This is a genomic window from Mesorhizobium sp. WSM4821 (assembly GCF_055901555.1).
The window spans coordinates 6,569,531-6,625,483 of sequence record NZ_CM148371.1; the positions used below are offsets into that span (position 1 = coordinate 6,569,531).

Annotated in this window: 56 protein-coding genes and 2 pseudogenes (2 of these 58 only partly in view); 29 read left to right on the forward strand and 29 right to left on the reverse strand. The window is 62.4% G+C overall.

From position 1 onward, the window contains the following. A pseudogene (glyS, locus tag AC0NID_RS32120) lies at positions 1-807 on the reverse strand (glycine--tRNA ligase subunit beta); its annotated part reaches 1,263 nt to the left of the window's first position; the annotation flags it as partial. Between the two features lie 343 nt (positions 808-1,150). Here glyS and AC0NID_RS32125 point away from each other — a divergent pair. Then, positions 1,151-1,333, forward strand: a complete 183-nt coding sequence (locus AC0NID_RS32125) for a hypothetical protein (protein WP_473454241.1) — start codon at positions 1,151-1,153, stop codon at positions 1,331-1,333. Here AC0NID_RS32125 and AC0NID_RS32130 read toward each other — a convergent pair. The 3 genes from AC0NID_RS32130 to AC0NID_RS32140 all read right to left on the reverse strand — a co-directional run bounded on the left by AC0NID_RS32130 (position 1,330) and on the right by AC0NID_RS32140 (position 5,329). Continuing rightward, positions 1,330-2,274 carry a glycine--tRNA ligase subunit alpha gene (locus tag AC0NID_RS32130; protein ID WP_473454397.1) on the reverse strand — a complete coding sequence of 315 codons (945 nt, stop codon included), beginning with the start codon at positions 2,272-2,274 and terminating at the stop codon, positions 1,330-1,332. The genes AC0NID_RS32125 and AC0NID_RS32130 overlap by 4 nt on opposite strands. 146 nt (positions 2,275-2,420) lie before the next feature. Beyond that, positions 2,421-4,196: a tetratricopeptide repeat protein gene (locus AC0NID_RS32135; protein WP_473454398.1), complete on the reverse strand. Its 1,776-nt coding sequence runs from the start codon at positions 4,194-4,196 to the stop codon at positions 2,421-2,423. Positions 4,197-4,393: 197 nt separating this feature from the next. Then, positions 4,394-5,329: a ferritin-like domain-containing protein gene (locus tag AC0NID_RS32140; RefSeq protein ID WP_473454242.1), complete on the reverse strand. Its 936-nt coding sequence runs from the start codon at positions 5,327-5,329 to the stop codon at positions 4,394-4,396. A 148-nt stretch (positions 5,330-5,477) separates the two neighbouring features. On the opposite strand from AC0NID_RS32140, the gene AC0NID_RS32145 reads away from it, so the two are divergent. The 8 genes from AC0NID_RS32145 to AC0NID_RS32180 all read left to right on the forward strand — a co-directional run bounded on the left by AC0NID_RS32145 (position 5,478) and on the right by AC0NID_RS32180 (position 14,713). Continuing rightward, positions 5,478-7,757 carry a 4Fe-4S binding protein gene (locus tag AC0NID_RS32145; protein WP_473454399.1) on the forward strand — a complete coding sequence of 760 codons (2,280 nt, stop codon included), beginning with the start codon at positions 5,478-5,480 and terminating at the stop codon, positions 7,755-7,757. 25 nt (positions 7,758-7,782) lie between these two features. Further along, positions 7,783-9,708, forward strand: coding sequence for a TAT-dependent nitrous-oxide reductase (gene nosZ, locus AC0NID_RS32150; RefSeq protein WP_473454243.1), 1,926 nt, complete (start codon positions 7,783-7,785; stop codon positions 9,706-9,708). Positions 9,709-9,712: 4 nt separating this feature from the next. After that, on the forward strand, positions 9,713-11,086 hold the full coding sequence (locus tag AC0NID_RS32155) for a nitrous oxide reductase family maturation protein NosD (protein ID WP_473454244.1): 1,374 nt from the start codon (positions 9,713-9,715) through the stop codon (positions 11,084-11,086). After that, entirely contained in the window at positions 11,079-11,999 is a 921-nt protein-coding gene (locus AC0NID_RS32160) for an ABC transporter ATP-binding protein (protein ID WP_473454245.1), read from the forward strand. The genes AC0NID_RS32155 and AC0NID_RS32160 overlap by 8 nt, the downstream gene beginning before the upstream one ends. Beyond that, positions 11,996-12,823, forward strand: coding sequence for an ABC transporter permease subunit (locus AC0NID_RS32165; RefSeq protein WP_473454246.1), 828 nt, complete (start codon positions 11,996-11,998; stop codon positions 12,821-12,823). Before AC0NID_RS32160 ends, AC0NID_RS32165 begins: the two co-directional genes overlap by 4 nt. A 32-nt stretch (positions 12,824-12,855) precedes the next feature. Continuing rightward, positions 12,856-13,389, forward strand: coding sequence for a nitrous oxide reductase accessory protein NosL (locus tag AC0NID_RS32170; RefSeq protein WP_473454400.1), 534 nt, complete (start codon positions 12,856-12,858; stop codon positions 13,387-13,389). Beyond that, positions 13,379-14,386, forward strand: a complete 1,008-nt coding sequence (locus AC0NID_RS32175) for an FAD:protein FMN transferase (RefSeq protein WP_473454247.1) — start codon at positions 13,379-13,381, stop codon at positions 14,384-14,386. The genes AC0NID_RS32170 and AC0NID_RS32175 overlap by 11 nt, the downstream gene beginning before the upstream one ends. Before the next feature lie 102 nt (positions 14,387-14,488). After that, positions 14,489-14,713, forward strand: coding sequence for a hypothetical protein (locus AC0NID_RS32180; RefSeq protein WP_473454248.1), 225 nt, complete (start codon positions 14,489-14,491; stop codon positions 14,711-14,713). A gap of 105 nt (positions 14,714-14,818) precedes the next feature. Here AC0NID_RS32180 and katE read toward each other — a convergent pair whose 3' ends face one another. Beyond that, the gene (katE, locus tag AC0NID_RS32185; RefSeq protein ID WP_473454249.1) at positions 14,819-16,930 is read right to left on the reverse strand and encodes a catalase; all 2,112 of its coding nucleotides are present in this window, start codon (positions 16,928-16,930) and stop codon (positions 14,819-14,821) included. Between the two features lie 206 nt (positions 16,931-17,136). Here katE and AC0NID_RS32190 point away from each other — a divergent pair, with 206 nt between their 5' ends. The 3 genes from AC0NID_RS32190 (at position 17,137) to AC0NID_RS32200 (ending at position 19,314) form a co-directional block, all read left to right on the forward strand. Then, positions 17,137-17,811, forward strand: a complete 675-nt coding sequence (locus AC0NID_RS32190) for a phospholipase D-like domain-containing protein (RefSeq protein ID WP_473454250.1) — start codon at positions 17,137-17,139, stop codon at positions 17,809-17,811. Next, entirely contained in the window at positions 17,795-18,538 is a 744-nt protein-coding gene (locus AC0NID_RS32195; RefSeq protein ID WP_473454251.1) for a phospholipase D-like domain-containing protein, read from the forward strand. The genes AC0NID_RS32190 and AC0NID_RS32195 overlap by 17 nt, the downstream gene beginning before the upstream one ends. A gap of 638 nt (positions 18,539-19,176) precedes the next feature. After that, positions 19,177-19,314, forward strand: coding sequence for a hypothetical protein (locus AC0NID_RS32200; protein WP_473454252.1), 138 nt, complete (start codon positions 19,177-19,179; stop codon positions 19,312-19,314). Here the strand turns inward: AC0NID_RS32200 and AC0NID_RS32205 are convergent. Beyond that, entirely contained in the window at positions 19,298-20,314 is a 1,017-nt protein-coding gene (locus AC0NID_RS32205) for a polyprenyl synthetase family protein (protein WP_473454253.1), read from the reverse strand. The two genes, AC0NID_RS32200 and AC0NID_RS32205, sit on opposite strands and share 17 nt — an antisense overlap. Positions 20,315-20,480: 166 nt before the next feature. Between AC0NID_RS32205 and AC0NID_RS32210 the strand changes: the two genes are divergently transcribed. From AC0NID_RS32210 to moaB, 6 genes are all read left to right on the forward strand, one after another. Next, entirely contained in the window at positions 20,481-20,705 is a 225-nt protein-coding gene (locus tag AC0NID_RS32210; RefSeq protein WP_095483967.1) for a putative signal transducing protein, read from the forward strand. Next, complete coding sequence (locus AC0NID_RS32215) at positions 20,705-21,505, forward strand: tRNA1(Val) (adenine(37)-N6)-methyltransferase (protein WP_473454254.1); 801 nt, start codon at positions 20,705-20,707, stop codon at positions 21,503-21,505. The genes AC0NID_RS32210 and AC0NID_RS32215 overlap by 1 nt, the downstream gene beginning before the upstream one ends. 101 nt (positions 21,506-21,606) lie before the next feature. Beyond that, positions 21,607-22,473, forward strand: a complete 867-nt coding sequence (locus tag AC0NID_RS32220) for a S49 family peptidase (protein WP_473454255.1) — start codon at positions 21,607-21,609, stop codon at positions 22,471-22,473. A 146-nt stretch (positions 22,474-22,619) separates the two neighbouring features. Beyond that, positions 22,620-22,805 carry a hypothetical protein gene (locus tag AC0NID_RS32225; RefSeq protein ID WP_473454256.1) on the forward strand — a complete coding sequence of 62 codons (186 nt, stop codon included), beginning with the start codon at positions 22,620-22,622 and terminating at the stop codon, positions 22,803-22,805. Positions 22,806-22,830: 25 nt separating this feature from the next. Continuing rightward, complete coding sequence (locus AC0NID_RS32230; RefSeq protein ID WP_473454257.1) at positions 22,831-23,733, forward strand: 4-(cytidine 5'-diphospho)-2-C-methyl-D-erythritol kinase; 903 nt, start codon at positions 22,831-22,833, stop codon at positions 23,731-23,733. Further along, on the forward strand, positions 23,720-24,274 hold the full coding sequence (gene moaB, locus AC0NID_RS32235; RefSeq protein WP_473454258.1) for a molybdenum cofactor biosynthesis protein B: 555 nt from the start codon (positions 23,720-23,722) through the stop codon (positions 24,272-24,274). Before AC0NID_RS32230 ends, moaB begins: the two co-directional genes overlap by 14 nt. A 54-nt stretch (positions 24,275-24,328) precedes the next feature. On the opposite strand, the gene AC0NID_RS32240 is transcribed toward moaB, so the two are convergent. The 4 genes from AC0NID_RS32240 to AC0NID_RS32255 form a co-directional block, all read right to left on the reverse strand. Continuing rightward, a complete protein-coding gene (locus AC0NID_RS32240; protein ID WP_473454259.1) occupies positions 24,329-25,303 on the reverse strand; it encodes a phytanoyl-CoA dioxygenase family protein in 975 nt (324 codons plus the stop codon). A 259-nt stretch (positions 25,304-25,562) separates the two neighbouring features. Next, a complete protein-coding gene (locus AC0NID_RS32245) occupies positions 25,563-25,859 on the reverse strand; it encodes an MBL fold metallo-hydrolase (protein ID WP_473454260.1) in 297 nt (98 codons plus the stop codon). 28 nt (positions 25,860-25,887) lie between these two features. Further along, the gene (locus AC0NID_RS32250; RefSeq protein WP_473454261.1) at positions 25,888-26,823 is read right to left on the reverse strand and encodes a cyclase family protein; all 936 of its coding nucleotides are present in this window, start codon (positions 26,821-26,823) and stop codon (positions 25,888-25,890) included. Between the two features lie 202 nt (positions 26,824-27,025). Then, entirely contained in the window at positions 27,026-27,532 is a 507-nt protein-coding gene (locus AC0NID_RS32255; RefSeq protein WP_473454262.1) for a glycosyltransferase, read from the reverse strand. A 150-nt stretch (positions 27,533-27,682) separates the two neighbouring features. On the opposite strand from AC0NID_RS32255, the gene AC0NID_RS32260 reads away from it, so the two are divergent. After that, positions 27,683-28,837 carry a PA0069 family radical SAM protein gene (locus AC0NID_RS32260; protein ID WP_473454263.1) on the forward strand — a complete coding sequence of 385 codons (1,155 nt, stop codon included), beginning with the start codon at positions 27,683-27,685 and terminating at the stop codon, positions 28,835-28,837. A 155-nt stretch (positions 28,838-28,992) separates the two neighbouring features. Then, entirely contained in the window at positions 28,993-29,712 is a 720-nt protein-coding gene (locus AC0NID_RS32265) for a ribonuclease HII (RefSeq protein ID WP_473454264.1), read from the forward strand. Positions 29,713-29,915: 203 nt separating this feature from the next. Here the strand turns inward: AC0NID_RS32265 and AC0NID_RS32270 are convergent, their stop codons facing one another. From AC0NID_RS32270 to AC0NID_RS32305, 8 genes are all read right to left on the reverse strand, one after another. After that, the gene (locus AC0NID_RS32270; protein WP_473454265.1) at positions 29,916-30,407 is read right to left on the reverse strand and encodes a F0F1 ATP synthase subunit B; all 492 of its coding nucleotides are present in this window, start codon (positions 30,405-30,407) and stop codon (positions 29,916-29,918) included. A 10-nt stretch (positions 30,408-30,417) separates the two neighbouring features. Then, positions 30,418-31,017: a F0F1 ATP synthase subunit B gene (locus AC0NID_RS32275; protein WP_473454266.1), complete on the reverse strand. Its 600-nt coding sequence runs from the start codon at positions 31,015-31,017 to the stop codon at positions 30,418-30,420. A gap of 77 nt (positions 31,018-31,094) precedes the next feature. Further along, the gene (locus AC0NID_RS32280) at positions 31,095-31,319 is read right to left on the reverse strand and encodes a F0F1 ATP synthase subunit C (protein WP_056103679.1); all 225 of its coding nucleotides are present in this window, start codon (positions 31,317-31,319) and stop codon (positions 31,095-31,097) included. A 79-nt stretch (positions 31,320-31,398) separates the two neighbouring features. Further along, complete coding sequence (locus AC0NID_RS32285) at positions 31,399-32,157, reverse strand: F0F1 ATP synthase subunit A (protein ID WP_473454267.1); 759 nt, start codon at positions 32,155-32,157, stop codon at positions 31,399-31,401. Positions 32,158-32,227: 70 nt separating this feature from the next. Next, entirely contained in the window at positions 32,228-32,626 is a 399-nt protein-coding gene (locus AC0NID_RS32290) for an AtpZ/AtpI family protein (protein ID WP_126039582.1), read from the reverse strand. Between the two features lie 242 nt (positions 32,627-32,868). After that, positions 32,869-34,035, reverse strand: a complete 1,167-nt coding sequence (locus AC0NID_RS32295) for a cell wall hydrolase (RefSeq protein WP_473454402.1) — start codon at positions 34,033-34,035, stop codon at positions 32,869-32,871. A gap of 346 nt (positions 34,036-34,381) precedes the next feature. Further along, positions 34,382-35,815, reverse strand: a complete 1,434-nt coding sequence (gene der, locus AC0NID_RS32300; RefSeq protein WP_473454268.1) for a ribosome biogenesis GTPase Der — start codon at positions 35,813-35,815, stop codon at positions 34,382-34,384. 51 nt (positions 35,816-35,866) lie between these two features. Further along, positions 35,867-36,532 carry a tetratricopeptide repeat protein gene (locus AC0NID_RS32305; protein ID WP_473454269.1) on the reverse strand — a complete coding sequence of 222 codons (666 nt, stop codon included), beginning with the start codon at positions 36,530-36,532 and terminating at the stop codon, positions 35,867-35,869. Between the two features lie 190 nt (positions 36,533-36,722). Between AC0NID_RS32305 and AC0NID_RS32310 the strand changes: the two genes are divergently transcribed. After that, positions 36,723-37,727, forward strand: coding sequence for a polysaccharide deacetylase family protein (locus tag AC0NID_RS32310; protein ID WP_473522247.1), 1,005 nt, complete (start codon positions 36,723-36,725; stop codon positions 37,725-37,727). A 27-nt stretch (positions 37,728-37,754) separates the two neighbouring features. Here the strand turns inward: AC0NID_RS32310 and sbmA are convergent, their stop codons facing one another. From sbmA to AC0NID_RS32325, 3 genes are all read right to left on the reverse strand, one after another. Next, complete coding sequence (gene sbmA / locus AC0NID_RS32315) at positions 37,755-39,014, reverse strand: peptide antibiotic transporter SbmA (RefSeq protein WP_473454270.1); 1,260 nt, start codon at positions 39,012-39,014, stop codon at positions 37,755-37,757. A 122-nt stretch (positions 39,015-39,136) separates the two neighbouring features. Continuing rightward, positions 39,137-40,297 carry a YbfB/YjiJ family MFS transporter gene (locus tag AC0NID_RS32320; protein WP_473454271.1) on the reverse strand — a complete coding sequence of 387 codons (1,161 nt, stop codon included), beginning with the start codon at positions 40,295-40,297 and terminating at the stop codon, positions 39,137-39,139. Between the two features lie 147 nt (positions 40,298-40,444). Then, positions 40,445-40,654, reverse strand: coding sequence for a hypothetical protein (locus AC0NID_RS32325; RefSeq protein ID WP_473454272.1), 210 nt, complete (start codon positions 40,652-40,654; stop codon positions 40,445-40,447). 97 nt (positions 40,655-40,751) lie between these two features. Here AC0NID_RS32325 and AC0NID_RS32330 point away from each other — a divergent pair, with 97 nt between their 5' ends. From AC0NID_RS32330 to AC0NID_RS32340, 3 genes and pseudogenes are all read left to right on the forward strand, one after another. After that, the gene (locus AC0NID_RS32330; protein ID WP_473454273.1) at positions 40,752-41,666 is read left to right on the forward strand and encodes a LysR substrate-binding domain-containing protein; all 915 of its coding nucleotides are present in this window, start codon (positions 40,752-40,754) and stop codon (positions 41,664-41,666) included. Positions 41,667-41,750: 84 nt separating this feature from the next. Continuing rightward, positions 41,751-43,007 carry an aminopeptidase gene (locus AC0NID_RS32335; RefSeq protein ID WP_473454274.1) on the forward strand — a complete coding sequence of 419 codons (1,257 nt, stop codon included), beginning with the start codon at positions 41,751-41,753 and terminating at the stop codon, positions 43,005-43,007. Further along, a pseudogene (locus AC0NID_RS32340) lies at positions 42,998-43,313 on the forward strand (DUF488 domain-containing protein). The gene AC0NID_RS32335 and the pseudogene AC0NID_RS32340 overlap by 10 nt, the downstream one beginning before the upstream one ends. 42 nt (positions 43,314-43,355) lie before the next feature. Here AC0NID_RS32340 and AC0NID_RS32345 read toward each other — a convergent pair. From AC0NID_RS32345 to AC0NID_RS32365, 5 genes are all read right to left on the reverse strand, one after another. Beyond that, positions 43,356-44,423 carry an ABC transporter ATP-binding protein gene (locus AC0NID_RS32345; protein ID WP_473454275.1) on the reverse strand — a complete coding sequence of 356 codons (1,068 nt, stop codon included), beginning with the start codon at positions 44,421-44,423 and terminating at the stop codon, positions 43,356-43,358. Positions 44,424-44,453: 30 nt separating this feature from the next. After that, a complete protein-coding gene (locus tag AC0NID_RS32350; RefSeq protein ID WP_473454276.1) occupies positions 44,454-45,179 on the reverse strand; it encodes an SDR family oxidoreductase in 726 nt (241 codons plus the stop codon). A gap of 64 nt (positions 45,180-45,243) precedes the next feature. Further along, positions 45,244-46,749, reverse strand: a complete 1,506-nt coding sequence (locus tag AC0NID_RS32355) for an ABC transporter substrate-binding protein (RefSeq protein WP_473454277.1) — start codon at positions 46,747-46,749, stop codon at positions 45,244-45,246. Between the two features lie 59 nt (positions 46,750-46,808). Beyond that, positions 46,809-47,681, reverse strand: a complete 873-nt coding sequence (locus AC0NID_RS32360) for a carbohydrate ABC transporter permease (RefSeq protein ID WP_473454278.1) — start codon at positions 47,679-47,681, stop codon at positions 46,809-46,811. Position 47,682: 1 nt separating this feature from the next. After that, entirely contained in the window at positions 47,683-48,570 is an 888-nt protein-coding gene (locus AC0NID_RS32365) for a carbohydrate ABC transporter permease (protein WP_123146999.1), read from the reverse strand. A gap of 155 nt (positions 48,571-48,725) precedes the next feature. On the opposite strand from AC0NID_RS32365, the gene AC0NID_RS32370 reads away from it, so the two are divergent. Continuing rightward, positions 48,726-49,646: a sugar-binding transcriptional regulator gene (locus AC0NID_RS32370; protein WP_473454279.1), complete on the forward strand. Its 921-nt coding sequence runs from the start codon at positions 48,726-48,728 to the stop codon at positions 49,644-49,646. A gap of 188 nt (positions 49,647-49,834) precedes the next feature. On the opposite strand, the gene AC0NID_RS32375 is transcribed toward AC0NID_RS32370, so the two are convergent. Further along, complete coding sequence (locus AC0NID_RS32375; RefSeq protein ID WP_473454280.1) at positions 49,835-50,638, reverse strand: HAD family hydrolase; 804 nt, start codon at positions 50,636-50,638, stop codon at positions 49,835-49,837. Positions 50,639-50,642: 4 nt separating this feature from the next. Further along, positions 50,643-51,971, reverse strand: coding sequence for a sn-glycerol-1-phosphate dehydrogenase (locus AC0NID_RS32380; protein ID WP_473454281.1), 1,329 nt, complete (start codon positions 51,969-51,971; stop codon positions 50,643-50,645). 139 nt (positions 51,972-52,110) lie between these two features. Between AC0NID_RS32380 and AC0NID_RS32385 the strand changes: the two genes are divergently transcribed. Both AC0NID_RS32385 and AC0NID_RS32390 read left to right on the forward strand, forming a co-directional pair. Continuing rightward, positions 52,111-53,094, forward strand: a complete 984-nt coding sequence (locus AC0NID_RS32385; protein WP_473454282.1) for a sugar-binding transcriptional regulator — start codon at positions 52,111-52,113, stop codon at positions 53,092-53,094. A gap of 38 nt (positions 53,095-53,132) precedes the next feature. Further along, positions 53,133-54,629 carry a xylulokinase gene (locus AC0NID_RS32390; RefSeq protein WP_473454283.1) on the forward strand — a complete coding sequence of 499 codons (1,497 nt, stop codon included), beginning with the start codon at positions 53,133-53,135 and terminating at the stop codon, positions 54,627-54,629. 22 nt (positions 54,630-54,651) lie between these two features. Here AC0NID_RS32390 and AC0NID_RS32395 read toward each other — a convergent pair whose 3' ends face one another. Continuing rightward, positions 54,652-55,002, reverse strand: coding sequence for an ArsC family reductase (locus AC0NID_RS32395; RefSeq protein ID WP_473454284.1), 351 nt, complete (start codon positions 55,000-55,002; stop codon positions 54,652-54,654). 173 nt (positions 55,003-55,175) lie between these two features. On the opposite strand from AC0NID_RS32395, the gene AC0NID_RS32400 reads away from it, so the two are divergent. Both AC0NID_RS32400 and AC0NID_RS32405 read left to right on the forward strand, forming a co-directional pair. Continuing rightward, positions 55,176-55,532: an ArsR/SmtB family transcription factor gene (locus AC0NID_RS32400; protein WP_473454285.1), complete on the forward strand. Its 357-nt coding sequence runs from the start codon at positions 55,176-55,178 to the stop codon at positions 55,530-55,532. Further along, positions 55,529-55,953: the 5' portion of an SRPBCC family protein gene (locus tag AC0NID_RS32405; RefSeq protein WP_473454286.1), read on the forward strand. Its footprint extends 61 nt past the window's final position; 425 of the gene's 486 nt are visible here — the first part of the coding sequence; its start codon is at positions 55,529-55,531; the stop codon falls past the right edge of the window. Before AC0NID_RS32400 ends, AC0NID_RS32405 begins: the two co-directional genes overlap by 4 nt.

A 55,953-nucleotide genomic window follows, 5' to 3' on the forward strand; every position in this document is an offset into this window, starting at 1 on the left:
CTGCTCGAATTCGCCCATCAGCACGACAGGCCATTCGACCAGGCCTGACACTTCCTCGAGCAGTCCCTCGTCCTCGACCAAATCGAGCCCGTTGGCAAAGGCGAGATTGCTGGCGTCGGCGAGGATGATCTGCTTGCGCCGATCGGCGTCGAGCACAACCTTGGCCGCCTCCAGCTTGGCGGCATAGTCGTCGAAGCGGCGCACAATGATCGCGCCGGGCGCGTGGAAACGATGACCGTAGGTGACGTTGCCCGAGCGGATGCCGTCGATCTCGAAATCGACCACGACCGGTTCCTCGGTCTCCGGGCCGAAGGTGCAGAGGATGGATTGCAGCGGCCGCACCCAGCGCAGGGATCCCGGTTTGGCCGAGGCCGGCCCCCAGCGCATCGATTTCGGCCACGGAAAGCCACGGACGATGCCCGGCACCAGCTCAGCGATGATCGCCTCTGCCGCCCTGCCCGGCTTGGAGATGTGGGCGACGTAGAAGTCGCCCTTCTTCGGATCGGCATGGACATGCGCCTCGGCGATCGAGGAAAGACCGGCCTTGCGCAGAAAGCCCTGGATCGCCTGTTCGGGCGCCTTGGTCGAGGGTCCCTTGATCTCCTCATTGATATCCTTCGAGCGCGCAGTCACGCCGCGAATGTCGAGCGCCAACCGGCGCGGCGTCCAATATTCGCGCGCCGCCTCATAAGTCAGCCCCGCCTCGACCAGACCGTCCGTCATTATCTTCCTGAGGTCGCCGGCAGCCTTGCGCTGCATGCGCGCCGGGATTTCCTCGGAGCGAAGTTCGAGCAATAAATCCGGCATTAGAGTTTCCCTCCTCGCATGCCTTCTCCTTTTTTGCACGTCCTTGCGCCTGCGGCGCTGCGGGCGTGCAGCTGCGCGGGGATTTCCTCGGAGCGGAGTTCTAGGAGCAGGTCAGGCATAGGGTCAGCTCATGCGGGAGAAGGGTCGGGCGGGGCATAGCAACTCGGCTGGCCGCTGTCACCCTTCACCATGCTATCGGCGCATCTACCGACGATTTCCAAAAATATTCCGCTGCCTGTCGGGCCGCAGCGAGGCCATCCGTCCTTAGGTCAAAGATTTCCATGAACCGAACGCAGCGCTGAAGCGACCCACGCTCAGGTAGAGAACTATTGGCTGAACGACCATGAAGACGGCATCGACATTCCTCCAGATCCTCGCGCTCAGCGCCTGTTTTGCTGCGCAGGCTCATGGCACGTTCACGATGCCCGGCGTTAGACAAGCGCTGCGGACAATGGCCGGCTCCAGCGGCGAGAGCGCGTTGGCAACCAGCGCTTCAGTCGAAATCGCCAACGGCCTCAGGGGCTAGGCCGCCAGGCCGCCAGCCTCAGTCAGCAGAAACGCCTCGCCGCAGGCTTTCGCCAGATTGCGCACCCGCAGGATGTAGCTCTGCCGCTCTGTGACGGAAATCACGCCGCGCGCGTCGAGCAGATTGAAGACGTGACTGGCCTTGATGCACTGGTCATAGGCGGGGAATACCATCCGGTGCATCGCCAGATTGTCGCTTGGCGCCGGCGCGCCGGCGTCGAGCAGCGCCTTGCACTCGGCTTCGGCGTCGTCAAAGTGCCGGAGCAATATCGCCGTGTCGGCGAATTCGAAATTGTGGCGCGAATATTCCTGCTCGGCCTGCAGGAAGACGTCGCCATAAGTCACCTTGTCGGCGCCCTCGCGACCGTTGAAGTTGAGGTCGTAGACATTGTCGACGCCCTGCACATACATCGCCAGCCGCTCCAGCCCGTAGGTGAGCTCGCCCGCCACCGGCGCGCATTCGATGCCACAGACCTGCTGGAAATAGGTGAATTGCGACACTTCCATGCCGTCGCACCAGCACTCCCAGCCCAGCCCCCAGGCGCCCAGCGTCGGGCTTTCCCAGTCGTCCTCGACGAAACGGATGTCGTGCAACAAAGGATCGACGCCGATCGCCGCCAGCGAGCCGAGATAAAGCTCCTGCAGATTGGGCGGGTTCGGCTTCAGGATCACCTGGTACTGGTAATAGTGCTGCAGCCGGTTCGGGTTCTCGCCATAGCGCCCGTCCTTGGGCCGACGCGAGGGCTGCACATAGGCCGCGTTCCAGCGCTTTGGCCCGAGCGCGCGCAACGTCGTCGCCGGATGGAAGGTGCCGGCGCCGACCTCCATGTCGTAGGGCTGGAGAACGATGCAGCCATAGTCCGCCCAGTAATTGTGCAAGGTCAGGATCAGCCCCTGAAACGAGCGGCTGGGATGCATAGGGGCTGGGATATCAACGGTCACGGCGGCCTCGACGGAGCGGCGGGATGCGGGCACCTGTTGGATCAGCCGCATGATCTTGTCCGAAAAGTCTGCAACTTTTTGCTGCGCTGACCTTCGGTTCGGGATCAGGCTCTAGAGCGCCGCCCGCCAAGCGTCAAGGCGAAGGGTCAGCCCTTCGGCGCGGGGGTCGGTTCGGGCTTGACCTTCGGGCTTTCCTGCGCCGTGTTGGATTCGATCGGCGGCAGGCCCTTCAGCAGTTTCTGCTGCAAGGCGGCGAGGATGTCGGGATCCGGCTTCAGGTCGCGGGCCTGGTTCCACTGGAAGGTTGCCTCCAGCCTGCGGCCGACGCGCCAATAGGCATCGCCGAGGTGATCGTTCAGCACCGGATCTTCCGGCTTCAACGATACGGCACGTTCCATTTCGCGCACGGCGTCCTCAAACCTGCCCAGGCGGAAATAGGCCCAGCCCAGCGAATCGACGATGTAGCCGTCGCTCGGCCTGAGGTCGACGGCCTTCTGGATCATCTCAAGGCCCTCCTTGAGGTTGATGTTCATGTCCACCCAGGAATAGCCCAGATAGTTCAGAACCTGCGGCTGGTCGGGGAACAATTCCAGCGCCTTGCGGAAATTCGGCTCGGCCTTCGGCCACTCTTTCAGCCGCTCATAGGCGATGCCGCGCTGGTAGAAGATGTTCCAGTCGGCACGGGTCGGGGTCTTCAGCACCGCCACCGCCTTGTCATAGAGACCGGCCGCGGAGCGGAAATCCTCCTTCGAGGCATAGACGCCACCGAGCGCCTGATAGGTGCGCATGTCGGCGGGATGCGCTTCGACGAGGGCCTTAAGATGGGCGATGGCCTCGTCATGGCGGTCGAGATCGGCAAGGTTGAGGCCGAGCTGCAGTTCCGAAAGCTTTTTCAGCGGCGAACTGGCCGGAATGCGGCGATAGAGGGCGATGGCGCCCTCGCCGTCCTTCAACTGCTCGGACACGGCGGCGAGCTGTACAAGGGCCGCGTCGCTGTCGGGCTTCAGTGCCAGGGCATATTGCAGATAGAGGCGGACGAACGGCTCGCCGCCGCCGCGATTGAGCGCGGTGGCGAGATCAAGCAGGATTTCCGAAGCGCCGTCGGACGGGCCGACAACGAAGGGTTCGATCTTCTCACCGTTGGTGATCTTGTCGCGAAGCGCCGATATCTCCACCTTGCCGGAAGCAAATGCCTCGGCCTGATCGAGCACGGACAGCGCCTTGTCCTTGTCGCCCTTGCGGGCAAGGAAAGAGGCATAGGCCTGCGCATTGCGCATCCAGGTTTCGGGTGCGGCGCTCCCGGTCGCGGTGTCCTGGAGGGTGGCGGCGTAAATCGCATCCGCCTTTTCGGGCAGGCCCGACGCATCCGCGATCAGCGCGCGATGGAAGGATTTGAAGAGTCCGAACCAGTCCGGACCCTGCAGCTTGTCAATGGAGGCCATGGCCTCGCTGGCATCGCCAGCACCCTGCTTGGCCCAGCCGGTCATAACGCCGGAGATCAGCCGGTCGAGATCGGATTCAAGCGAAAGCTTGAGCCAGTATTCTGCCTTGGAAAAGTCCTTCTTGTGAAAAGAGCCGACGGCCAGCGCCAGGCGCGAAAACCGCTCGACGTCGGGAACCTCCTTGAGCTTGTCGGCATAGACCAGCGATTCTTCGAAGCGCCCTTGCGCGATCAGCGACAGCATCAGGCTCTGCTGCAACGAGGTATCATCGGGAGCGAAGGCGAGCGCCTGCTTGTAGTAAGCGATGGCGCTGTCGAGATCATTGTCGCCTTCGGCCACCCGCGCAGCGAGATAGGCTCCCGAGAAAGATGTGATCTTGACTGGCTCGGGGGTCTCTTTGGCGTAGGCAGGCAGACAGGAGATCGCCATGCCCGTCACAATTGCCAGCCCTGTCAGCCAGCGCGCACATCCTTGCCGCATCGTATCCCTTTCAGTCAAAGCCGTGTCCGCGTCAGCGGGATCGCCGTAGACTCGATCTTTTCCAGGCAAAGCATGGCCTTTTTGGGGTCAGGCTTCAACCCGGCCCAAATTCACAATCGGGTCAGGGGCTTAATAAAGCATGGTGAAGCGCGCCCCAACTGCGACCGTTGACCCCACTTTGCCGCCCTAGTACCGCCTCACTTCATCACGGCGCGGATCGTCGACCTGCACTCCACCGCGCCTGCCGCGAATTGCTGCGCGCGGCTGCGGCTGTCCTGGTCGAGCAGTCGCTCGCCGAAGTCGAGATAGCAGTCCAGCAGCAGCTCGCACAGTGCCGTGGCGCGTTGCGACACGTCCGGCGCGACCCCATTGCTCAATAGGGGTGAAGGGCCGAATGGCTGTTGCGCGATGCTGAATGAGCGTTCGCGCGCTTGACGTGCAAGGTCCTCCAGGCTCGACGCATCAGCTTCGGAAGCGTTAGCGGCCGCTGCCTGGAGATGCGCGGCCAACTGCAGCTCCAGTTCCGGCAGGTCGAGGACGGGCGCGCGCGGCCGCACATCCTGCCGGGCGTGGAAGGCTCGGCGTCTTTCGCGGCGAAGGGTGGCTAGGTGGCCTAGCTCCTCGCGAGCCATCTGCTCGGCGGCTTCCCGCAGCAGATCCTGGTCTGTCTGCGCCGCCACATAGGTCCAGAACAGGAAGGCCCTCTCCTCGTTGCGCACAGCCATCGAGAAGGCCCGATAGGCGCTGAGCAACTCGGGCGCGACGATACTCGCCCCCTCGTCATCGAAGGTATCTGTTGGTTCCCATTGCAGGTTGGAAAGGTCGGGCTTCTTGCCGCTGACCTTTTCGGACCAGTGCACGACATTGCCCAGATGCCGGCTTTCCTCGCCGACCAGTTGCTCGAACACAGCCACCATGTCCGGCCTGTTCTCCTGCCGCATATGGTCGGCCAGCTTCGAATAGCCGTCGATCGCCTCCTGCTCCATGGCGTAGGCGATCGCCAGCAGCTCATCCATCGACGTTACTGCCGCCAGAGGTTCCGACTTAAGAAGCGACATGCCTTCAATCTCCTGCCCGGCCTGCTGCGGTCGCATCCATAGCAGAAAAGAAAGGCCGTTAATTTGCGCTGGCACAAAGACGCTCCGGTTAAATGAGGTACCAGTCGCGGTAGTTCAGTCGGGGCGAGAACGGGTGCGAACCCCGTCAGACATGGCATATCGGAAGCTAATCTTGAGCACATGGTCCTTCAGCAATCTCGTCCGGCGTGCCGATCGCTCGGTCATCGTTTTCATAGCGATTGCGTTGGCAGCAATTGTCCTCGTGTCTAGTCCAATTCCGGCCTCGGCGGCAGGAAGGCTGGCGGAACTCCTGCAAAAGGCGCAGCCGTATGAGCTAGTCCAAGGCGCCGACCGCTTCGGACAACCGCAGGGTGATCCGCCCATCACCCCCGTTTATCGGGGCGACGAACTGGCGGGATATGTCTATCTGAATACCGACTTCACCAGCTCGGTTGGGTATTCGGGAAAGCCGATCCATATCCTGGTCGGCATCGACCCCACCGGAACAATCCGCGGCTTCAAACTGGTCGGGCATTCCGAACCGATCGTTCTCATCGGCATCCCTGAAGAAAGGGTTGTCGGCGCCCTCAATTCCTTGATCGGCAAGGATCTCGCAGGCGTGGCTGCAGGGGCTGAGAGGCACCCGCAAGTCGACATCGTCGGCGGCGCGACCGTGACAGTGCTCGTCATGGGCGACAGCATCGTGCGCTCGGCGGTCAAGCTGATCCGAAGCGGCCGCCTCGGGGGCGGTGTCGGTGCAGCGGCCGGTATCTCGCCGCCGTCGGTGGCGACACGCACGCTTGACCTGTCGAGGCAGGAGGTTCGCGGCTGGCAGAGCCTGGTCGGCGACGGGTCGGTCCGGAGCTTGCGGCTGACAGTAGGTGAGGTGACGCAGGCATTCCGGCAGGCGGGCCAGACGGAGGCGGCGAACCGCCCCGAGAGCCGGAAACCCGAAGACCTCTTCATCGAACTCTACGTTGCTCCCGTCAGCGTCCCCACGATCGGCGTGAGCCTGCTGGGCGAGCGCGGTTACGAGCGCCTGCGACAGAAGCTGAAAGACGGACAGCAGGCGATCCTCGTGGCTGGCGATGGGGCTTACTCCTTCAAGGGCTCCGGCTATGTCCGCGGCGGCATTTTCGACCGCATCGAGCTTCTGCAGGATGGCGGGGGCGTCCGCTTCCGCGACCGGAATCACGCGCGCATCGGCGATCTCGCCGCGGAGGGCGCGCCGAGGCTTCGCGAGATTGCTCTTTTCAGCGTCCCGGAGGATTTCAATTTCAACGTGACGGAGCCTTGGGAGCTGCAGCTCCTCGTCCAGCGCAGCTTCGGTGCACGCGACAAGGCGTCTCTTCCTTTCAACGTGGGTTACTCCCTTCCCGAGCAATATGTCCTGGTGAATCAGGCGGCGGCGCCGGCGCCGGAACCTGCCGCGGCTGGAGCCAGACCGCCTGCGGCAGCCGATGCCGACCTTGGAGCAGGCAGTCCCGGCGAGCCAGAGGCCGAGGAAGACGAGCTGTGGAAGCGCATCTGGGAGATGAACACCGTGTCGATCAGCATCACGGTGGCTGCCCTTCTGGCGCTCACGGCCATCTTCTTCTTCCAGGACTGGCTGGTGCGGCGTCCGCGGCTCTACACCTGGGTGCGGCGTGGTTATCTGCTCTTCACACTGGTCTGGCTCGGCTGGTACGCCAACGCGCAGCTTTCCGTCGTCAACGTTCTGACCTTCACCAACTCCCTGATAACCAGCTTCAACTGGGAGTTCTTCCTCTCAGCGCCTCTCATTTTCATCCTATGGGCGGCGGTGGCGGTAGGGCTCCTCTTCTGGGGACGCGGTCCGTTCTGCGGCTGGCTTTGTCCATTCGGCGCTCTTCAGGAACTGACCAACAATCTGGCCCAATGGCTGAAGGTGCCCCAGATCAAGGTGCCGTTCGGCCTTAACGAACGGCTATGGCCGATCAAGTACATCCTCTTCCTGGGGCTGTTCGGCCTGTCGTTCTACTCGCTCGCACTGGCGGAAGTTTTCGCCGAAGTCGAGCCCTTCAAGACTGCCATCGTCCTCAAGTTCGCCCGCGAGTGGCCGTTCGTCATTTTCGCTCTGACGCTTTTGGCGGCGGGGCTGTTCATCGAACGCTTCTACTGCCGCTATCTATGTCCGCTGGGCGCAGCGCTCGCCATTCCTGGCCGCATCCGGATGTTCGAATGGCTGAAGCGGTGGCCCGAATGCGGTTCTCCCTGCCAGCGCTGCGCCAAGGAATGTCCGGTTCAGGCGATCCATCCGGAGGGTCAGATCAACGTCAATGAATGCATCTACTGCATGCATTGCCAAGAACTCTACCATGACGATCACCGCTGCCCACACATGATCCAGGTGCGTCTCAAGCGCGAAAAATTCCAGGCCCTGTCTTCTCCCGCCACCAGCGCGAAGGGACCCGCCAAGCCCGTCATTTCCCACAAGGGAATCCCTGTCGAACGACCGGAAACGGTTGCCGGTCCATCGACTTAAACAAGCCCAACACCAGGAGAGATGAATGTCACAGGAAGAAACAAGAAAAGGTCTGAGCAGGCGTCAGTTGCTCGGCTCCACAGCTTTCGCAGCAGCCGCCGGAGCGACCGGTGCGGGCGGCGCGCTGGCTCTGGCGGGAGGCGCGGTCGCCCCGGCCGCGGCACAAACTGCGCCGGCCGCCGGCGGCAGCTACGAAGTGAAGCCTGGCGAGCTCGACGAATATTACGTCTTTTTCTCGAGCGGGCAGTCGGGCGAAATCCGGGTGGTGGGGGCGCCGTCCATGCGCGAAATGATGCGCATTCCGGTGTTCAATCGCTGCAGCGCCACCGGCTGGGGCCTGACCAATGAGAGCCGAAAAGTGCTGACCGAAGGTCTGCTGCCGGAGACGGTGGAGTTCCTGAAGGACAAGGGTGGGGTCTATCACAACGGCGATCTGCACCATCCGCATCCGTCCTTCACCGACGGGACCTATGACGGCCGCTATCTCTACGCCAACGACAAGGCCAACACCCGCGTCTGCCGCATCCGTCTCGACGTGATGAAATGCGACAAGATCATCCAACTGCCGAACCAGCACACGGTTCACGGTTTGCGTGTCCAAAAATATCCGAAGACGGGCTACGTATTCTGCAACGGCGAGGATCGCGTGCCCCTGCACAATGACGGCACCACGATGAATGACAAGAGCACCTACCGCGCCATATTCACAGCGGTCGACGGTGAGACCATGAAGGTGGCCTGGCAGATCATGGTCGACGGCAATCTCGACAACGTCGACGCCGACTATCAGGGCAAGTATTGCTTCGCCACCTGCTACAATTCGGAAGAGGGCGTGAACCTCGCCGAGATGATGGCGAACGAGCAGGACTGGGTCGTCGTCTTCAACCTCAAGCGCATCGAAGACGCAGTTGCGAAGGGCGATTTCGAGGAAATCAACGGTGTTCCGGTGCTGGACGGCCGCAAAGGATCTCCGCTCACGCGCTACATTCCCGTTCCCAACAGTCCACACGGCATCAACACCGCACCGGACGGCATCCACGTGGTGGCGAACGGCAAGCTGTCACCGACGGTGACGGTGTTCGACGTGCGAAAGTTCGACGATCTTTTCGACGATAAGATCAAGCCGCGTGACACCGTTGTCGCCGAGCCGGAACTGGGCCTCGGGCCGTTGCACACTGCCTATGACGGAAGGGGCAACGCCTTCACGACCCTGTTCATCGACAGCCAGATCTGCAAGTGGAACATAGAAGACGCCAAGCGGGCGTTCGCCGGGGAGCAGGTCGATCCGATCCGCCAGAAGCTGGACGTTCATTACCAGCCGGGGCACAACCACACCTCGATGGGCCAGACCAAGGAGGCTGACGGCAAATGGCTGATATCGCTTAACAAGTTCTCCAAGGACCGCTATCTCAACGTCGGCCCTCTCAAGCCGGAGAACGATCAGCTCATCGACATCTCGGGCGACGAGATGGTCTTGGTGCACGACAATCCGACATTCGCCGAACCGCACGACGCCACGCTCGTGCACCGCTCCAAGATCGATCCGGTGCATGTGTGGAACCGCGACGACCCGTTCTTCGCCGATGCGGTGAAACAGGCGGCGGCCGACGGCATCGATCTTACGTCGGATTCGGAGGTGATTCGAGACGGCAACAAGGTCCGCGTCTACATGACCTCGGTGGCCCCGGCGTTTGGTCTAGAGGAATTCACCGTCAAGCAGGGCGATGAGGTGACGGTCTATGTCACAAACATCGACGAGGTAGAGGATTTGACCCACGGGTTCAGCATCATCAACTACGGCATCAACATGGAAGTGGCGCCGCAGGCGACCGCTTCCGTGACCTTCAACGCGAGCAAACCAGGCGTTTACTGGTACTACTGCTCATGGTTCTGCCATGCGATGCACATGGAGATGAAGGGCCGCATGTTCGTCGAGCCGCAAGGCGTGTGAGCCGATGGCACGACTGGGCATAATTGCGTTGGGGATGGCGGCGTTTCTCGCCGCCCTGCCCGATTCGCCCGCGTGGGCCGAGCTCATCCTGCAGGCTCCCGGCACAGGGAGCCTGCAGGCGGTGATAGACGCCGCCTCACCCGGCGACGTCATCCGGCTGCAGGCGGGCAAGCACGAGGGCCCTGTCACCATCGCCAAGACGCTGACGCTGGAAGGCCAAAGCGGAGCCGTGGTCGCAGGCGGCGGCAGCGGCAGCGTCATCACCGTCACGGCGCCGAGGTCGATCGTGCGCGGACTGGAGATCAGGGGATCGGGACGGAACCTTTCCGAAATGGACTCCGGCGTCTTCGTCGCGAAGACGGCAACAGGAACGCGCGTCGAAGACAACACGATCCTGGACAATCTCGTCGGCATCTACCTCCACGGCGCCGAGGATTCGTTGGCGAAGGGCAACAGGATCGTCGGCATGCGCGAGGGGCGGACCAGCGAGGCCGGAGACGGCATATCTCTCTGGAACGCTCCGGGTGCCCAGGTGATCGAGAACGACATCAGCTTCGGCAGGGACGGTATTTTCACCAAGACGAGCAAGCGCAACGTCTTCAGGGGGAATACGCTGCGCAGCCTGCGCTTTGCGATTCATTACATGTACACCAATGATAGCGAGGTCAGCGGCAACGTTTCGGTCGGCAACAATGTCGGCTATGCCATCATGTACTCGAAGAACCTGCACGTCGAAAACAACATTTCGGACGGCGACCGCGACCACGGTTTGATGCTGAACTATGCGAACGGTTCCGTGATCACGGGCAATACGGTACGAGGAAGGCTTCAGCTGGTCGAAAGGTGGACGGCCGCTGGTCGCGTGAGCGGCGCCCATGCCGTGCCGAACCCGGAACCTGCCGACGTCGCGCCGAATGACCGCGGAATGCGTCTCGGTCCCGAGAAATGCGTGTTCATCTACAACGCCAACAAGAACGAATTCCGCAACAACCTGTTCGAGGGATGCTCGATCGGGATCCACTTCACGGCGGGTTCGGAAGGAAACGCCATGTCGGGCAACGCCTTCGTCAGGAACCGCAACCAGGTGAAGTACGTCGGAACCCGCCATCTCGACTGGTCGGAACAACGCCGGGGCAATTATTGGAGCGACAATCCGGCTTTCGATCTCGACGGCGACGGCATCGGTGACAACCCTTACCGGCCGAACGATCTGGTCGACCGGGTCCTGTGGATCTCTCCGCAGGCGAAGGTCCTCATGAACAGTCCCGCGGTGCAGGTGATCCGCTGGGCGCAGGCACAGTTTCCGGCGCTCCTGCCCGGCGGCGTGGTCGACAGCCACCCGCTGATGGCGCCGCCTCGGAGGAGCAGCCATGACTGACACCGTGTACGTGACCGGCGTGACCAAGTCCTACGGCAAGGTCCCTGCCGTAACCGACGTCACGTGCAGTCTCAAGGAGGGCGAGACAATCGCTCTAGTCGGCCATAACGGCGCCGGCAAGACAACGCTCATCAAGCTGATGCTCGGCCTCATCCGTCCGGACTCGGGAATGGTCCGGGTCCTGGGCGAAGACCCGGCGGCGGGCCAGTTCGCCGCACGCCGGAGGCTCGGTTACCTGCCGGAGAACGTATCATTCAATATGGCGCTGACCGGGCGCGAGACGCTGAGCTTCTACGCGCGCCTGAAACGCGTTCCGCTTGACATCGTTGGAGCCCTGCTCGAGCGGGTCGGCTTAGCGGGTGCCGCTGACCGTCGCGTCGGCACCTACTCGAAGGGTATGCGCCAGCGGCTCGGCCTTGCACAGGCGCTGCTTGGCCGCCCGAGGGTGCTGCTACTCGACGAGCCGACGACGGGACTGGATCCGGCACTGCGGCGCAGCTTCTACGAAATCGTCGCCGAATTACGGGCAGACGGCGCGACCGTCCTGTTGTCCTCGCACGCGCTGACGGAACTCGAAGGCAAGGCGGATCGCGTGGTGATCGTCAACCGCGGAGCCAAGATCGCGGACGGCACGATCGAGGAACTTCGACAAATCGCCAAGCTGCCGACGCGCATCCGCGTCAGGCTCGCGGATTGTGAAGCAGGCAGGGTGGATGACTGGATAGGCCGGACGGGCGCATGGAAACGCATCAACGGCCATGTGCTGGAGATCGACGCGCAGCCAGGCGAGAAGATTTCGCTGCTCAGAAGCGCTGCCTCCACTGACGCGCCGGTGGTCGACCTCGACGTTGCCCCTCCAACGCTCGACGAGCTCTACGCCCATTTCCTTGGCGCACAGGAGGCAGCTCAATGATGAATATCCTTATCGTCGCCCGCAAGGAAATCCAGGAGGGGTTGCGCAATCGCTGGGTCCTTGCCACGACACTGCTGCTGGCGGCGCTAGCCCTGACGCTGACATTCCTGGGAAGCGCTCCGACGGGGAACGTCGGCGCCAGCGCACTCGACGTGGTTGTCGTCAGCCTGTCGAGCCTCACCATTTTCCTCGTCCCGCTGATCGCGCTCCTGATCTCGCATGACGCAATCGTCGGGGAAATGGAACGCGGCACGATGCTCTTGCTCCTCAGCTATCCCATCGGGCGCTGGCAGGTGATCATGGGCAAGTTCATCGGGCACCTTGCCATCCTGTCCTTCGCCACGCTGTTCGGCTACGGCGCGGCCGCGGCTGCGATGGCTGCGACCGGGGTGCCGATCGATATGGCGAGCTGGACGGCATTCGCATCGATGATACTTTCCTCGATCCTGCTGGGCGCGGTGTTCATCGCCATCGGATATCTCGTCAGTGCGCTCGTCGCGGAGCGCGGAACAGCGGGTGGGATCGCCATCGGCGTCTGGCTGCTCTGCGTCCTCATCTACGACATGGCGCTGCTCGGTGTGCTGGTCGTCGACCAGGGCCGGACGATCGGAGGCGGGCTTTTGAGCGCGCTTCTACTGGCCAATCCGGCCGACGCCTACCGTTTGCTGAACCTCGGGTCGGAGAGCGTCGGAGCCCTGTCCGGCATGGGCGGCGTAGCCGACAATGCGGCGCTCGGGCCAGCTGCCTTGATCGCGGCGCTGCTCGCCTGGACGCTCGCGCCGCTGGCGGCTGCCGTGATGGTGTTTGCCAGGAGAGAACTGTGAGACTGCTTCTTCCCGCGGCGATTGCCGCCTTCATGGTGCTTGCCGGGTGCAGCGACAACGGCGAGATCGAAATCCCGAAACCTGTCGCCCTGACGGAGGCTGCTATAGGCCACTATTGCGGCATGAACGTGCTCGAGCATCCCGGGCCGAAGGGGCAGGTCATGGTTGGCCAGATTCCCGAACCGATCTGGTTTTCTTCGGCTCGCGACGTGGTCGCCTTCACCATGCTGCCGGAGGAGCCGAAGAACATCTCGGCCATCTATGTCTCCGACATGGCCAAGGCTCCGAGCTGGGAGGCGCCGGGAGCGGAAAACTGGGTCGAAGCCAGACAGGCCTTCTACGTCATTGGGAGTTCGGTGCGTGGCGGCATGGGCGCGCCGGAGACGGTTCCATTCTCGACGCAAGCCGCGGCCGCCGAGTTCGCCGACAAGAACGGTGGACAAATTGTTAGCTTCGTCGATATCCCACGCGACTATGTGCTGGGAGCGGCCGGTTCCGCCCAGGAAGATGATATTCCGCCGGAAACCACCGGTGCAACCCACCAGGAGCCGGATCATGGCCCATAAACTGAGTCGCCGCCGTTTCATCTCCATAACCGCTTCGGCCGCGGGCCTTGGTCTGCTTCCCGCGGGCGCCGCGACCAAGGCAGCGGTCCAGACTGTGACCTGGGAGGGACAGGCGCTCGGCGCTTCCGCCTCGCTGACCATCCATCATCATGACAGGGCCACAGCCGGGCTGCTGCTGAAGCAGGCTGTCGTCGAAGTGGCGCGGCTTGAACGCATCTTCAGCCTTTACCGGGCCGATTCGGCGCTTTCGGAGCTGAACAGGATGGGCGCACTTGCCACACCGCCGCCGGAACTCGTAGCTCTCCTCGAGAAAAGCCGCGTGGTCTGGGAGCTGAGCGGTGGCGCGTTCGATCCGTCGGTCCAGCCCCTGTGGACGCTTCTAGCGCGGCATTTCGGCGGGGCCAATCCCGACCCCGCAGGGCCGCCGGAGGCGAAGCTGCGCGAATTCCTGGACCTCGTGGGTTTCGGCAACGTGCTTTTCAGCGACGACAGGATCGCCTTCGCCCGGCGGGGCATGGCGCTCACCCTCAACGGCATCGCTCAGGGCTTCATCACAGACCGGATTGTGGACATGCTTCGTCGAGGCGGCGTCACGAAGAGCTTGGTCGACATGGGCGAAATCCGTGCCATGGGGTCCCGGCCTGATGGCGGTGCCTGGAAAGTCGGCGTCGAGCGCGCGCCTGGCGATGCCGGGCTTTTTACCATCCTCGAGATTGAGGACAATGCTGTGGCAACGTCCAGCCCGGATGGGTTCCGTTTCAACGATAGGAGCCGTTTCAGCCACTTGATCGATCCGCGCAGCGGGCTCGGCGCAAGCCTCTACCTGGGCGTGACCGTCCTTGCGCCGGACGCGACCACGGCAGACGCGTTTTCGACAGCCTTCAGCCTGTTGCAGCCGGATGCCGTCCGAAGGATCGTGGCCGAGTGCCCAGGCCTGCGGGCGCGCCTGTTGGGGAACTCGGCTTCGGGTCAGCTTGTGGAGTTCGGGCGCGGGTAGAGGCGAACGATAGCTGGCCGCGCTCCTGAAGCGCAATCTCTAAGCGGACCGCCGACGGAAATCTTTCCCATGTTTCGAGCTCGGCATTCGCGACGGAGGAACTTGCCGGCTACCCTCGCCATCACGATATCCGAAGATGTAAACGCCAGCGTTCTCATCGCTGGCCGCGCTGACCGCGACTTCGTCAAAATTGCCGTTGCTTTCGGCATCGTAGTGATTGGTCGCCTGATCGAAAGTGGCGATCTGGACAAGGATCGCCCGCGCCGGGTCGAGAGCCGCCTCATGGTTTCCAGCTTCAACTTTTTTGCCATGTCGACGGTAACATAATCACCGCCATCGACACAAAACAGAACCCGCGCTAGGCGGTCGCCAGAGCGACTTCAGTTCGACTAATCTGCATGAGAAACTCCCGTCGTCGCTTGGTCGGCTCGGCTACAGTTTGACCGCCATCTCCCGGCTCCAGAGGCGGAGCTTGCGGCAAGATTCAATGAAGCTGGTGATCGCCTTGGGATCATCCAGACCAATCAGGCCCTCATCGGCATTCGCATCCACGCCCGCCTTTTGCAACAGCGGGATGGCGCCGGATGTGAAGCCGATGAACTTGCAATGAGCGAAGGCATCGGCGACGAAGTCACGCGCGGCGGCTTCACCCGTCAGGCGCGCGGCGCCTTCTTCGGAGAGGATCAGCGCCACGGCGTCGAAGAGCACCGACGGACCGCCGTCGATCATGTGCCTGGCCCCGATCCAACTTCCGTCCGCAGCCTCGACCCCACCGACCTTGGGAGCGATGACCTCCAGCGCTGCGCCTTCCTTTTCTATCGCGGATTGGAGCTTCTTCAGAATGATGGCATCGGCGCCCGGGCTGACAAGCACGCCGACCTTGCGACCGGCAAAACTGCTCGGCCCGTTCTCGATGATGCTGAGCGCCGGGGACGGTTCGATATCGTCCCGGGGCGCCGCCGCAGCATCGGCCGGCTTGGGCAGTTGCTTCATACCGAGCTTGTCGGCGACGGTCTCGGCCAGTCCCTCGTCGATGTTCAGCAGATGCGCGACCATCCGCTCGCGGATCGCCGGCGTCTCGACCTTGGAAAGCTCGAAGGTCAGCGCCATGGCGATATGGCGCTGCTCGGGTGGGGTCTGACTGTTGAAGAACTGCCGCGCCTGGCTGTAGTGGTCGGCGAAGCTTTCCGCGCGCACCCGGACCTTCGGGCCTTCTTCCGCGTCGGCGAACGTTCGAAATCCGCGCTGCGTTGATTCCCGTGGGCCTTCACCGAAGGAATTCGGCTGGTAGTTTACCCGGCCGACTGGATTGCGCATCGCCATATGGCCGTCCTGCTGGAAGTGATGGAAAGGACATTTGGGCGCGTTGATAGGGATGTGCGTAAAGTTTGGGCCGCCGAGCCGCTTCAACTGTGTATCCAGATAGGAGAAGTTGCGCCCCTGCAGCAGCGGGTCATTCGAGAAGTCGACGCCGGGTGGCACATTCTGCGTCATGAACGCGACCTGCTCCGTCTCGGCGAAGAAGTTGTCGGGCATCCGGTCGAGCACAAGCCGTCCTACGGGAATCGGCTGCAGGACTTCTTCCGGGATTATCTTGGTAGCGTCCAGTACGTCGAAATCGAAGCTATCGGCAAAGTTCTGGTCGAACAGTTGCACCCGCAACTCCCATTCCGGGAAATTGCCAGACTGGATCGCATTCCACAGATCGCGGCGATGAAAATCCGGATCGGCGCCGTTGATCTTGACCGCCTCGTTCCAGACCACGGACTGAAGACCCAGCTTCGGCTTCCAGTGGAACTTGACGAAGGTCGACTCATCGTTGGCGTTCACAAAGCGGAACGTGTGGACGCCAAAACCTTCCATGAAACGGAAAGAGCGCGGGATTGCCCGGTCGGACATGATCCACATGACCATGTGCATCGATTCAGGGGTCAGCGAGATGAAGTCCCAGAAATTGTCGTGTGCCGACTGCGCCTGCGGGAAGGCGCGGTCCGGTTCCGGCTTAACCGCGTGGATGATGTCCGGAAACCTGATTGCGTCCTGGATGAAGAAGACGGGAATGTTGTTGCCGACGATGTCCCAGTTGCCTTCCTTCGTGTAGAGCTTGACAGCGAAGCCGCGTACATCGCGGGCGAGATCAAACGACCCCTTCGAACCAGCGACCGTCGAGAAGCGGACGAAGGCCGGAGTTTTTTCGCCGGCGCGTTGGAAGATGTCGGCGCGCGTGTATTTGGCGAGAGATTCATAAGTTTCGAAATAGCCGTGCGCGCCGTACCCGCGCGCATGCACCACGCGCTCGGGAATGCGCTCGTGGTCGAAATGGAAGATCTTCTCGCGGAAATGGAAATCCTCGATCAACGTCGGCCCACGTTCGCCAGTCTTCAGCGTGTTGTGGTCGTCCGACACCGGAGCGCCCTGCGCAGTCGTGAGGACCGGACCGTCTCCCTCCGCGATCTGATGGAGTTCGCCGCCTTTCCCCCGTTCGAGCTTCTGGTCGTGGATCGTAGCGGGCTTGCGGGGCGACGGGCTCGAGGTCTTGGCCATTCTTGTTTCCCTTCAGGAGGAGCCTTTCGGCCCTCCCACAATGCCTTGATAGCCATTTCGTTCCTCCGGACGGTGACCACGACTCGGAAACAGCATGAGAGCCCGCGATCAGGCGCGGGCAACTGCGTATGCAACCAGATTACCTCTGAAGGGTTCTTGCTATGATTTTGAGCACTGCCAGCTTCGATCGCCGAAGGTAGTACTTAATGGAAGTATCCATTTCGCAAAATGCGCACGACAACATCAAAGCAGGCAAAAGCGGCTTGCTACTCCTCCCGGACAATTTTGACGCTTTCGCCGGGCGCGTTCTGGCGGCAAGGAGTTCCGTTCGCAGTCTCGACCTCATGTACTACCTTTGGCACGATGACCACACTGGCCGCTTGCTTTTGCAGGAAGTTTTTCGGGCCGCTGAGCGTGGCGTGCGGGTGCGCATGCTTCTTGATGACGCCAATCCGCGAAATAACGATTCTGCCTATCTGGCGTTGAGCAATCACCCAAACATCGAGTTGAAGTTGTTTAATCCGAGCGGCATCAGACGATGCAGCATCATGCGCGGGGTGGAGATTGCGTTGCGGCTTTTTGCGTTGACCCGCAGGATGCACAACAAGGCTTGGATCGCTGACGACAACGTCGCCATCGTAGGCGGGCGAAACGTTGGCGATGCCTATTTCGACGCAGCAGAAACCAATTTCCGCGACCTTGACGTGCTGCTCCTTGGTCCTGCCGTGCAGCAAACCGCGGAAATATTTGAGGCGTTCTGGGCTTGCGAGGACGCAAAACCAATTGGTGCCATGGGTTCGGCCGCTGAGAACGAGCGTTCTCATTTGTTCTCGGGAAACGGATGTCGAAACCGAAGCGAAGCTCTTGAACGGGATCGGTGACCAACGGTCCATCGCAGAGTTCATCGCGGCCCGCGACGACCTGCATTGGGTGGATCGAGTTCGGGTGATTTCCGATCCTCCAGAGAAGGTGAGAGGTTGGAGACGTCGCAGCTGGCTTACGAAGGAACTGCTTCCCCTCATTCAATCGGCCCGCACCAGTCTGGAAATTGTATCTCCCTATTTCATCCCTGGCAAAAGGGGCTGCGTGATCCTGCAAGACCTCGTCAGCAACGGGGTCGACGTTTCGGTGTTGACCAATTCGTTGGCCGCTACAGACGTCGCCGCGGTCCACGGCGCTTATGCAAACTATCGCAAGCGATTGCTCAGGAATGGCGTCAGACTTTTCGAGCTGCAGCCCTTCACTCGCCGACAGGCAATCTCGGTGTTTGGCTCCAAGGGTGCCAGTCTGCATACCAAATCTTTCACGGTTGACGACAGGACCGGCTTCGTCGGTTCCTTCAATTTTGATCCACGGTCAGTGTCTTTGAACTCGGAAATGGGCGTGCTGTTTGAGGATGAGGAATTAGTCGGTGAACTTCGGCACTTTTTTCAAACTGAGATATCACCAGAAACCAGTTATCGGCTGGAACTAAAAAACAATGTGCTGCACTGGCATGGATGCGACGAAGGCATGCTCCAAGAATACACACACGAACCCGAAGCCGGACTATCTCGCCGGGTTCTGGCGGCCTTGGTCCGCCACCTTCCGATCGAGTCTCAGCTTTAGCGCTTTGGCCAGACCCCATATGACAGCAAAGTTCTTGCTTGGGGTGGTCGCCGAGATCGCCGTTGCAATATGGCGCCGTGATATTCATTGAGCGGCACAGGGATCCGTCATCGACGCCTTGGCCCGCCTCTTTCAGAACGCGGCCTGCCGGCGGCAATAAGAAGCGACAACTGGCTTCCCTTCGCGTTTCCCTACATCAGGCTTCCGGTCTGATGACCGCGGCAGGGCGTCGGGACCGAGTGGATCAGGCCGGGTAATCCCAACAACGGCAGCACACCCTCAAACAGCACAATCGGGCCGACGGACCTGCAACAACGGCCCCGCTTCGACGCTTTCGTCCACGAATGCAATGAAGCCGCCCGTGAATCTCTATGAACGTCCGCGAGACCCTATGGAGACCTGTCGGAGGTGGAATATTCCATTCACGACCGAGACATTCTCGTCCCTCGCCTGCGGCCGCATCTTCATGCACAGAAAGAAAAACAACCTCCACCGTGCTCGCCGGCCAGAGGGCCCGCCATCAAGCAAGTCGACGACGGCATTTGGCTCATAAGCTCGTCTTGGTGGACCCGGAGGGCGTCGGCTCCAGGTCGGCAATGCGGTCGGCATGGCGTTGTTGATCGCGCTCGCCAACCGCCATGTCGGGGAATTTGAAGATCGCTGTTGCCGACGACATCCAGGTCGCCTTCTGGCTCGCCGCGGCAGGGGAAACCACGATGAAGAGCGGACGCCGCGCCGGCCAGATATCGGCGATGTCCCTCAGTTCACGCGGCTGATGCAGAAATCGATGACGTCGATCAGCGCCGATTTCTGCGGCGTCGCTTCCAGCGGCGCCAGCGCGTCGCGGGCGATCTCGCCGAAATGGCCGGCGCGCCCGATGGTGTCGGCGATCGCGCCGTGGCGGGTCATCAATCCGATCGCCTTTTCCAGCCCGGCGTCGTCGGTGGCATTGTCCTCGATGGCGCGCTTCCAGAAGGTGCGTTCGGCCTTGGTGCCGCGCCGGTAGGCGAGGATCACCGGCAGCGTCACCTTGCCTTCGCGGAAATCGTCGCCGACGTTCTTGCCCAGATCCTTGCTGGTGCCGCCATAGTCCAGCGCATCGTCGATCAGCTGGAAGGCAAGGCCGAGATTCATGCCATAGGAGCGCAGCGCCGCGCGATCGTTTCGCGTCGCCTGGGCGATGACCGGACCGACCTCGGCGGCGGCCGAGAACAGCGCTGCGGTCTTGGCCTTGATCACCGCGAAATGCTCATCCTCGGTGGTTTCCAGGTTCTTGGCGGCGGCGAGCTGCATCACCTCGCCCTCGGCAATGATCGAAGCGGCGCTGGACAGGATATCGAGCGCTTCCAGCGAGCCGACATCGACCATCATGCGGAAAGCCTGGCCAAGCAGGAAATCGCCGACCAAAACGCTCGCCTGGTTGCCCCAGATCATGCGGGCAGTCTTCTTGCCGCGCCGCATGCCGCTCTCGTCGACGACATCGTCATGGAGGAGCGTTGCCGTGTGCATGAACTCGACCGATGTGGCGAGCTTGACATGCCCCTCGCCGGAATAGCCGAACATCTGAGCCGAGGCGAGTGTCAGCATCGGCCGCAGCCGCTTGCCGCCCGAGGAGATCAGGTGGTTGGCAATCTCCGGGATCATTTCGACGTCGGAACCGGCCTTCGACAGGATCAATTTGTTGACGCGCCCCATATCGGCCGCCGTCAGGTCGATGAGGTCCTTGATGGAGGCAGCTTCCCGCTTCCCGTTTTCGATGTTGAGAACGACACCCACCACAAACACTCCCGTCTATAAGTCACGCGCACGGCGGCACCCTGATCCCGACACGGACTCTAGGGCGCTACCCACAGGCACGGCAAGAGGCGATTTGGCGCGGTCGAGGCTGGCGACGGAGGCCACCCACGTTTACATAATCGCTGCAACCTGCGAGTTTCATCCGATGATAGAGCTTATCCGCACCAACGATGCCGTGATCATCTCCTTTGTCGAATCGCTGATGCGCGATGCCGGCATCGGCTGTTTCGTCGCCGACCAGAACATGAGCGTGCTCGACGGTTCGATCGGCATCCTGCCCCGGCGCATCATGGTCGAAGCCGATCAGGCCGATGCGGCGCGACGCATCCTGACGGATGCCGGCATCGCCAACGAGATACGCCAGAAGTAATGCCCACGGCGCGCGCCACCCTTGTGCGGGACACGCCGGCCCATACGGTCGATGCCTTCCATCGTGGTCGGTTCTGGCTGGTGCAGCCGAAGCAGGCCGGTCATCGCGCCGGAATGGACGCCATGATGCTGGCGGCTGCGGTGCCGTCCTCCTTCGCCGGTCGCCTTGCAGATTTCGGCGCCGGTGCTGGCGCCGCAGGGCTGGCGGTGCTGTCGCGCTGTCCCGATGCCAAGGCCGTGCTCATCGAACGGTCTCCGGAAATGGCTGCCTTCGCCGCAACAACGCTTGCCCACCCAGGCAATGCGCATCTCAACGACCGCGCCTCGGTGCTTGCCGCCGATGTGGCGCTGTCGGGCCAAGCGCGAACAGCCGCCGGCATTGCCGACAACTCCTTCGATTTCGTCATTATGAACCCGCCCTTCAACGCCGCCCAGGATCGCGCCACGCCCGACCCGCTCAGAAAGGCCGCGCATGTCATGGAGGACGGGCTGTTCGACGGCTGGATCCGCAGTGCTGCTGCTGTGGTCCGGCCGCGCGGCGGTTTTGCCGTGATCGCCAGGCCCGACCATCTCGGCGCCATCCTCGATGCGATATCGGGCCGCTTCGGCGACGCCGAGATGCTGGCCGTCCATCCACGCCCGGAGGCGGCGGCGATCCGCATCGTCGTCAGGGCAACACTTGGAGCACGCGGGAAACTGTCGATCCGCCCGCCGCTGATGCTGCATGCACAATCGGGCGACGGCCCAACGGAGCGGACCGAGATGATCAACAACGGGCTGGCTTCGCTGTTCGGCGACTGACCCTTTTTCCGGCCGGCGACTTAGCGGCTGGCGACTTATTGGGGCATTGCCGTTGGCCGGCGAATGCCTACATGCCATCAAGCCAATTGACCGGAGATCCCGTGAAACGCTTTCTCAACCGCTTGCTGCCGAGATCCTGGCGCTCCGACATCGTCACCATTCCCGTCATCCGGCTGCACGGCACCATCATGGCCGGCGGCGGCCAATTCCGGCCGAGCCTGTCGCTGGCGTCCACCGCAGGCCCTATCGAGAAGGCGTTTTCCTTCGAAGCGCCGGCAGTCGCCATCTCGATCAATTCGCCGGGCGGCTCGCCGGTGCAGTCGCGGCTGATCTTCAGGCGCATCCGCGACCTGGCGACCGAGAAGAACAAAAAGGTCCTGGTCTTCGTCGAGGACGTTGCGGCGTCGGGCGGCTACATGATCGCGGTCGCCGGCGACGAGATCTTTGCCGATCCGTCCTCCATCGTCGGTTCGATCGGCGTGGTGTCGGCCTCGTTCGGCTTTCCCGAGCTGATGAAGAAGATCGGCATTGAGCGCCGCGTCCATACAGCCGGCCAGAACAAGGCGGTGCTCGACCCGTTCAAGCCCGAGAAGAAGGAAGACATCGAGCGGCTGAAGGCGCTGCAGCTCGAGGTCCACGAGACCTTCATCGACCTCGTCAGGGACCGGCGTGGCGCCAAGCTCAAGGATGACCCGGACCTGTTCACCGGCCTGTTCTGGACCGGCAAGAAGGGGCTGGAGCTCGGGCTTGTCGATGCGCTCGGCGATATGCGCAGCGTGCTGAAGACCCGTTTCGGGCCAAAGACCCAGCTCAAACTGATAACGGCGCCGCGCGGCCTGTTCGGCCGGTTCGGCTGGTTCGGCTCGGGCAAAGAGGGCTTTTCGGCCCCCGACATCGCCGCCGCCGCCGCCAGCGGCGTGATCAATGCGGCGGAAGAGCGCGCGTTGTGGGCTCGCTTCGGGCTTTGAAATACCGTTGGAAACGTCTAGCATGAGGTTCTAAGTTTCTTGTTTATGCATGTCGTTGTTCCAAAACCGCTGTGAACTTTTGGGCGACATGCATTGATCGACCCGACCGGACGCCTCTGCCGGCCTTGCGAGGGAGGAGTTTCGATATGCCGCAGATCATTTTCTTCGCCCTCGTCGGCGCCGTCGCCTATATCGGCTATCGCTCCTTCGTCAGGGAAGCCGAGCGCGTAACGGCCAAGATACGGCGCACCGAAAAGCAGTCTACCAACGGCACGACGGGCACGCTGGTCAAGGATCCGAAAACCGGCGAATACCGTCTGGCGAAGGACTGACATCATCCCCCTCGCGACTGACACATTGGATTCCGGCACCACGGTCCGGGCTTTGCACGCGCATGCCAAGATAAATCTCGCGCTGCACGTCACCGGCAGGCGCGCCGACGGCTATCACATGATCGAGAGCCTGGCGGTGTTCACGCGCTTCGGCGACAGGGTCGAGATCGAGCTCGCCGACAGCGACGGGTTTTCCGTGTCGGGCCGATACGCCTGCGCGATCCCGCTCGACGGCAACAACCTGGTCGTGAAAGCGCGCGACGCGCTGCGAAGTCAAGCCGGTCCGCGGCATACGCCGCCGGTGGCCATCAGACTCGAAAAGAACCTGCCGGTCGCCTCCGGCGTCGGCGGCGGGTCGAGCGACGCCGCGACGGTGCTGCGCGGGCTGGCTGAGACATGGAGGCTGGACCTCGACGACGCCGAACTGGCGCGGATCGGCCTCTCGCTGGGCGCCGACGTTCCCATGTGCCTCGCGGCAAAGCCGCTGATTGCGCGGGGCGTTGGCGACGAGTTGTCGACCGTGCCGGGCTTTCCGGCACTTGGGCTGGTGCTCGTCAATCCGGGCACCGCCGTCTCCACGGCCGAGGTGTTCAATGCGCTTTCCGATCGCGACAATGAGGGGCTGCCGCCGTTGCCGCGCAGCTTTGATTTCCACAGTATCCGCAATTGGCTGGAGATTACCCGCAACGATCTCGAGCCCGCGGCCCGCGCCATCCAGCCGGCCATCGGCAAGGCGCTTTCGGTGCTCAACAAGGCCGGAGCGGGGTTTGCCCGGATGTCCGGTTCCGGCGCGACCTGCTTCGGGCTGTTCGAGACCGGAAATGTGGCCAAGCGCGCTGCCGTCGATATCCGCAGCCGCCATCCCGACTGGTTCGTCGCCGCGACGCGAAGCATGACATCGGAGACTGACGCACATGGCCAGGACTGACGAGAGCCGCTCCTTCATCCCCGTGCGCATCGCGGTGCTGACGGTCTCCGATACGCGCAGCCTCGCCGACGACAAATCGGGCCAGACGCTGGCCGAGCGCATCGTCGAGGCTGGCCATATCCTGGCTGCGCGCGACATCGTCACCGACGACCGCGAAAAAATCCGCGACAGGGTTGTGGGCTGGTCGAGGGACGAAACGATCGATGTCGTCATCACCACCGGCGGCACCGGCTTCACCGGCCGCGACGTGACGCCGGAGGCGCTGGAGCCGATCTTCGAAAAGCGCATGGACGGCTTTTCCGAAGTGTTCCACCGCATTTCATACGACAAGATCGGCACCTCGACGATCCAGAGCCGGGCGACGGGCGGCGTCGTCAACGCGACCTTTGTCTTCGTGCTGCCGGGCTCGCCCGGCGCCTGCAAGGACGCCTGGGACGGCATTTTGAGGCCGCAGCTCGATTACCGGCACATGCCCTGCAACTTCGTCGAGATCATGCCGCGCCTGGACGAGCATCTGCGTCGCGGCACCAAGGCAAGTTAGTCCGGTTTCCGGGAAAGGCTGTTTTCAGGGCTTTCCCAGAACCAGCGCCAAAAGTCAGCGGATGACGGGCTCGCCATGGAAGCGCCGGCGCGAGGGCGGCGAAACGCCGAAGCCGACTTCCATCATCAGCCGCGGCTTGCGCGTCGGCACGGTGCCCATGTGAAAGCCGAAGGGATCCTCGACAAAGCCCGAACCCGCCTGGCCGGTCAGCGTGACCGGGCTCTGCGCGCCGTAGACGTCCAGGACCTCTTCCGCCGGATGGCCGACAAGAAGCGTCAGCTGATGCTTGAGGCTGCGGCGGTTGTGGCTGCCCCTGACATAGACATGCGGACCGGTTTCGGCATCGACCGGATTGAGATAGAAGAAGAATTTCAGCATCCGCCAATCGTCGAGGTCGAAATGGTATTTGCCAAGCGACGCCAGATTCTTCTCGGCGTCTGAGACCGCGTTCGTCGGAAAGCTCCACCAGACGCGGGTGGTGATCAGCTTCGCCTGGCTGCCGAGATAGTGGGCGGCGATGTCGAGAAGCAACGGGTCGCGCTGCACGGCAAGCGCGGCATTGCAGTCGAGGATCCGCTCGAAAAAGTGCCCGCTGAGCAATGGGCGGCCGAATTGCTTCTCGGCCTCCGCATGCTTGGCCGGTGGGAACTCCAAGCGACGATCGAAATTGCCGAAGCACGGTGTGCGCTGCGCGAAGCTGGCGATCTCCTCGTGGATCGACGGCGGCAGAACAAGCCCGGAAAACAGGCCTTCCGAGCGGAGCGCGCGGACCACCGCATCACAATCGACGCCGGCGAACATCGTTTCCTGCGCTTTTTGTTTCGGCGGAACGGGTTTTGCACTACGCCAATGCAACCGCCGCGCCGGCATGGTGCGCGCCAGCATGAACATTGGCAGCCATGCCGGATTCTCGCGAAGGTCCGTCAGATAGGTCGGAATCCGCACGGCAATGCGACGCAGCAGACTGCCGTTTCGAGCGATCGACTCGAGGCTTGCAGCACCGGATTTGTCAGGGCTTGAAAAGGCCATCGGGATCCTCAGCTATGAGGGGCAGGAGCAACAAAAGCGTCGGTCGCTGACTGTTCCGGCATTACCCAAACCCATCCGCCGCTTCGAAGGAAGGGTAACCCCAGGCCCGATATTGTGCAATGCACAAAAATGAGTCTGCGACAAACATTTCTGACGTGCTTGACGAAACATGAAGCTTCTTGATCTCTGAAGGTTTCTTGCATGTTCAAGAGGCCGCCATGCGACGCTCAGTCATCGGCACGGGCGGAAAAGTTCGCGGTCAAACCCCTTCGAAGATGATGATCGTCGGCCGGTGGGGCAGCGTCGTCAGCGAGACCGTCAGCGACCGGCCGGAGAGGAATTCCACCGCGAAATGGTCGCCCATCCTACCTGTGAATTCGGCGATCGGAGTCGAATCGCGATGCATCGGCAGGATCATCGAGGAAGAGAGCCGCGCAGTGATCTTGGTCATCCGGTCGAGCGACAGCGTCATGCCGCCGTCGATAAGCACCATGAGCATGTCGAGCCGGCCGATGGCGCCGTAATGCGAGCCGGTGCAGATGGCCGGACGCGCCATGGCCCGGCCGCCCGGATATCGCCGGCGTTCAGGGCGTCGGCCGGAAGACGCCATTCTCGTCGCGTTTGAGCGGCGCGGTTTGCCGGGAAAGCGGCGCACCAGGCGCTTCGGTAACCGAAACGCCCTCCGTCCAGTCGGCGGGTGCAATAGCGATGTAACGCGCATATCCGCCTGACCCGCCGAGCGGCTTGGCAAAGCCGATTGTGACCAGCGCCCCGGCCTCTGGTACCTTGTCGAGGTTTGCAACGCCTTCCGCCTGCGTGAAATCGTTGTGAAGCAGCCAATGTTCGCCTTCGAGATTGGGCGTGGTGTCGGTGTCGAGCGGCTCATGACCGTGGAACAGAATCTTCCGCTCCAGATGCAGGAACTTCAGCGCGTCCAAACTGACGCCTGGAAACGGCTTCTGGTTGAAGCGGGCGGCGTCGGACCATTTCTTGTACCAATCCGAACGCACGAAGACGACCGAACCTTCCGGTATGCTGCCGTGCTCCTTTTCCCACTCTTCGATGTCGGCGACCTGGAGGTGATAGCCTTCGTCAGTTTGTACCTTGCCGCTGATGTCGATCACGACGAGCGGCCGTACGGCATAAGTGGCCGGCAGGTCGCTGATCGTTGCGCCGAGCGGGTTCCAGTGGGAGGGCGGATCGAGCTGCGTGCCATATTGGTCCGTCGTCAACTCGTAGGCGGTCGCGACGAAGCCATGCTTGTCGTAGGTGAACTCCTCGCCGGCCTTGACGTAGCCCTCGATGTCCTGACCGGCGACAGTTGGTTTAAACTTGGCATTGGCGAAGCCCGGCCATACGGGCTGCACCGGCTCGAAGGCGTGGGTCAGATCGATATATTTGGCCGATTTGAGCGTATTCTCATAAACCGACCAAAGCGACGATTCCTGCGCCGAAGCGATCGCCGGCACTGACCAGGCGGCTCCGAGCAGGGCTATACGAACGAGCTTGGATATATTCATCTGCAATCTCCCCGAAATGTCGCGGAGTATCGCCAGTTTCCCGCAGGACGACAAGCATATGCATTCCTCCCAGGAGGGTCGCTCCAATACGGCTTCCACCAGGCCAGCCGCTTAGGTCGCGCCTCCAGCCTCGGTGACGCCTCGATGAAGACCGCCCGGCATGCCGCGGCGTCAGCCGCCGTCACGCAGTGCGCGACCTACCTCACTTGGCCGGCGCCACCCAGATCTCGGCATCGAGCCTCCTGGTCGCAAGGCCGCGCGCGATGGCTTCGGCGCTGCGGGCGTTTTTCGACAAGGCCGCGGCCTGACGCTTGCTGATCAGCAGCCCTTCGGCCAATGCCCGGTTCCCCGAAAACACCCGCGACAGGAACGGCAGGCGGCTGCCGCGCGCCCGCGAGAACCGCGCCGGCATGGTTTGCCTGGCCGTATGGACGGCGACCTCGTCGATCCAGCCTTCCGCCAGCCGCGCACCCGGCTCCAGCAGCAGCAGCCAATCGCCCCTGGCGTGCCTGATGCCGGCGGCAATGCCGCCGCTGGCCACGTAAAGGCAGCCGGCATGTTCGGCAACGCGGTGCGTCTGGTCGGTCGAGCCATTGTCGCAGACGACGACGTCGCGCACCACGCCCTCGACGGCGCCGCCGACCAGCGAGGCGAGCGTGCGGGCAAGTCTCTCTTCGTCATTCAGGGTCTGGATGAGAACGCTGAGCATCGTTTGCCGAAATAGCGGAAAGCCGGACATAGCGCCAGTTTTGCGTCGCACCATAAAAAGTTCTTGCTTTGTTCCCTTTCACGAAATAGGAATAATTTCATGAGCAGAGCGATTCGACAGTCAACCGACAATCCGTGGGAGAGGGCGAAAATGGAACAGATCGTACGTGCCGACATTGCCGCCTTCGGGGCTGGAAGAGCCGAGATGGCCAATGCAATGATCGAGCAGAGCGGCGTCCGTATCCGTCCGGACCGCAATCGCGGCCGGTCTGCCGGCATCAACCCGTCCGGCCGGTTCGAACCGGTCAGCCGGCATGTGTTCGACGATGGCTGGAATTCGCTGGAGGAACTGCCGCCCTTCAAGACCGAGGTGCAGGTCGAGAAGCCGCGCACCATCATCACCCGTAACGAATCCCCGGACATTTCCTTCGATCGATCGATCAATCCCTATCGCGGCTGCGAGCATGGCTGCGTCTATTGCTTCGCCCGGCCGACGCACAGTTTCATGGGTTTGTCGCCAGGGCTGGATTTCGAATCGAAGCTGTTCGCCAAGCCGGATGCGGCGCGGCTGCTCGACAAGGAGCTGTCGAAGGACGGCTACCAGCCGCGCACCATCGCCATCGGCACCAACACCGATCCCTATCAGCCGATCGAGAAACAGTACCGGATCATGCGCGAGATACTCGAAGTGCTGGAGGCGCGCGGCCACCCGGTCGGTATCGTCACCAAATCCGCACTGGTGACGCGCGATGTCGACATCCTGTCGCGCATGGCCGAACGCGGGCTGGCCAAGGTGGCGCTGTCGGTGACGACGCTCGACCGGATGTTGGCCAGAACGATGGAGCCACGCGCGTCGACGCCGACCAAGCGGCTGGAGGCGATCAGGCAGCTTTCGGATGCCGGCATTCCGGCCTCGGTCATGGTCGCGCCGATCATCCCCGGCCTGACCGATCAGGAGATGGAACGCATCCTCGATTCGGCACGTGCGGCAGGAGCGCGCGAAGCCGGCTATGTCGTGCTGCGCCTGCCGTTGGAGGTCGCGCCGATCTTCAAGGATTGGCTGCTGCGCCATTATCCGGACCGCTACCGTCACGTGATGTCGCTGATCCGATCGATGCGCGACGGCAAGGATTATGATTCGGAATGGGGCAAGCGCATGAAAGGTTCCGGCCCCTATGCTTGGCAGATCGGCCGGCGTTTCGAGATCGCCGCCAAAAGGCTTGGCCTCAACGCCGAGCGGCGGTCGCTCAGGACAGACCAGTTCGTCGCCTCGGCCAGGGCAACCGAGCAACTGATGCTGCTGTGAAGACATCATGTGCCGCCATTGCCGGCGGCACATGAAAAAATCCCGTCCGGCCTGCCTTGTCCCCGGGCTTGCAGACGGTGCCCTCCGGGTCCGGTGCCCCATCCGACCCGGAGGGGCTTGCGGAGAATCGGAGCCGATGCGAACCTCGCCGCAACATGGCTCGCGCGCGTTCTGATTCTCCGCTTCTCTTCGAAATCGTCGAGAGACCCGATTTCTCCTTCGAAACGAAGGCGATGACCGAGGGTCTGTGGCCGGTTGCGGGAATGGACGAGGCTGGCCGCGGCCCGCTTGCCGGACCGGTCGTCGCGGCAGCGGTGGTGCTTGATCCCGCCAACATTCCCGACGGTCTCGATGATTCCAAGCGCCTCAACCATCTGCAGCGCGAGGCGCTGTTCCTGAAAATCCTCGGATCCGCTCTTGGTGTGTCGATGGCTTCGGTCAGCGCGGAAGGCATCGATGACAGCAATATCCTCAAGGCCAGCCTCGAGGCGATGCGTCGTGCGCTGGTCGGCTTGCCGGTGCAGCCGAAACTGGCGCTCGCCGATGGCCGCGACGTGCCGCCAGGCCTGCCTTGCCCGGGCCGCGCGCTGATCAAGGGCGACCAGCGCTCGCAGTCGATCGCCGCCGCTTCGATCGTGGCCAAGGTAATGCGCGACCGCATGATGTGCGGCTGCGGCAGCCATCATGGACAATATGGTTTCGAGGTCCACATGGGTTACGCGACAGTCCGCCACCGCGCGGCGATCGAGGTGCATGGACCGGTAGCGCGGCTGCACCGCGCCTCCTTCGCACCATTCCGGCTCGGCGGCACCGAGGTGGCTGATGAGGACAGCCTTGCGGGCTTGGATCTCGCCGAGCGCCAACCTCCCGCTTGAGGGGAGATGTCGCCTCGGCTGACGCGACGCCATGTGGGACGAAAGAAAAGGTTGGCGCTTCACGCGGCTACCCCTCTGGCCTGCCGGCCATCTCCCCCTGATGTGGCCTCAAGGGGGGAATACGCGCTCGACCGCCGTCGCACGTACAAAAAAGCCGCCGGATTTCCCCAGCGGCTTTGATGATTTAACGGCTGTGACTCCGCTTAATTCAGCTTGGACTTCACGTCCTGAAGCGAGGCCTTGAACAGGTCCGCACCCGCCTTGGCGTCGATCTTGCCGGCAAGCAGCGTGCGGGCGGCTTCGACGGCGATATCGACGGCACTGGCGCGCACTTCGCCGATCGCCTCGCGCTCGGCCTGGCCGATCTTCAATTCGGCAAGTGCGGTGCGCCGGGCTACGTAGTCCTCGGTCTTCTTGTGCGCCTCGGCGGCCAGCATATCGGCCTCGCGTTTGGCGGCGGCGACGATGTCGGCAGCCTCCTGCTCGGCTTCCTTGCGCTTGCGCTGATATTGGCCGAGCAGTTGCTGGGCCTCATCGCGCAGCCGGCGCGCTTCTTCAAGCTCGTTGCTGATCTTGTCGGCGCGCGCGTCGAGCGCCTTGGCGATCAGCCGCGGCACTTTGATATAGACGGCAATGCCGAGAAAAATGACGAGGGCAACAGTGGCCCAAAGCGTTGCGAGTGATGTGGCGTCCATGATGCGCTCCTCACCGGGCCACGGATTTGACGGCTGCCGCGATCTCGGCCTTGCTGGCCTTGCCGCCGACGAGCGCCTCGACAATGGCCGAAGCGGTGTCCTCGGCGATCGTGCCGACTTCCTTCATGGCAGTCGCCTTGATGGACGAAATGCGCGCCTCGGCTTCGCCAAGCTTCTGATCGAGGGCGGCCTCGACCGTCTTGCGGGCGGCCTCGGCTTCCGCCTTGGCGGCATCGCTGGCCTGCTGGCCGATCGCATTGGCCTTGGTCTTGGCTTCCGCCAGTTCCTGTTCATAGGCGGCAACGGCGGCATCGGCCTCGCCCTTTAGCCTGGCGGCATGGTCGAGGTCCTGCGTGATGCGGTCGTTGCGGACGTCGATGATGCCGCCGACACGCGGCATCACCACCTTCTTCAGGAACAGATAGAACAGTCCGAAGGTGATCGCCAGCCACACGATCTGCGACGGAAACGTCGCCGGATCAAAAGGCGGGAACACGCCGTGCCCCTCGGCGGGCACGCCGGTTTCGGAATGCGTATCGCCTTCCGTCACGGTATGGCCGCCTTCGACGGCGGGCGCGGACTCTTGCGCAAAGGCAGATGTCACGAACATGGACTATCCCCTGATATCAGGCCCGCCGCTGGATAGCGGCCAACCCGTCCAATTCCCAATTTTAGCCGATCAGGGGCTCAGCCGAACAGGGCCAGAAGCGCGATGAGAAGGGAGAAGATGCCCAGCGCTTCAGTCACGGCGAAGCCGAAGATCAGGCGGCCGAACTGGCCATCCGCGGCCGACGGATTGCGCAGCGCGCCCGCCAGATAGCTGCCGAAGATGTTGCCGAGGCCAATACCGGCGCCACCCATGCCGAGGCATGCGATGCCGGCGCCGATGTACTTTGCTGCTTCTGCTTCCATGTTTTCAACTCCTTTGGATCTAAAATTCCGTTGCGATTCCATCCGGCAGCAATGCCGGAAACTCTTGGGTCAGCCTGGGTCAGTGCCCGGGGTGCAGGGCGTCGTTCAGATACATGCAGGTCAGCACGGCAAAGACATAGGCCTGCAGGAAGGCGACCAGCAGTTCGAGCGCCGTCAGCGCCACGGCCATCGCCAGTGGCAGGACCGCTCCGGCAATGCCAAGCGTGCCAAGTGCGCTCAGGCTCACCACGAAGCCCGAGAACACCTTCAGCGTGATGTGCCCGGCCAGCATGTTGGCGAACAGACGAACCGAGAGGCTGACCGGGCGCGAGACGAAGGAGATCACCTCGATCAGTACCACCAGCGGCAGCAGGTAAACCGGCACGCCATGCGGAACGAACAATTTAAGGAAACCAAGGCCGTGCTTCATGAAGCCGTAGACGATAACGGTTCCGATCACCAGCGCGGCAAGGCCGAAGGTGACGATGATGTGGCTGGTGACGGTGAAGAAATACGGGAAAAGACCGAGCAGATTGGCAACCAGCACGAACATGAACAGCGAAAACACGAAGGGGAAGAACTTCATGCCTTGGGTTCCGGCTGCGTCCCTAAGCATGTTGCCGACGAATTCGTAGGCCATTTCCGAGATCGACTGAAGACGGGTGGGAACGAGGCTGCGGCTCGAGGTGGTGAGATAGAGGAACGCCGACGCGACCGCGACGGTCGCGACCATGAAAAGAGCCGAATTGGTGAAGGACAGATCGTAGCCGCCGATGTTGATTGGAATCAACTTGACGATGTTGAACTGGTGGATCGGATCGACCTTGTCAGCAGCCACTTTAAATCCCCATCAAAGCCGCACGCGGCCTCAGTGTCCTGTTCGTTGCAACCGCCGAGCGGTCGCAAGTTCATTCTTTCGGATCGCGCGTTTTATCGCCCTGTCCGAATTCTGCCATAAGCCCTGCGGAACGCAGGACGTTGAGCACGCCGGCGCCAAAACCCAGCAGCAGGAAAACGATCAGACCCCATGGCGAAGTCCCCGCCAGACGGTCGATGATCCAGCCGATGCCAACGCCAACCACTATTCCGGCGATGAACTCGCTGGACAGTTTGAGCGCCTGGCCATATCCGGCCGCACTGCCCGCTTTCGCGTCGTCTTTCCCCTCGAGCCGGTCCGGCCGCCTTGTCGCAAGCGATGCTTCAAGGTCACGCCGGCGGCGCTCAAGATCGTCGTCGCGGATGTCGGCTTGACGCTGTTTGCCGCGGCCGGTTTCCCCGGTTCCGTCTGGCCCATTCATGTCGGCCATCGCAACCCCCTTGCCCGGTCAGATCGTCGCCGTCCGTCCGCTCTTAAGTCGCCGGCAACATAGTTAGAGGGTCCGCGCCCGTCAAGCCACGGGCGGAACTTCAGCCTTAAGTATTTTTCGCTTTAAAATCAATGTCTTACCAAGGTGCGACATCGTGCCCGATACCGTCTTTGGCGTGCCGCGGCCGAATCCCCCCGGCGACGGGTCTTCGATCGACCGCGCCTGGGGCCTTGCCGGAGCGCTCAGCTCCAGCCGCCGCCATAGGTGCGGTAGAAGATATGCAGGCCGATCTTGGTCATTTTTTTCATGGTTCGCGCCCAGCCCGGATTGACGTAGTTGGCGTAGTAATGGGTCGACGATCCCACTTCCGGGATGAAGATCTTGCCGGCAGTGACGGCCATGGCGACATCCTGGGCAATTCTGTAGTTGGCGGGGTTCTGGATGCGCTTCTTCCTGCCGTCGCAGGCGAAGGAAAACTGGCAGCGGTTGAACCACTTGTCGTTCTGGTAGACGACGCCGCAGATCGAGTTCGGATAGGCCGGATTGCGGACGCGATTGAGGATGACCTGGGCGACGGCAGCCTGGCCGCGCACGGTCTCGCCGCGCGCCTCGAAGTAGATGCCATTGGCGAGGCAAGCCTGTTCCTTCTTGGAGAAGACGCTCGCCGGCAACGGAATCTGCATCCACGAATGATCGCCCTTGGCCATCGGCGGAATGAAGCGGCCGTCGTTCGGCTTCTCGTCCTGAAGCAAGGCCTCGAAGGGCGAGGCCTGCGCATAGTCGGGCGCGGCCGGGGCGTAGGCGGTCGCCAGGACGTCGGGGCGGTCGTTGTTGACCAGTGCGGCAAGCATGGCCGGCACGCCGGGATCCGGCTTCTTGTCGACGCGCGCGTGAAACGCGGCGGCAATCTGGATCTCCTTGCCTTTGATCTCGGGCTTGGCGAAAGCCATCTTCAGGGCGCCGTCCATGCTCGGGCGAAGCAGCGATGAGGTGCGCTCGAAGATCGAGCCGGCATTGAAGTTCTTCGGTGGCGCGACCGGCGAGACCATGATGATGCGGCCTTTCTTGTCGGCACGCATGATGCGGTCTTCGTCGGGCGTCGCGCTGGCCACGCTGCCCTTGCCGCGAAACGAGACGGCGCCGATGCCGGGCAGCCGAACGCCGGAACCCGAGATCGAACCGGTGGTGTCGGAATCAAGGAAAGGCATTTCGGCGGCATGGACCGAGCCGGCCACGGATTTTTCTACATAGGCGTTCCAGCGTGCGTTCGGCGCTTTGAGGCCCGAGACCAGGCTTCCCATGTCCTGGTAGGCGATGACGGAGGGAAAGCCGACCCAGATGCCAAGCCCAATGACCAGAGGAGAGACGAGCGAACGTCCTTTCTCACCGGCGGCGGCGAGCTGCGTCAAAATACGTCGATGCGCGGAACTCTTGGGAAAGCCGACCCGGGCGCACAGACCAACAATTGACGGAGACAGGAGCGAACTTTTTTTCTCACCGGCGGCGGCAATCAGCCGCTTCATGACACGTCGATGCACGGAACTCTCCAGAAACGCAACGGACCCCACTGGAGAGGCACGATGATGCATTAACCTTGATGGGGCGTTAACAAGTTCGATCGTGTTTTCGCTGTCGATCCGGAGTCAGGCGCTTTTGCGGTCATGTTCGGGCCGAAGGAAGATCGGCCAGGCGATCGGCGTGCAAAAAGGCCGCCGCCAGCCAGACACCCGTCCACGACCAGAGTGGTGCCGGTGCTCAGCGTCGTTTTTTCGCCCTGCTGGCGAACGGATTTTCCGAGGTGCGCAAGGCGATGCGGATCGGCACGCCTGGCATGTCGAAGGCTTCGCGAAGACTGTTGGAGAGATAGCGGACATAGGATTGCGGCATCGCGTCCGGCCGTGAGCAGGACACGACGAAGCCCGGCGGCCGCGTCTTGGCCTGCGTGATATATTTGATCTTCAGCCGGCGCCCCGCCACGGCGGGCGGCGGATGATGCGCCAGGATGCCTTCCAGCCAGCGGTTGAGCTTGCCTGTCGAGACGCGGCTGTTCCACACTTTGTGCGTCCTGATGACGGCGTCCATCAGCTTGTCGAGACCGCGCCCGGTTTCGGCCGAAACAGGCACCGCCTGCAAGCCACGCGCCTGGGGAAGAAGCCGCTCGGTCTTCTCGCGCAGTTCCGCCAGGAGTTCCTGGGGGTGGTCGATCAGATCCCATTTGTTGAAGGCGATCACCGGAGCGCGGCCCTCGCGGATGATCAAATCGGCGATCTGCAGATCCTGCTTCTCGAAGGGAATTGTCGCGTCGAGCACGATGATGACGATCTCGGCAAAGCGGATGGCGCGCAAACCGTCCTGCACCGACATGACTTCCAGCTTTTCGTGAATCCTGGCCTTGCGGCGCATGCCGGCGGTGTCGAATAGTTTGAGGCGGCGGCCATGCCAGTCCCAGTCGACTGAGATGGAGTCACGGGTGATGCCGGCTTCCGGCCCGGTCAGGAGCCGCTCCTCGCCGATCAGCGCGTTGATCAGCGTCGACTTGCCGGCGTTCGGGCGGCCGACGACGGCGATGCGCATCGGCTTGGTGTCGTCGTAGCTCGGCTCGGCGTCCGGATCGGTGACGTCCTCGCCGATCAGCACCTCGCTGGCGGCGATCTCCTCGTCAGTATCCTCTTCATCCTCGCCGAAGGCGCGCGCCTCGCCAAGTGCTGCGATCACAGCATCGCGCAAATCGGGCAGGCCCTGGCCATGTTCGGCCGAGACCGGGATCGGCTCGCCAAGGCCGAGCTCCCAGGCCTCCAGCATGCCGCCCTGGGCGCCGCGCGCCTCGGCCTTGTTGGCGACGACGACAACCGGCTTGCCCGACTTGCGAACGATCTCGGCGAAGGTCTTGTCGTCGGGCATCAGCCCGGACTTGGCATCGATGGTGAAGAAGATCAGGTCGGCTTCGCGGATGGCGATCTCGGTCTGGGCGCGCATGCGGCCGGGAAGCGTCGAAGCGGCAGCATCTTCGAAGCCGGCGGTGTCGATGACGTCGAAATGCAGATCGTAGAGCTTGGCGGCATGCACGCGACGGTCGCGGGTCACGCCCGGCGTGTCGTCGACAAGCGCCAGCTTCCTTCCCACCAGACGATTGAAAAGGGTCGATTTGCCGACGTTAGGCCGGCCGATGATGGCGACTTTGAATGTCATGCAGCTCTACCATCTATCCCAAAACCGCTTCGCACTTTTGGGCGACATGCACTACGACGCGCTGCCCGACCCACGGATCAGCTCGGACATCAACGTCGCCCGCTCGCGCGCGTTGCGCGGGGCGCCGTCATCCGAGGCGATCTGGTCGAACAGTTTCAGCGCGTCCGTCGCCTTGCCTTCCCTCCAGGCGGCAAGGGCGAGCGCCTCGCGCGCCGTGTGGCGCAGCGTGTTGGTGTCGGCGGTGAGCGCCTCGACACGGCTGGAGACATCGGCGAAGGAACCGTGATCGACGAGCAGCAGTGCCGCCCGGAGGCGCGCCATGTCGCGAAGACCGGCGGGAATATCCGTGTCGGCGGCGACCTCGTCGAAGTCCTTGACGGCAGCGTCGACGTCGCCCTTGTCCGCCTTGACGGTTGCCGCGCGCATACGGGCGAGCAGCGGATAGGCGCCGTAGCCATCCTTCTCCAGTGCAGCGAGGGCCGTCAGCGCTTCGTCGCTCTTGCCGTCATTGGCAAGCTTCAGCGCCTGCGAGAAGGCATCGCCAGAGCGATTGGCGCGGGTCTCGTCCCAATAGCGATAACCGACGAAAGCGGCGGTTGCGACCACCACCAGCACTGCGAGCCCAAGCAAGAACGGACCGAAACGGTCCCACAGCGCATGCGCCTGATCGCGACGCATCTCTTCGTTGACTTCGCGGATAAAACTGTCGTCCGACATGGATAAAAACCATTCCTGCCCCGGCGGGGCGGTACATGAGCCCGCGTTTTAGCGAAATTTTGTCGGCATGGAAGGGGTCCGGCAGGAAAATCGGCTAATCGGTGGCAGGTGGCCGCCGGAGGCGACCGCACCCACGCCACATTTCGCCGATAGCCGGTGCCGGCCATTGCTAAATACAGACCGGATGCCGATGCCTCGTTTGTCCCGCGTTGTTGCGTTTTCTCTTGCCTCGCTTGCCGCAGCCGGCACGGTTTTCGCCGATCCGCCGGCAGCGCCGGCGCCGAAGAAGCCGAAGCAGGCGGTCATCATCTCGTTCGACAGCGGCCGCGACATTTCGCAGTGGAAGCGCAGCCGGGCGCTGGCCGAGCGCACCGGCGCGCATTTCACCTATTTCGTGTCCTGCGTCTTCCTGCTCTCGCCGGAAACGCGCAAGGAATACACGGCGCCCGGCCAGACACCGGGCAAATCCAATATCGGCTTTGCCGCCTCGAAACACGAGGTCACCGAGCGGCTTGAACAGATCCGGTTCGCCGCCTCGGAAGGGCACGACATCGGCAGCCATGGCTGCGGCCATTTCGACGGCAAGGACTGGAGCAAGGCCGACTGGCTGAGCGAGTTTGGCTCGTTCTCGCATATTCTCGAGAACGCCTATTCGATCAACGCCATTGCCCCCGAACCCGCGGGCTGGCGCGACATCGCCCACAAGGTGGTGGGCTTTCGCGCGCCCTATCTGTCGGCAAACGAGGCGCTCTACAGGGCGCTGGCAAAGGCAGGCTTCCTGTTCGACGCAAGCGGTGTGTCGCGCGGCCCTGCCCTGCCACCGGCCGGCAACGGCATCACGCGCTTTTCGCTGCCGCAGATTCCGGAAGGTCCAAGATCACGACCGGTGATCGCCATGGACTACAATCTCTTTGTCAGGCACTCCGGCGGCTTCGAGCGGCCGAGCAAGGCGGCCGAGTTCGCCAACCGGACTTATGACGCCTTTCGCGCCGCCTTCGATACCCAATACCAGGGGAATCGCATTCCGCTGGAGTTCGGCTTCCATTTCACGCTGATGAATGACGGCGCCTACTGGGATGCGCTGGAGCGCTTTGCCGGCGAGGTCTGCGCCAAGCCCGAAGTCGAGTGCATCAGCTATCGCGACTATGTTTCGCGCCAACGTACCGACGAAAAGCAGGCGTCGGTGGGCGGCTGAGCCGCCCACGTCCTTTGTTTCCAAAGCTCAGGCCAGGTCCTCAGCGCCTTGACGTTCGAGATAGTGCTGGTCGATTTCGGGCAGCGGCTCGCCATCGAGCGTCGCCTCGAAGGCGCGCAGGCGTTTGTGGATGGAGAGCAGCTCAACGATCGTTGGCCAGGCATTGACCAGATACTGAAATGAGGAACTGACCTGACCGAAAGCGGTGGAAATCTGCTGCCATATGCCCAGCGTAATAGTTCCAGCAGCAATCGTGGGAATGAGGATCAAGCTGGAGAAGATGGCATCTGCCTGCAGATAGCCGGATCGGACGATATTGAAGTAGGCGTAGTGGAAATACAGGGTGAAGTAGTTGCGTCGGACATGTGAAAACAGTTCCGCCACGGTCGGCGGCGCTGCGCGCGCCGCATCGTCTTCGCCGTATACGAGTTCTTTGCGGTAGGCCGCCTCGACTCGCTGATTCTTGAACTCCAACCCCGGCAATTTTACGCCAGCAGCCATGAGAAGAAACGTACCGAAGATCGACCAGCTGACAGCGGCTATAACCAGAGAATAGGGAATTTCGCCGACGAGGGGCAAGACTTTTACATGGCTGGAGAGTTGCGCGAGCAATGGCAAGAAAGCAATCAACGTCATGACGGAGTCAACGAGCGATACACCAAGGCCCTCCATCGTAGTGGAGAACCGCATCGTGTCCTCTTGCACGCGCTGAGAGGCGCCTTCGATGTGCCGCAACCTCTGCCAGTGCGTCATGTAGTAATCATTCATGGCCGTGCGCCAGCGGAAGATATAGTGGCTGACGAAGAACCGGGTGACGACGAACAAGGCCATGCCCGAAGCGCCAATCCAAGCGTAGATCCAGAACATCGAATAGAGTTCGCCGGCGGTCACCGAGCCGGCTGTCGTAATCGCCTTCTGGAAGAGATCGAAGAAGGGTCCGCGCCAAGTATTCAGCGCGACATAAATCTGCACATTCAGATATGTAGAAAACAGGATGAGCGCCGAACCGAGGATCGACCAGTCCTGCCACGGGTGAGGTGAATAAAAGCGCCAGAAGGCGTAGAAAGCACCAACCATAAAACCAAAATAGATATAGAACCAGATAAACGGCTTGGTCCAGAAAATCGCCATTCCGAGGACCGGAGGGACATCAGGCGCTGCCGGGGGCAGACCGACCAGGGCGCCGAGCTGTTCCCCACCAAAGAACCAGAACAGAATTCCGGCAAGGCTCCAGACAGCGGCCGAAGTGAAGAACAACTTCGGCTGCGGGAAGAAGGATACAAACACGGTGGGGAAATCCTCGGTCGATGCGCAAATCAGCGGCGTTGCTGTTCAGCGGGCATAAGGTCACACATCGATCGGAATGAAAATGGCCGGTGCGCGATGCCCGGCACCGAGCAAGACCACAATCATGGCGATTTTGGCGCAGCCGACCAGATGATCGCGCCGGAGACGAGCAGAACGGCGGCGGCCACGATCGACGCGAGGAAGAAGTCGCCCGAAGCTTGCGCAAGCAAACCGGCAACGATCGGACCGATGATCTGACCGAGGCCGAAGGAAGCCGTCATCAGCGCCAAGACCCGGCGTGGCGCTCGCGGGACAAGCTGCCTTCCGGTCTGCAGGCCGAGCGCGGTGATGGCGATGAAGGTTCCGCCAAGCAGAAACCCGCCGAGCAGCGGCCCAATGTGTCCGCCCATGGCGACGCTCGCGGTGACGCCGGCCACTTCGACGAGACACCCTAAAGCATAAGCCGCATACAGGCCGATCCTTGCAGCGATCTTCTGCCACAGCCAGACTGAAGGAATCCCGGCAAGCCCGGTGACCATCCAGACCACTGCCTCGAAGACGCGCCCGCCGCCGCCCTGCCGGACGATGGCGATCAGAAACGTCGCCGTCACGATGTAGCCGAAGCCAAACAGGCCATAAGCGACGATGATCTTCATCAGCGAGCGGTCCTTCGGCAGCGCCGGTTCGCGACCGTCGGCGCCGTTGGCGGTCGCGGTGCTGCCGACCAGCAGCGCCACGACGACAAAGGCGCATGCTGAGATCGCGGCGGACCAGAACCAGCCCGCCGCCCAGCCGGCATGTCCCGTCACAAGGATCGCCATCAGCGCCGAGGACACTGCTATGCCGAGGCCGACGCCGCCGAAATGCAGGGCCTGGAGGTCGTTTCGGCCGGCTTGGGCGAGATGGCCGAAAACGATGCTGGACATGAAGACCAAGACGAACGCGCTGGCCAGACCGGCAAGAAACCGAATGACGAGAAAGGCCGCCATGGTACCGGCAAGGCCCATCACCCCGGTGAGGACTGCGGTGGCGGCAAGACCGGCCAGCATCAGCGGGCGCTCGCGGCCGTGCGCCCAGCCGCCAACCGCTGCAAACGCGCCAACGAGATAGCCGAAATAGTTGGCGGATGCGATCCAGCCGGCATCCGCCGCCGACAGGCCGAGCTCTTCCATCATGCCAGGCAGGATCGGCGTATAGACGAAACGACCGATGCCCATGGCGACAGCCAGGGCGGCCATGCCGGCGAAGGCGAGACGCAATGGGGATGGCGAAGCGGCTTTCATTGCGGTGCACAATAAGTGCACGAGCCTGTCAAACAATCCCGCTTGTGTTGGGCCAGAACGGCTCGCAGCGGTTGTCGGCAACCAGGCACCCGCCTGCCCCCAACGGCAGCAGAGGGCGACGGCCCGCTACCGCCGTTTCAGCACCCTTCAACCGCAACCCACCGGCACCGTAGCCGTCTCGTAGGCAGTGCGCCGGGCCGTCAGCCTGAACGGCACGTCGCCGAGTTCGCGCTCCGACATGGTGTCGAGCACAGGATGCGACAGCGGGTCGATCACCCATCTGACGGTTTCGCTGTCAGGCGAGCTTTGCCGCGTGCCGGCAACGGAAAAGACCCTGAGCAATGATAAAATCTTCATCGTATTTCCTCCGGAGGCCTGCTTGTCTCCCCTAAAATCGGCCGTCCCGCCCTGTGTTTCAATTGAGATTTCAACCCTGTCGGTTTAGAAAAACTATATGACCATGCTGAACCGTGTGCACCTCAACGGCCTGCGCGCCGTGGAAACCGTCGCCCGCCTGGGATCGCTTTCGGCTGCGGCGAGCGAACTCAACGTGTCCGCCAGCGCCGTCAGCCAGCAGGTCAAGCGGACAGAACAGCAACTTGGCCAGGCGCTGTTCGAACGAACGGCAAGCGGTCTCGTGCCGACCGAATTCGGCGCCGTCTTCACCGCGCGGCTCGGGGCAGGTTTCCGCGAGCTTGCGCAAGCCGTGGCACTCGCCGACGAGGCCTCTCAATGCACATTGGTGGTCTCGGTGGCGCCGGCTTTCGCCTCGAAGTGGCTGCTGCCGAGACTGTCACGTCACTTCGCCCGGCATCCGAATGTGCTTTTGCGCATCGACGCCTCGGTGCGGATTGCCGATCTCGATCGCTCGGACATCGACATCGCGATCCGGCTTGGCGACGGCAAATGGCCGAGCGGGCGCGCCGAACTGCTGTTGGCGCAGGAGGTCTTCCCGGTCTGCGCCCCGGTGATCGCCAACAAGCTGAAATCGATCGAGGACCTCGCTTTGACCTGCGCAATCACCGACGAACGGGCGATGATCAGTTGGGAAAGCTGGTTCGGGGCCGCCGGGGCAGAGCCGGTCACCTTCCTCAAGGGGGCGCGCTTCACCGACCCGATGCTGTGCCTGGAATCGGCAATTGCCGGTCATGGAGTCATGCTCGGCTGGCAATTGCTGGCCGCCGACGCGCTGGCCGATGGCCGCCTTGTTGCGCCTTTCGGCATCCGTGCCCAGAGCGGGCTCGGCTATTGGCTGGTGACCTCCGCCGCCAAGAGCGAAAGCCGCAAGGTCAGGGATTTCAAGATCTGGATCCGCGAAGAAATAGCAGCGACGATGGCGCAATTCGGGTCGCTCGCCAGCGCCGACTGAGCCTGCCCCGTGCAATCGCGGTGGAAAGAAGAGCAGTGCGGGTCTATGTAGGAACCAGACTCCCACATAGCGACAGGCAGGATCATGACCACACATTCGCGCGGCGTTTCCGCAACGATCGACCCGGTGAAGCTCGACAGGCTGGCTGAGGTCGCCATCAAGGTCGGGCTGCAGTTGCAACCGGGGCAGGACCTGGTGCTGACATCGTCGATAGCGGCGCTGCCGTTGACGCGACGGATCGTCGAGCACGCCTACAGAGCGGGCGCCGGCCTGGTGACGCCGATCTTCAACGACGACGAAATCACGCTGGCGCGCTTCCGCTACGGGGCGGACGCCAGCTTCGACCACGCAGCCGGCTGGCTCTACGAGGGCATGGCGAAGGCCTTCGCCAACAATGCGGCGCGGCTGGCCGTGCGCGGCGAGGACCCGTCGCTGCTGTCGGCGCAGGATCCGGCCAAGGTGGCGCGTGCCAACAAAGCGAACTCGATCGCCTACCAGCCGGCGCTGGAAAAGATCACCGGTTTCGACATCAACTGGAACATCGTCGCCTATCCCGATCATGCCTGGGCCAGCCAAGTATTTCCTGACGATAGCAATGACGTCGCCGTGGCGAAACTCGCCGACGCCATCTTTGCCGCCTCACGGGTGGACGTGGACGACCCGATCGGCAACTGGACGGCGCATAATGCAGCGTTGCGCAGCCGCACCGACTGGCTGAACGGCCATGATTTCCATGCGCTGCATTTCACCGGACCGGGCACCGACCTGACCGTCGGTCTGGCCGACGGCCATGAGTGGATGGGCGGTGCCTCGACCGCCAGGAACGGCATCACCTGCAATCCCAACATCCCGACCGAGGAGGTTTTCACCACGCCGCATGCGAGGCGCGTCGAAGGGCATGTTTCGAGCACCAAGCCGCTGTCCTACCAAGGCACGCTGATCGACGGCATTGCCGTGCGTTTCGAGGCTGGCCGCATCGTCGAAGCCAAGGCCAGCCGCGGCGAGGACGTGCTCAAGAAAGTGCTGGACACCGATGAAGGCTCGCGCCGTCTCGGCGAGGTCGCGCTGGTACCGCATTCCTCGCCGATCTCGAAGAGCGGCCTGCTGTTCTTCAACACGCTGTTCGACGAGAACGCCGCTTGCCACATCGCGCTCGGCCAATGCTACTCGAAGTGTTTTGTCGACGGCGCCTCGCTCAGCCAGGAGGAAATCGCGGCGCGCGGCGGCAACAAGAGCTTCATCCATATCGACTGGATGATCGGTTCGGACAAGATCGACATAGACGGGCTCGGCAAGGACGGCAGCCGCGTGCCGGTTATGCGCAAGGGCGAATGGGCCTGACAGGAACGCGCGTCACGAGGTCCCATGGCCTTCGCCCGCGTGGGCTCCGCAAGGCAGATGCCGCGCTGACGCTCTGGCTGAAGGACATCGCGCCAAGCGATGAATTGCGCAAATGGTTCGGCCATGAGCCGGCGCGCTGGGCGCAATTCCAGCGGCGATACCGCGACGAGCTCGACCGGACTGGCGAGGTCGTCGCGCAATTGCGCGCCCTGCTGGGCAAAGGCCGGGTGACTGCTCTACGGCGCCCATGACGAGATGCACAACAACGCGGTGGCTTTGGCTGACTATCTGCGCGAAACGAGCTGAGGCGGCGCACGCTGCCGGGTCGCGCGTTCATCGCGGACCTCCTCAGGCGACACGCAGCTCCGTGGCCGCGTCGAAGAGATGCACCTTGCCAGGCAATACCGAGAGATTGATCGCGGTGCCGGCGTTGCGGCGCTCGTCACGCGGCACCACGGCGACGGCATCGTATCCCGCCACGCGCAAATGAATCTGGACATCCGCGCCGGTCGTTTCGGACAGCACGACCTCGCCCTTGATTTCGCCCGCATCCGAAATGCCGAGATCGTGTGGCCGGACGCCCATGATGACCTTCTGGCCCGGCTGCGCCTTGATCTCCGGTGAGAGGCCGATGGACACGCCTTCGGCGACGAAGCGAGGACTGCCGTTCGCGGTCTCGACGGCGCCGGCGATGAAATTCATCGAAGGCGAACCGATGAAGTCAGCGACATATTTCGAGTTCGGGCGCTCGTAGACCTCGTCCGGCGTGCCGATCTGCATGATCCTGCCGGCGTGCATCAGCACGATCTTGTCAGCCATCGTCATCGCCTCGATCTGGTCATGGGTGACGTAGATCGTGGTGGTGCCGAGACGATTGTGGAGTTGCCGGATTTCCACGCGCATATGCGTGCGCAGCTTCGCATCGAGATTGGAGAGCGGCTCGTCGAAAAGGAAGACGGCGGCATCGCGCACCATGGCGCGGCCCATGGCGACGCGCTGGCGCTGGCCGCCCGACAATTCCTTGGGATAGCGCCCGAGATAGGGCGTGAGATTGAGGATTTCCGCCGCCCATTCGACCTTCTTCCTGATATCCGCCTTGGGCAGTTTCGCCACTTCGAGACTGAAGCCGATATTGTCGAACACGCTCATTGTCGGATAGAGGGCGTAGTTCTGGAACACCATCGCGATGTCGCGATCGCGCGGGTGAACGTTGTTGACCCGCCTGTCGCCGATCAACAGATCGCCGTTGGTCACGCTCTCGAGACCTGCTGTCATGCGCAGGAGCGTCGTCTTGCCGCAACCGGACGGCCCAAGAAGCACGACGAATTCGCGGTCGGCAATGCCGAAGGAAATATCCTTCATCACCTCGACGTGCCCGAAACTCTTGGCGATGTTCCTGTATTCTACGGTGGCCATTCTCTCTCTCCAGAAGCCCGGGGCGGGTCGTCAGTATTTCTGCCTGGTCGGCGTGATGACGATTTCCTGCACGAGAGCGTTCTGTGGCATCTGGTAGGTGTGCAGCATGAGGTCGGCGACGTGCTCAGGCCCGATCCCGCCGCCGATCTTGAGCTTGTTGGCCTGGTAGTTGGCCAATGTCTGCGGATCGAGTACGCCGCTCAGAACTTCGGTTTCGATCACCCCGGGCGAAAGCACGACCACGCGGACGTCATAATCGGACAGATAGTCGCGCAGCGATTCCGACACGGCGTGAATGAAGAATTTCGTCCCGCAGTAGACGGTATGGTCCGGATAGACCTTCCGGCCAGCAATCGAACTCATCATGAACAGCGTCCCATGGCGGCGCTCCATCATGCCCGACATCACCGCGTGGACCGAATTCAGCACGCCTTTCGTGTTGATGTCGATCATCTCGTCCCATTCCTCGGGCGGCTGGCGGCCTATATCGGCAAGACGCGCGATGCCGGCATTGGCGAAGAGCATGTCGACCGGTCCGTATTCGGCTTCCGCCTCCTGCACGGCGGCCGCGATCGCGGCGCGGTCCCGGACATCGACCTGCCGGGCCATGCTGTCGGGCAGGTTCAGCGCCTCCATGCGCTCCAGCCGGCGGGCCATCATCAAAACAGGGTGGCCGGCGCGCGAGAACGCCTTGGCGACGGCCTCGCCGATACCGGAACTCGCTCCCGTCACCGCTACGAGCTGTTTTCCAGCCATTGTTTTTCCTCTTGGGAGTTTTCGATACCCAGGGTGGCGGCCTGAGGCCGCCACCCTGGAACACTCAGCTCTTGGCGACGAGATCGTCGACCTGGGTTTTCAGAGCGTCGAGCGACTCCTTGGCCGTGCCCGACTGGCCGGCGAAGTACTTGCCCAGCGCAACCGGGATCATGTCGCTCGACAGTTCCGCCCATGCCGGCAGGTCGGGCTCGGATCCCATGTAGTTGGCGATGGTGTCGCGCACGACCGGCAGATGGCGGGTCGTGCCGGCGCCGACACGGGCATTGGCAAGCACGCGCGGATCGTCATAGACGCTGGTGCGTGTTGGGCCCGTACCGCCGCCCAGAACGGTGATCAGCGCCTGGGTGTCGGCTGAAGTCGCCCACTGCATGAAAATCCAGGCCGCGTCCGGGTTCTTCGAATATTTCGACACCGCGAGCGAAGAACCGCCCTGGTGACCAACGCCCGGAATTTCGCCGAATCCGGTCTGTTCGACCGTTCGTAGCGTGGCGGCCGGCTTGGGCGGAACCATCGCTTCCATCAGACCGGAGACCTTGGAGGCGTTGGGATCGTCGAAGAACGGGAAGAATTCGCCCCAGGACAGCATCGAGGCGGCGACGCCCTGGCCGACCGACTGGCCCTCGCCATCCCATGTCCAGCCGTCGACGCCGGGCGGCATCGTCGCCTTGAGCTTGTCCCAGTAGGCCATCGCGGCCAACCCTGCTTCGTCGTTGCCGCTGAACTTGCCGTCGGCGCCGAAAATCGAGCCGCCATGGCCCCAAAGCCACGCCGTCCAATCGCATTCGAGGCTATAATGGCCCGATTTCATCTGGCCGCTGGTGCCGTACATGTTAGGGCCCTTGGCGTCGGTGATCGCCGCGGACGCCTGCAGCAAATCCTCCAGCGTGGCCGGAGGCGGCAGCTTGAGCTCGTCCCAGATGTCCTTGCGGTATTGCATGATGAAGATCGGGATGTCGTAGGGCACGCCGACCATGCGGTCCTCGTAGATGGCGATACCGTCGACGAGCGGCTTCAGGAAGTCGTCGATATTGTAGTTCGGCATCGCCAGGTCGGCGTTTTTGAGCTGCTCGCGCGGATCGAAGACGTCCTGGCTGAAGCTCGCCGCCCAGCTCTGGTCAATGTAGTAGAGGTCGTAAGTGCCGAGGCTCGACGCCACGTCGAGCGTCAGCTTCTGCAGTACCTGCTCGAGCGGCAGCACTTCGATCTCGACCTTGATGCCGGTGGCCTCCTCGAAATACTGCTTGAGCTGCGTGGCGATGGCATTCGACGGCGGCGTCGATTCGGTGGCGAGACGCAGCGTCGTTCCGGCGAAGGGCTTGCCGACATCCGAGAGCCACTTGGTGATTTCGGCGCTGGGCTTCAGCTCCTGTTCCTGAGCCGATGCCTGGCTGATGCCGTAGAACGGACGTCGCCCCAGGCCCATGCCGAGCGCGCCGGCGCCGAGGCCGAGAATGCTTGCTGCGCGAAGAAACGAGCGCCGGTCCATCTGTCCGCGAACGAAGCGATCGGTGACAGAGGCAAGATGCGCCTTTCTGATGCTGTCTTTCATTGTCTACTCCTCCGGTTTAATTCGCGATTTTTACAAGGCTGCGAATTCGAGCCTCCCATCTATTGTTTCAACGATCCCATCGTGAGACCGCGCACGAGATGCTTTTGAACCAACAGAATGAAGATGAAAGCAGGAATGATGGATGCGGCGCCAAGCGCGGCCATGTTGCCCCAGGCGGTGCCGATCGAGGTGACGAAGGTCGACGAGACGACAGGCACGGTCTTGAGCGACGTGGTGGTCAGGGTCAGCGCGAAGAGGAACTCGGTCCAGCTGAAGATGAAGCAGAGGACCGCCGTGGCAGCGATGCCGCCCTTGGCCATCGGCAGCACAATCCGCCGGAAGATCATGAAGCGGCTGGCGCCATCGACGATCGCGCTCTCGTCGATCTCGGAAGGGATGTCGTCGAAGAAGCTCTTCATCAGGAGGACGGCGAGGGGCAGGTTCATCAGCGCATGGATCAGCACCATGCCGGTATAGCTGTCGATGAGCCCGAAATTCTTGTAGATGAAGAACATCGGAACCGCGACCGCGACAGGCGGCATCATGCGCGTGGACAGGACCCATCCGACGAAACTGTGCCGGCCGCGGAAGTTCATGCGCGACAGGGCATAGGCGGCAAGCGTGGCGATGGCGACGGCGAGCACGGTCGACAGTGTCGCGATCACGATCGAATCCCAGACGCGGGGCGCCATGTAGAAATTGCCGCCGCCCGGCGTCACCGTGATGCCGCCGCTACCCAGCGAAATCCCGAACACCTTCTGGAAATTGTCGAAGGTCGGCGTGAAGGCGAACAGTTTCGGCGGTCGGTTGAAGATGTCATTGCCGTGTTTGAACGCCACCGACGTCCAGTAATAGATCGGAAAGAAGAAGACTGCGACCACGACCCAGGCGGCGATGGTGCGAAGCATGCGCGTCGAGAAGGAGCCGTTCATTCTACCATCTCACCTTCGCGATACGGATGAAGAGGTTGGCAATGACGAGGATGATTACGAGGGTGACGAGGCTGAGCGTGGCGCCATAGCCCCATTTTACGAAGCTGAACGTCTGTTGCCAGGCATAGAGGGAAAGCGAATAGGTCGACGCTCCCGGCCCGCCGGACGTCATGACGAAGACGTAATCGAAGACGCGGAAGAGATCGATGCCGCGGACCAGGACGGCGATCGCGATCACCTTGGACATCATCGGCAGCGTGATGCGCCGGAAAATCTGGAACGACGACGCGCCGTCGATCATCGCGGCCTCGTAAGGCTCCGGCGGCAGCGCCCTCAGACCAGCAAGGAAGATGAGGACCATGAACGGCGTCCACTGCCAGATTTCCGCAACGAGAACGCCGGCAAGCGCGGTCGACGCCGTGGCGAGGATGGGATTGTTGGGATTGAGCAGGCCGATCGACTGCAGGACGTAGCTGATCACCCCGAACTGCGGATCCTCCATCAGCAGATACATCATGCCGACGATGGCCGGCGGGATGACGAGGGTCATCGTCAGGACGCCGCGCAGGAATCCGAAACCGAAGCCATCGCTGTCCAGGAGCAGCGCGATCGCCATGCCGAGCACCAGTTCAAAGACCAGCGCGATGGCGAAATAGGTGAAGGTGATGACGAGCGACTGCCAGAACCGCGTGTCGTTCCAGAGCTGCACCCAGTTTTCCGTTCCGACGAATTCGAGCGCCCGCCGGCGCGGCACGAACTCGTGGAAGCTCAGCCAGATGTTGTAGATCAGGGGATAGACGGTGAAGACAAGCAGGATTGCCACCAGCGGCAACAGCCAGGGCAGCGGATGGTCTGAAATGACGAAACGTCTGGCTTGGGCAACCCGCACGCGTTCCTCCCGAACCGCTTCGTTTTGCGATGCACAAATGTTCATATCTTGTGCATTTGTTCAAATGCTATATCGTCACCATGTCCGTGGCAAGCGCTTGTTGGCCGGCGACAGCGACGTTCGGACGGATGCGCCACCAGCATCGGAGAACCCTCATGACCTCGATTGGCCTCTTGGCGCGGGTTGCCCATCAATATTTCGTGCTGGGCGAAACGCAGCAGGCCATCGCCGAGCGGCTGCAGATCAACCGCATCAAGATCCACAGGCTGCTCGCCGAGGCCAAGGAGCGCGGCATCGTCTCGATCCGCATCAATGCCGGGACGTCCCAGGCGCTCGAAATGGAAGAACAGCTCAGGCGGAAGTACCGGCTCGACATATGCAGCATCACGCCCAACGACACCGGGTCGGAGCTCGGGCTCTCGGAAGTGATCGGCATCTATGCCGCGCAGACCGTCGAGACGCTGCTCAGGGACGACATGACAGTCGCCATGGCGTGGGGCCGAACCATGAGATGGCTCGCTTCCAACATCGAACCGGTGACGCTCAGGAACGTTACGGTCGTGCCGCTTCTCGGCTCTCTGTCGCGCCGATCGTCGATCGACAAATACGACGCCGCCGCCGTGTTTGCCCAGCGCACTCAGGCCGAATCCTACTATCTCCCCGGACCCATCATCTGCGACAGCCGCGAAAGCCGCGAGACGATCCTGCAGCAACCGAGCGCGCGCGAGGTTATCCAGAAGGCGCTGAACGCCGACCTTGCGCTGATGAGCGTTGGCGGCACGACCAGCTCGACGCTTCGGAGCGTCGGTTACATGACGGACGAGGAATTCGACGACGTCCTGAGAATGAAGCCGATCGGGAACTTTCTCGGCTATTTCTTCGACCGGAACGCCGAACTCGTCGACCATCCCGTCAACGAACGCATTGTCGGGGTTTATCCTCTCGACACGATGAACATTCCCAAACGCATCCTTGTTTCGGGCGGAAAGAACAAGGTCGGCATCATGGCCAAGCTCCTGGAAAAGGGTTTCTTCACCGGCCTGATCACCGATCAGGAGACGGGCGGTTCGCTCTGACGTCCGCCGTCCGGGATTGCTGCAGCAACCCAAGGTGCTGTGCGATGTTGCCCGGAACATCGCACCCGCTTTCATCTGAAAGCGGGTTGGCGCCGGATCTTGCCTAAGCCGTCCCTGGTTCTGTTCCATCGCCTGCAGAACGTCCTTTGCTTCTTTCCGAGCGGTCCCCTTCGCGCCGGCCAATCAGGCTATCCCGATCTTCGATTTGCCAGGACGACGTCGGCAATCTCGACGAAGCCGCGGCCACCCCGCGAGGTGGCGACGAAAGCGGGTTCGGCGTCGATCTGTCCCTGGAAATCCATCACATTCGCGACCCCGAACGAGTTGGGAAAGAAACCGAACATCGGCGCGTCGTTCGGGCTGTCTCCGACGAACGCATAGGCCTGTCTTTCAACATCGAGATCGGTCCCGAGCCTCTCGCTTGCAAAGCGGCGCGCCATCGACAGCTTGTCGTAGCGGCCAAACCAGCCGTTCACATGGATCGACGAAATCTTGGCGACAGCGCCGGCTTCCTCGAAAATCTGCTTGATGCGCCGGGCATCGGACATCGGCAGCGCCGGAACATCTTCGCAAAAGTCGATGGCCAGATCGGCTTCGCGGTATTGCTGGTCGGCGGACACGGCCGAACCCGGCACTTCCCGGACAATGCGTTTTTCCAGTTCGGCGAGTCGGCGCCTGTTTTCCCGGCGTTCCTCAGCGCTCGCCACGAAAACCCGGATCATCTTTCGCGTTGGCTGATCATAGGCGAAGTAAAAAGCGCCATTTTCGCCGACAACGCCCGTTACCGGCCAGAACCGGGCAATCATGTCGCACCAGCCCGCGGGCCTCCCGGTAATGGGAGCGACGACGAGGCCCGCCTCGTGCAGGCGTTCGAGCGCACGGTAGGCGTCGGCCGGAAGACGACCCTCGGTCGTCAACGTATCGTCGATATCGCAGAAGAGGCCGCGAATGCGCGACGCAGCTTGTGGGCCGAATTCGACGAGGTCGCGCATCCGGTCAGGCTTCCTCGCGAGCAAAATCCTCCAGCATTCCTGCATCCGCAGCAATGTCGAGGAACGAGAAACGATTGCGCATCTCCCGGCAATGAACGACGGCTTCACGATAGAAATCGGCCGGCGCGCCCAATTCGGCAGCCGAGATCGGGCCGCCGGTGGATTTCAGCAGGCGCTGCATCTCGTCGACAGGCAGCATGAATTGCTTGAGCTCCTGCCTGAGCGTCGGCCAGAGTTCCTGCAGCCGCTCGTTGAATGCGGCGGCGGCATTCTCGTCGAAGGCCTTCTTCTTCAACTCGTCGAGACATTGTGCGGCGACAGCCGGCCCCATGCGGCGGACCATGTCGTCGGGATCGATCTTCGTCGCCTTCACCACCGGCGGCTTGTCGCTTGCAAGAATTGCTTGTTGCAATCGCGCCATGGTGAGCGAAGCGACGCCGACCTGGGTGCCGTGGAGCGTACCGGGGTGACGCTCGCCGGCGAAGCAGTCGATGTAGTGCGATATCTGATGCTCGCCCATGGAACCGTGATTGGAGACGCCGGTGAAGGAAATGCCGAGGCCACAGAGCGTCAGCACGCGGTAGAGGTAGCCATTGGCCTCGATGTCGTGCTCGGCGAGCTTTGCCGCACGCTCGTTGAGCGCCGCCTCATCCTTTTCCTGGATGAGAAACGGTACCCGATGGTATGCGGTGCCGAGCAAAAGGTGCGACATCCACCAGTCGATCTGGGCGACCGAGCGGCAGAGGCAATCACCGAACCCCGCCGCCGACAGATAGGTCGGGGCGGCAGCGGAGACGGCAAGATCGACGAAAAAGCCTGACGGCGCATGGGAGGGCAGCGAGACTTTCAGGCCGCTTTCAAGTGTTATGGACGCGGTCGTCGATGTGTAGCCGTTCATCGAACCGGCCGTCCCGAACACGCAATAGCGCCGTTCATTCCTTCCGGTGACGAACTTGCAGAGATCGTTGATCGTGCCGGAACCGACCGCGACCACGGCATCGGCATCGGCGAGTTTGACGGCCAGGCTTTCGACATTGGCCATGTCGGCATGTGGGTGATCCAAAATCAGGACATCGACTGGGCCGAGCGTCTTCAGTTCGCGCGCAACGCGTTCGCCGAGCGCATCATAGGTCGCGGCGTCCGCAACGACCGTGAACCGCTCGCCCAGATCGAGCTCCGAAACCAGATCGGCCGTCCGCCCTTCGAGGCTTTCTTCGATGACAATCCGGTCATACGGCACCATGGCCTTTTTCCCGGTCTCCGGGCTGGTCCAGTTCCCGTCCAAAATGTCGTCGATCAATGTCGTCCAGGATCCGGCTGCCGGATTCGTCATGACGTCCTCTTCTGGGGCAACTCTCTCATCGAGACGCAGGCGCGCTGCGCGATCAAACAATAGTCACCTATCCCTGTCTTTTGTCAAGCACGTGCCCGCAGCGCTTGACTTCGTTCTGCAAACCTGCGGAAAAAGGGGCATGAATGCCGACGCCGACATCGATCTGGTTCGCCCCTCCGGGCTCTCGGCACTGCCGTCCGAATTCGACAGCGCGGTGGCGTGGGCTGCCTGGCTCTACTATGTCGACCAGCTTAACCAGAGCGATGTGGCCAAGGTCATGAACGTCTCAAGGGCGAGCGTGGTGAACTATCTGCAGGAGGCGCGCGAAAGCGGACTTGTCGCAGTGCAGGTCGACCACGACGCTTTTGCCCGCACCTTGACCTCGCGGCGCCTCATGGAAAAATACGGGCTTCGCGGCGCGGCGGCTATCCCCGACCTCGATCCCAGCGATGCCGACCGCCGCATCGGCGAAGCGGCAGGGCGGTTGCTCGCATCCATGGTCGATCCGGGCGACACGATCGGCGTTGCCTGGGGAAAGACCGTGCTCGCTGCCGCCCGCTCGATCCCGCGACTACGGCATAACAGGAACCTTACCGTCGTCCAGCTCTCGGGAAGCTCGATCGGCACCAGCGATTTCTCGCCGGAATTCTGCACCTCGCTGATGGCCAATCGGCTCGGTGCCCGCTGCATCAACCTGCTTGCCCCGGCGATCGTCTCCACCGATGAACTGCACGACGAACTCATGCGGGAGCCGATGCTCGTCAACCAGTTCCGCATGATACATGCGGCCGGCAAGGTCATCTTCGGGATCGGCGATATCGGGCCGGAGAGCACCTATGCCCGAGCCGGGATATCGGATGCCGCCGCACTTGCCGGCATGATCGAGCGGGGAGCGCTCGGGGTCATCATCGGACGGTTCATCGATGCTCAAGGGGCCGCCTTCGCAACTCCGCTCGATGGACGCACCGTCGGCATCACGCTCGACGAACTGAAAGCGGTGCCCGTCCGCATCTGTGCGGCCGGCGGCGCCCGCAAGATCGAGGCGATCAGGGCCGGGCTCGGCGGCGGATACGCGACACATTTTGTCACCGACCTGGCCACCGCGAACCTTCTCTTGGAATAGTCAGGCTCGGCGTAACTCATCGTCTCGGGAGGACAATCATGGGAAGCAGCGACGGACCTCTTGTCGTCGGCCTCGACAGTTCCACGCAATCCTGCAAGGCGATTGCCTGGAGTCGGGACGGACGAGCCGTGGCGGAAGGCCGCGCGCCGCTCGATCTGATGAAGCCGAGGCCGGACTATGTCGAGCAGGAGGTCACCGATTGGTGGCGGGCCGCAACGGCGGCGCTGCGACAGCTCGTCGGCGCGGTCGATGCAAACCGCATCGCCGGTATTGCGATCTCCAACCAGCGCGAGACCGTTGCCCTCATCGACGGCGCCGGCGAGCCGATCGGACCCGCGAGCCTGTGGCTCGACGAACGTGCCGCCGGGCTGGTCGACCGTTTCGCGGCGGAGATCGGCCGTGAGCGTCTGCACGCGATCACCGGCAAGCCGATCGACGTAACGCCGGTCGTCTACCGCCTGAAATGGCTGCGCGAGAACGAACCGAAACGGTTGGACCACGCCGACAAAATCCTCGACGTGCATGGCTATCTGACGCTGAAGCTGACGGGAACGCCGAGTGCGAGCTGGACGAGCGCCGATCCGTTCGGTCTCTTCGACATCTCGCGCAAGGCATGGTCGCAGCCGATCCTCGATCACCTCGGCATCAAGCCGTCGCAGCTTCCCAACACGGTGCGGTCCGGCACGCGGGTCGGGACCGTTCATGCCGCGGCCGCCGCGGCAACCGGCCTCTGCGAAGGGACGCCGGTGATTGCCGCCGGCGGCGACGGGCAATGCGCCGGGCTCGGCGTCAATGCCATGCGCGACGGTGTCGTCTATCTCAATCTCGGAACCGCGATCATCGCGGGAATCTGGTCGCCGGAACCTGTGGTCGGCGCTTACTGGCGGACCATGACCTCGCCGACAGGCGATGGCTATTTCCTCGAAGCAGTGCAGCGGGCGGGTGTCTATTTCGTCAACTGGTTCGTCGACACGTTTGCCGGCGGACGCTCCGATCCGGCGATCTTCGACCGCCTGGAACGGGAAGCGGCGGCCGTCCCGATCGGCTCGGACGGACTTCTCGCCGGCACCACCCTGGTCGGCTGCATGGACCCGCATTGGGATCCGAGCGCACGCGCGAGCTTCATCGGCATGCACCCCTCGCACACGCTCGGTCACTTTTATCGTGCGGGGCTCGAGGCGATGACGCTGCAAACCGCCCGGGCTCTCGAAGAGATGCGCAGCCATGGTCTTTCGCCAGCGCAAATGGTGGCGATCGGCGGCGGCGCCAACAGCAAACTTTGGACAAAGATGATCGCTGACGCGACCGGAATCTCGATCCATAAGGGTCACAATGCTGAAGCCTCCTCCCTCGGCGCAGCCATCAGCGCCGCGGTCGGAATCGGGTGGTTCGAGAGTTTTGCCGAGGCCGCGGACGCCATGACGAGCATCGCCGAGACAATCGAACCGGACAGACGCGACCGCGAAGCGTGGGACGCGCTGTCGGCCAGGCAGGCCAAGGTCTTCCCCGCGACCCAATTCGCCTGGCGGAATTGAGACCAGCGGCGCTACACCTACTTCAGCCCACCACCGCCTGCTGATAGACATCAGGCTTGAAGCCGACGAGGATGCGGTCGCCAAGATCGAGGACCGGCCGCTTGATCATCGTCGGTTTGGCCAGCATCAGCGCCTTTGCCTTCTTCCCGTCGAGGCTCGTCTTGTCCCTGTCCGACAGTTCGCGAAACGTCGTGCTTGCCTTGTTGAGCAGGATTTCCCAACCGACCTGGCCGAACCAGCCGTCGAGCCGCTCCGCTTCCAGACCTTCGACCCTGTAGTCGTGAAACCGATAGGCGACATCATGGCTCTCCAGCCAGGCACGCGCCTTCTTGATCGTATCGCAATTGGTGATGCCGTACATCGTGATCGTCAAAATCAGGGGTCCCTCGGACTGATAGAAAACTCGAATCTGACGGCACCCTAAAACCGCGCCTCTCCCTTTGCCAGCGGCGTGCCTGCATCTCCAAATTTTTGGGGTTGCCAATACTAAGGAATCTTCCTAAGTATTTTCCTGAGCCAGCTTTAGCCAAAGCGCGGAATCGATCCATGACAAGCCTGCAGTCCGCAAGCCAGAACCCACCACCGATCGACGGCATTTTCCGGGCGCTTGCCGACCCGACGCGCCGTCGTGTGGTGGAGCGGCTGAACAGAAGCCCTGCCTCGGTCAGCGAGCTTGCCCAGCCGTTCGACATGACCCTGCCCTCCTTTGTCGAACATCTCAAAGTGCTGGAAGGTTGCGGGCTGGTGCTCTCCGAAAAGGCCGGCCGCGTCAGGACCTACCGGCTTGCGCCCGAGCCGCTGAAGCTCGCGGAAAACTGGCTGGCCGAACAACGCGCGCTGTGGGAGCGCCGCCTCGACCAGTTCGACGCCTACGTCATGACACTCAAGGAGAAAGACATATGAACCCGGCGCCGCTGTTCATACCAGATCCGAAACTCGACCTCGTCCTCGAACGCGTTGTCGATGCGCCGCGAGAACTGCTCTGGACCGCCTACACCAAGCCCGAGCATGTCCGCCAATGGTTCACGCCGAAGCCGTGGATCATCACCGATTGCGAGATCGATCTGAGGCCAGGTGGGCTGTTCAGGACATGCATGCAATCGCCTGACGGCAAGGAGATCAACGACCGGCGTTGCTGCTATCTCGACATCGTGCCGAACGAGAGGCTGGTGTGGACCGATGCACTGCTGCCCGGCTATCGCCCGTCGGGGAATCCATTCATCACCGCGGTCATATCCTTCCAGCCGCAAGGCAAGGCGACGCGCTACATCGCGACCGCCATCCACCGCGACGAAGCCACGCGCAATAGCCACGAGGAGATGGG

Bases quoted from the DNA above. Each gene is read 5' to 3' on its own strand.
- AC0NID_RS32355 (WP_473454277.1), bottom strand. From the start codon at position 46,749: ATGAAAGACAGCATCAGAAAGGCGCATCTTGCCTCTGTCACCGATCGC.
- AC0NID_RS32170 (WP_473454400.1), top strand. From the start codon at position 12,856: ATGGTGCTTGCCGGGTGCAGCGACAACGGCGAGATCGAAATCCCGAAA.
- AC0NID_RS32385 (WP_473454282.1), top strand. From the start codon at position 52,111: ATGAATGCCGACGCCGACATCGATCTGGTTCGCCCCTCCGGGCTCTCG.
- AC0NID_RS32165 (WP_473454246.1), top strand. From the start codon at position 11,996: ATGATGAATATCCTTATCGTCGCCCGCAAGGAAATCCAGGAGGGGTTG.
- AC0NID_RS32215 (WP_473454254.1), top strand. From the start codon at position 20,705: ATGCCCACGGCGCGCGCCACCCTTGTGCGGGACACGCCGGCCCATACG.
- AC0NID_RS32160 (WP_473454245.1), top strand. From the start codon at position 11,079: ATGACTGACACCGTGTACGTGACCGGCGTGACCAAGTCCTACGGCAAG.
- AC0NID_RS32270 (WP_473454265.1), bottom strand. From the start codon at position 30,407: ATGGACGCCACATCACTCGCAACGCTTTGGGCCACTGTTGCCCTCGTC.
- AC0NID_RS32225 (WP_473454256.1), top strand. From the start codon at position 22,620: ATGCCGCAGATCATTTTCTTCGCCCTCGTCGGCGCCGTCGCCTATATC.
- der (WP_473454268.1), bottom strand. From the start codon at position 35,815: ATGACATTCAAAGTCGCCATCATCGGCCGGCCTAACGTCGGCAAATCG.
- AC0NID_RS32240 (WP_473454259.1), bottom strand. From the start codon at position 25,303: ATGGCCTTTTCAAGCCCTGACAAATCCGGTGCTGCAAGCCTCGAGTCG.
- AC0NID_RS32200 (WP_473454252.1), top strand. From the start codon at position 19,177: ATGTCGGGGAATTTGAAGATCGCTGTTGCCGACGACATCCAGGTCGCC.
- AC0NID_RS32350 (WP_473454276.1), bottom strand. From the start codon at position 45,179: ATGGCTGGAAAACAGCTCGTAGCGGTGACGGGAGCGAGTTCCGGTATC.
- AC0NID_RS32260 (WP_473454263.1), top strand. From the start codon at position 27,683: ATGGAACAGATCGTACGTGCCGACATTGCCGCCTTCGGGGCTGGAAGA.
- AC0NID_RS32360 (WP_473454278.1), bottom strand. From the start codon at position 47,681: ATGAACGGCTCCTTCTCGACGCGCATGCTTCGCACCATCGCCGCCTGG.
- AC0NID_RS32305 (WP_473454269.1), bottom strand. From the start codon at position 36,532: ATGTCGGACGACAGTTTTATCCGCGAAGTCAACGAAGAGATGCGTCGC.
- AC0NID_RS32380 (WP_473454281.1), bottom strand. From the start codon at position 51,971: ATGACGAATCCGGCAGCCGGATCCTGGACGACATTGATCGACGACATT.
- AC0NID_RS32330 (WP_473454273.1), top strand. From the start codon at position 40,752: ATGACCATGCTGAACCGTGTGCACCTCAACGGCCTGCGCGCCGTGGAA.
- AC0NID_RS32345 (WP_473454275.1), bottom strand. From the start codon at position 44,423: ATGGCCACCGTAGAATACAGGAACATCGCCAAGAGTTTCGGGCACGTC.
- AC0NID_RS32135 (WP_473454398.1), bottom strand. From the start codon at position 4,196: ATGCGGCAAGGATGTGCGCGCTGGCTGACAGGGCTGGCAATTGTGACG.
- AC0NID_RS32320 (WP_473454271.1), bottom strand. From the start codon at position 40,297: ATGAAAGCCGCTTCGCCATCCCCATTGCGTCTCGCCTTCGCCGGCATG.
- AC0NID_RS32280 (WP_056103679.1), bottom strand. From the start codon at position 31,319: ATGGAAGCAGAAGCAGCAAAGTACATCGGCGCCGGCATCGCATGCCTC.
- AC0NID_RS32400 (WP_473454285.1), top strand. From the start codon at position 55,176: ATGACAAGCCTGCAGTCCGCAAGCCAGAACCCACCACCGATCGACGGC.
- AC0NID_RS32370 (WP_473454279.1), top strand. From the start codon at position 48,726: ATGACCTCGATTGGCCTCTTGGCGCGGGTTGCCCATCAATATTTCGTG.
- AC0NID_RS32265 (WP_473454264.1), top strand. From the start codon at position 28,993: ATGGCTCGCGCGCGTTCTGATTCTCCGCTTCTCTTCGAAATCGTCGAG.
- AC0NID_RS32375 (WP_473454280.1), bottom strand. From the start codon at position 50,638: ATGCGCGACCTCGTCGAATTCGGCCCACAAGCTGCGTCGCGCATTCGC.
- AC0NID_RS32310 (WP_473522247.1), top strand. From the start codon at position 36,723: ATGCCTCGTTTGTCCCGCGTTGTTGCGTTTTCTCTTGCCTCGCTTGCC.
- AC0NID_RS32155 (WP_473454244.1), top strand. From the start codon at position 9,713: ATGGCACGACTGGGCATAATTGCGTTGGGGATGGCGGCGTTTCTCGCC.
- AC0NID_RS32250 (WP_473454261.1), bottom strand. From the start codon at position 26,823: ATGAATATATCCAAGCTCGTTCGTATAGCCCTGCTCGGAGCCGCCTGG.
- moaB (WP_473454258.1), top strand. From the start codon at position 23,720: ATGGCCAGGACTGACGAGAGCCGCTCCTTCATCCCCGTGCGCATCGCG.
- AC0NID_RS32210 (WP_095483967.1), top strand. From the start codon at position 20,481: ATGATAGAGCTTATCCGCACCAACGATGCCGTGATCATCTCCTTTGTC.
- AC0NID_RS32125 (WP_473454241.1), top strand. From the start codon at position 1,151: ATGAAGACGGCATCGACATTCCTCCAGATCCTCGCGCTCAGCGCCTGT.
- AC0NID_RS32275 (WP_473454266.1), bottom strand. From the start codon at position 31,017: ATGTTCGTGACATCTGCCTTTGCGCAAGAGTCCGCGCCCGCCGTCGAA.
- AC0NID_RS32175 (WP_473454247.1), top strand. From the start codon at position 13,379: ATGGCCCATAAACTGAGTCGCCGCCGTTTCATCTCCATAACCGCTTCG.
- AC0NID_RS32290 (WP_126039582.1), bottom strand. From the start codon at position 32,626: ATGGCCGACATGAATGGGCCAGACGGAACCGGGGAAACCGGCCGCGGC.
- AC0NID_RS32190 (WP_473454250.1), top strand. From the start codon at position 17,137: ATGGAAGTATCCATTTCGCAAAATGCGCACGACAACATCAAAGCAGGC.
- AC0NID_RS32390 (WP_473454283.1), top strand. From the start codon at position 53,133: ATGGGAAGCAGCGACGGACCTCTTGTCGTCGGCCTCGACAGTTCCACG.
- AC0NID_RS32245 (WP_473454260.1), bottom strand. From the start codon at position 25,859: ATGGCGCGTCCGGCCATCTGCACCGGCTCGCATTACGGCGCCATCGGC.
- nosZ (WP_473454243.1), top strand. From the start codon at position 7,783: ATGTCACAGGAAGAAACAAGAAAAGGTCTGAGCAGGCGTCAGTTGCTC.
- katE (WP_473454249.1), bottom strand. From the start codon at position 16,930: ATGGCCAAGACCTCGAGCCCGTCGCCCCGCAAGCCCGCTACGATCCAC.
- AC0NID_RS32255 (WP_473454262.1), bottom strand. From the start codon at position 27,532: ATGCTCAGCGTTCTCATCCAGACCCTGAATGACGAAGAGAGACTTGCC.
- AC0NID_RS32335 (WP_473454274.1), top strand. From the start codon at position 41,751: ATGACCACACATTCGCGCGGCGTTTCCGCAACGATCGACCCGGTGAAG.
- AC0NID_RS32325 (WP_473454272.1), bottom strand. From the start codon at position 40,654: ATGAAGATTTTATCATTGCTCAGGGTCTTTTCCGTTGCCGGCACGCGG.